The organism is Brevibacterium sp. UBA7493 (assembly GCF_002479565.1).
Lineage (GTDB): Bacteria > Actinomycetota > Actinomycetes > Actinomycetales > Brevibacteriaceae > Brevibacterium > Brevibacterium luteolum.
Genome location: NZ_DLOD01000018.1, coordinates 1 through 57,671, shown reverse-complemented (window position 1 = coordinate 57,671; position 57,671 = coordinate 1). Strand labels below are relative to the sequence as shown.

The following is a 57,671-nucleotide window of genomic DNA, read 5'->3' as shown; positions in this document are numbered from 1 at the left end:
TCGTCATCGCCTCGAAGCTCGTCGCCAAGGCCGACGGGCTCATCCGCACCGCAGCAGACCGCACGGAGTTCGAACGCCTCGTCACCGAGCATTCGACCGGGACTGTGGCCGCGCGGACCTTTCACACTGCCCGAGGCCCTGCGACCGTGGCGATCACCCGCACCCCGATCGGCACCGTGCAGGCCGCCGGCGGGCTCGATCGTTCGAACACCGGCACCCGGGACAGTGCAGGCGGTGGTGGCACTGTGCTGCTGCAGCCGGCTGATCCGGATGCGGCGGCTGAGAAGCTGCGGGCGAAGCTTTCACGCGAGCTGGGCGCGACGCTCGGCATTGTCATCTCCGATTCGACCTCCCGGCCGTGGCGGGCAGGCGTGGCCGACATCGCCATCGGCGCGGCCGGAATCGAAGTGCTCGATGACCAGCGCGGGCGGCTCGATGACTCCGGGCGGCGGCAGGGCGTGACGGTGCGGGCGATCGCCGATGAGATCGCCGCTGCTGCCGACCTCGTCAAGGGCGCCGCGCGCGGCCTGCCGGCTGCCGTCGTGCGCGGCATGGGTGCACATGTGCGTGCAGACGGGGGAAGCGCTCGGGAGCTGGTCCGGGAGTTCGTCGAGGACTGGTTCCGCTACGGTCACGTGGAGGCCGTCCACCAGTCGCTGGGCTGTCAGCGCCTCGACGTCGCACCGGCCTCGGCTGACGGTGATGACGACATCCTCACGAAGGTCTCGCGTGCCCTGGCGGTCGTGCGCCGCGGTGCGGCCCGCACCCCCGGCCAGTCGGCGTGGCGGATGCGCGTCGCAGGCTCCGGCGGACAGATCCTCATCTCCCCTGCCGACTCCCCAGCACGGTCGAGCGCCGGCGGGCACCCTCTCATCGAAGCGACCCTCGGCCTCGGCGCACTCGTCGACCGCCTGCAGTCCGCACTGTGGTGCGAGGACCTGCAGGCCAGCACCCAGTACACCTGGGCTGACAACGGCTCCCCGACCGGTGCGAGACTCTCGATCGAACTCGCCCACCCGCAGCCCTGAGAAGAAAAGGACCCCATGCAGCAGCTCATCGACGCACTTTCCTCTCGCCGCTACCCGGTGCTCACCTACCTGCCGGAAAGCAGTGAGCGGCTGGAACTCACCGGCACGGTGGTGGCGAACTGGGTGTACAAGACTACGAGCCTGTTCGCCGAGGCGGGAGTCGGCCAGAATCTGGGTGTCGGGATTGTGCTCGACGAGACCGGTCCCCTGCACTGGCGGGCACTGGCGGCGATGCTGGCCGCCTTCGGACTCGATGCGCCGGTGACGCTGCTCGGCGCGGATTCGGAGCCGCCCGAGGCGGAATGGGTCGCGTTTGCTGATGAATCGCATGCCGCAGATGAGATCACCACTGAGGCAGATGAGGTCTTCGTCTACGCGGCACCGGCACTTGCGCTGGCAGCCGAGGCGCCGGAGGGCTGCATCGACTTCAACTCCGAGGTCCGGGCCCACCCCGACGTGTGCCCGATCCCCGGCACCCAGATCAGCCTGACACTGCCCGGCGGGAAGCACGTGGCGAGCACGAGCCGGGAGGTGCCCACCGCCTCGGGAACGGAGCTTGAGACCACCGGAATCCCGGTGGATGGTGAGGAGCTGGCAGCAGTGCTTGCGGCGCTGGTGGCGGGGACGGTGACGCTGAGCGGACCTGCCGTCTCGATGTGATCCGGGTCATGCCAGAATGGTGGCATGGACAAAGTAGTTGCATCAGCAGCTGAGGCTGTGAAGGACATTGCGAGCGGGTCGACGATCGCAGTGGGCGGATTCGGGGTCGTCGGCGTGCCCGAGTACCTCATCCGCGCACTCCGCGACCAGGGCGCGGACAATCTCGAGCTCATCTCCAACAACGCCGGCCTCGATGGCCGCGGACTGGGCATGCTCCTCGAATCCGGGCAGGTGGGGCGGATGATCGCCTCCTATGTCGGTGAGAACAAGGAGTTCGCCCGCCAGTACCTCTCCGGCGAGCTCGAAGTCGAGCTCACCCCGCAGGGCACCCTGGCCGAGAAGCTGCGCGCGGCAGGTGCGGGCATCCCGGCCTTCTACACGATCACCGGCGCGGGCACGCAGGTCGCCGAGGGCGGCATGCCGTGGCTGTACGACTCCGAGGGCAACGTCGTCAAGGAATCCCCCGCCAAGGAGACGAAGACCTTCGAGACCTTCGGCGAGAAGCAGGAGTACGTGCTCGAAGAGTCGCTGCCGGCCGACTTCGCGCTCGTGCGCGCGGCCAAGGCCGACCGCCACGGCAACCTCGTCTTCCACTCCTCGGCCCGGAACTTCAACCCGCCGGTCGCCCAGGCCGGACGGATCACGATCGCCGAGGTCGAGGAGATCGTCGAAGCCGGTGAGATCGCACCCGATGACGTGCATCTGCCGGGCATCTACGTCCACCGGATCGTCGTGCTCAGCCCCGAAGAGGCCGCCGACAAGCCGGTTGAGAAGAAGACAGTACGGGAGGCTTGAGATGGCACTGACCAGACAGCAGATCGCAGCACGCGCCGCCCAGGAGCTGCCCGACGGCGCCTACGTCAACCTGGGCATCGGCCTGCCGACGCTCGTGCCGAACTACGTGCCCGAGGGCGTCCACCTCGTGCTGCAGAGCGAGAACGGCCTGCTCGGTGTGGGCCCGTACCCGACGGAGGATGAGCTCGACCCCGACCTCATCAACGCCGGCAAGGAGACCGTCACGATGCTGCCGGGTTCGTCATACTTCGACTCCGCGCTGAGCTTCGGGATGATCCGCGGCAACAAGATCGACGTCGCGATCCTCGGTGCGATGCAGGTCGCCGTCAACGGCGACATCGCCAACTGGATGATCCCCGGCAAGATGGTCAAGGGCATGGGCGGGGCGATGGACCTCGTCCACGGCGCCCGCAAGGTCCTCGTCATCATGGACCACGTCGCCAAGGACGGCTCGCACAAGATGCTTGAAGAGTGCGCGCTGCCGCTGACCGGCAAGGGTGTGGTCCAGCGGGTCATCACGAACCTCGCCGTGCTCGACGTCGAGGGCGATTCGTTCACCCTCGTCGAACGCGCTCCAGGTGTGAGCGTCGAGGAGATCCGCGAGGCCACCGGTGCCACGCTCAACGTCGACGGCGATGTGCCGGAGATGCAGCTCTAGACGCTGTCGGCTGCCGGCCGCCTCGCCGGAGGCGGTCGGCTCCCGATCAGCTCCCCTTCTGTGAGGACGTCATGAAGATCAGCGCACTCGTCTCCGCAGCCGCCGGGTCCGCACTGCTGCTGGCCGGATGCAGCGGGGTTGCTCCGGAGCCTGAACCGGAATCGGAAAAGGCAGTCGTCGACGCGTACTTCACCGCATTCGCTTCGAGCGATCCGGCGGAGATCGAGAACGCCGCGGACACCGCTGTCGAGGATTCCACGGCGGCCCGCTATCTCGCTCATCAGCTGAATGTGGCCAGGGCAAACAACGCCAACGGGCTGGATCATCGCAGCAGCAATGTCGAAGTCGCTGACGATGCGGTATCGGTGTGTCAGCACGGCAGGTGCACCGACTACGCAGACTTCACGTTCGAAGACGGGAAGCTGTCGGACTTCTCAGCCAACGGCACCAGCGTCGGCGAGCGCCTCGTGATCGGCGGCGGAAAGATGGTCACGTCCCACGATATCGCTGGCTTCGAGGTGCTGTCGGCTGCCCAGTCAGCAGATGACGAACAGCTGCTCGTCGTCGTCATCAGATTCCACTCCTACGACCGAAGCATCGAACCGGTCACGTCAGCGGTCTACCGGAATCCCGGTGGAGAGCAGGTCGACCACGGCCTCAACTCCGTCCTCCCGCGACGTCTCCTCCCCGATTCCCACCAGCTCGGCTTCGTGGGATTCCCCCGCTCCGAAATCGGCGGAGAGATCGTCGTCGAATTCAGAACGGAAGACGACCAGGAGGCGATCCGCGACAGTGCGCGCGTTCCCGTAGCTCAGGACTGATCAGGCAGTCCGGTGGTGGCGACGAACAGCCGCCCGGAGCCGGTGACGGTGAGTACTGGGACCTCGGCTGCGAGGAACACGGAGTCGCCTGCCTGCAGGCGGGTGTCGTCGCTGCAGGTGAAGGTGCCCGAGGTGCACAGCAGGATGGCAGGTCCCGCGCGGTGGACCTCCCGGTCCTCGGCGGTGTCGATGACCTGGAGGGCGAAGTCATCAGTCGCCCCGCGCAGCACGCCGGAATCATCAGCAGTGACGAGTTCAGGCTGGCCGGGTGTGTAGCTCACCACGGCGTCGAGTTCGTCGACGTCGATGTGCTTGCTCGTGAGCCCGCCGCGCAGCACATTGTCCGACGAGGCCATGATCTCGATGCCGAGCCCGCCGAGGTAGGCATGGAGGATCCCGGCATCGAGGGCGAGCGCCTGGCCGGGTTCGAGCCGCAGGCGGTTGAGCATGAGCGCGACGAGCACGCCGGGGTCGTGCGGGAAGTCGGCTTGGACTTCCCGCAGGGTCAGTGCCGGGTCGACGGCCGAGCCGGCGTGTGAGGGATCGTCGGCGGGCACCGGGTCGATCACGATGTGGGCGAGTGTGTCGGCGAGGCTGCCGTAGGTGTCGCGTTCGCGCAGCAGCAGGCCGGTGGCCTGCTGCAGACCTCCGGAGGTCAGGGCGTCGCGCCAGGCGGCCAGGGCCGGCAGCTGGGTGTTCTCGCCGGCGGCGTCGAGGGCGGAGGCGAAGCGGTCGAGCATCGCAGTGATTGCTTCCGGACGGCGGAAACCGCACAGGGCGTGGAATTCGGTGAGCGCGTAGATGAGCTCGGGCTTGTGCGAGTCGTCCTTGTAGTTCCGCTCAGGAGCATCGAACGCGATGCCGGCGGCGTTCTCGCGCGCGTAGCCGGCACGGGCCTGGTCGAGTGACGGGTGCGCCTGGATCGACAGGGCGGTTTCCGCTGCGAGGATCTTGAGCAGGAACGGCAGCCGGTTGCCGAAGGCGCCGATCGATGCCTTCCCAAGTGTCGCCTCGGGTGCGGTCTCAACCCATTCGAGCAGCGAGGCGACCGGCTGGCCGTCGGCGTCGAGCAGCTGGGAGGGGGCGACGGGATGGGCGCCCATCCACAGCTCTGCGGCCGGCTCGCCGGTGACAGGCTGGCCGAGGATTTCGGGGATGCCGCTGGGTGCCCCCCAGGCGTAGCGCTGAACTGTGTTTGACAGGAACCGCACGTCTTTCCCTTCGCTTCGATGGTGTCAGCCTAGGGCTGCACGAGGACGAAGACCAACCGTAGGCGGCAGCTGTGAACCGCAGGTGACGCCGAGGTGTCCTGGGAATGCGACAGGCGCCCCGCACCGGGAGGGTGCGAGGCGCCTGTGGCAGTGGTGTCAGTCGATGACTCGGACGAAGACCGCGCCGCGCTTGAGCATCCAGCTGTACGAGCGCTTCGTGGTGCCCGTGCGCTTGGAGCCGGCGTCGTACATCTGGCCCTTCGTCTCGGAGACGATGCCGATGTGGCCAGGGACCCAGATGAGGTCACCGGGCTTGGCCTGCGAGGCCGGGATCACCTTGCCGGCAGCCTTCTGCGCCGAGGTGTGGCGCGGCAGGTTGATGCCGTTCTGCTTGTAGACCCACACGGTGTAGCCCGAGCAGTCCCAGCCCTTGGTGGTGTTGCCGCCCCAGACGTAGCGGACGCCCATGCCCTTGCGGGCGGTCTTGATGATGTTGTCCCGCAGCTCCTTCTCCTGCTGAGCCTTGGACTTCTTCTCATCCTTCTTGGGCTTGTCCTTTTTGGAGTCATCCTTCTTTTTGGAATCATCCTTCTTCTTGGAATCGTCCTTCTTCTTGGAATCGTCCTTCTTCTTATCGTCCTTGTTGTTCTTGTCGTCGTCTGCTGGACCTTCCCCGTCGTCAGCAGGCGAATCGTTGTCGTCGCCCGGGGGCGAGGCCCGGTTGTGATCCCGGGCCCCTCCCTCGATCGAACCAGTGGGCGAGAACTCGGTGGTGCCGTAGCCGTTGGCCCAGACCAGGCGAGCGCCTTCGAAGACCTGCTCGCAGCGGCCGTCGGAGCACTTCGGCGCCTCAGTCGGGTAGCCGAGGTGGCCCTTCTCGTAGCCCTTCGAGCCCCAGTACTTCTGCAGGATGCCGTGCGTCGGCTGCGCGCCGGTGGCGCTCGTCCAGTGCACCGAGCCCTTCTCGAACTTCTGGTAGACACCGCCGTTCTTCAGGCCGCCGCGCTCATCGGAGGTCGGGAAGCCGAGCGTGTCGCGCATCGAATCCTTGTACATGCTCCGGATCGCGCCCTTGAGCAGGAAGGTCTTGCCGTTCTTGTGGAAGACCGCGCCCTTCTCGAAGTCGCGGGCGGTGCCGCCCTGGAAGCCGTACTCCTTGCCGGTGGCCTTGCCGAGCTTGTCGGCGTTCTTCTCGGCGTACTTGTCGATCGGAGTCTGCTTCGGCGGCTTCGGCTTCGGCTTGTCCTCCTTGGGCTTCTCCTCCTTCGGGCCCGAACCGTCCTTCTGCATCTTCTCGATGGCATTGCGCATGCCGCCGATCTTGGAGTAGAAAGCAGCTCCCGGGCACGAGGTGTTGCCGAGGTCCCGGTGACCGACGATCGTGTTGATCCGCTTGCCGGCCACGGTCGTCTTGCCCTTGGCGGGCACGCCGTTGGCCGAGAGCTTCCAGGCAATCGCGTGCTCGACGGCGCGCAGGGTCTCATTCGGCGGTGCGGACTTCTCGAAGGTGCCCATCACCGAGATGCCGAACGTGCCGGTGTTGTAGCCGGCGACGTGGGCGCCGATGACGGCCCGGTCGAGTCCTCCGGCACGGCCCTCCCACAGGCGGCCGTACTTGTCGGCGAGCACGTTGTAGCCGACGTCGGACCAGCCGCGGCCCTTGGTGTGGAAGCTGTAGATGCCGCGCAGGATGCCCGGCACATCGGAGGCCTTGTAGTTGTTCGAGCCTGCGGTGTGGTGGATGACGGTGGCCTTGACGCCGTTGGCGTAGCTCGGCTTGCCCTTGCGCAGGCTCTCCTTGGCACCCCAGGACTTGCGGGAGCCGATCGAGGGCTTGGGCACCTTCTTCATCGAGGTGTTCGCCACAGCGGCGTCACCAGGGACGTAGGCGGCGTTCTGTGCGTCGTACTCGGGCTGCTGCGCATCGGTTTCCCCGGCCGGATCTCCGGCCCCGGTGTCAGCAGTTCCCTCAGTCTCAGCGCCGTCAGTCGCGCCAGCGGCGTCAACGACCGGGGCGTTGCTGGCCACGGCATCGGCGTCTGCCGGTGAGGACTTCGGGTCGACGAGGACGAGTTCGGCCTTCTGCGGCGCGGCCTCGCCCAGCACGCGCATCTGCACGGCGGTCGCGGAGTTGACGATGAAGGGCTCAGTGCCCTCGGTGCCCTCTCCCTGGCCATTCTCGTGCTCGACTTCCTCCCACGGCGACCAGCCATCGGCGGACTGCACGCGCACCTCGATGGTGACGTTGGTAGTGCCCTGGTAGGCCGCGCCGATAACCGAGGAACGGCCGGCGGGCACGTCGAGGACGTCGGAGATCGCAGCGATGTTGACGCCGTCTTCGGTCTTCTCCTGGACGCTGCCGGACATGTCCGGCTTGCTCGTCTCAGTCGGGGCCTCGGTGGATTCGTCCGAGCCGCCTCCGGTTTCAGGGGCCTCGCCGCCGCCGAGCTCGCCCGGGGCGGTGCTCATGGGAGCGGCGCTGGCGCCGAAGACGCCGGAGCTGCCGACGCTCATCTGCTGGATGAACGCATCGGACTTCATGAGGTTGGGCAGATTGGTCATCGACTGATTCGCCGCATCGGCTGCGCTGCCGGAGGCTGCGCGGGCGCCGGGGGCTTCGAGACCTGGCTCGCTGACATCGGTCAGCGACTTCTTCTCGACGTCTGGCGTCACGGTGTCGGCCGAGGCCGGCAACACCAGTCCCAGGGTCGAGGTCATGACGGCTGCGGCACACGTCGCCACAGCGGGTATCAGTATTCTCATCGTTTCAGCCTTTGCGAGGAAGACAGGGAAGATAGGCTTCACGAGTGATTGCCGTCATTGGCAAGATGACGAATCAGCTCAACATGACAGAATTGTTACATACTTCGCGGCGTGTCGCTTTGAAAAATCCCTCGTGAGAAGAATTACAACGATGTCGTTCCGCGAGTTCATGCGCTTCAAGAGGGCTGAAAATTTTTTGTGATCCCCTTGCGAACTCGGTGAGATTGCTGACATCCGGGTCACGGGAGCACCGCCGCCGAGGCGGTCGGAGTCAGTGCGGAAACCGGGCTGGGCGACCGGTCAGGGGACGTGGCAGATGGCCTTGTCGTCCTCGTCCTTGCCCTTGCCGCCTTCCGGCTGAGCTGCGGTGATGTGCATGCCGCCGTTGGACAGGGCCACGCCAGCCAGAGCGGAGAGGCCCGCGGCGCTGTCTTCGGTCTCCTTCTCGGAGGCCTCAATCGTCGAGGAGACGAGTTCGTGGACGGCATCGAAGTCCGGGTGGGTCGGGTTGACCTTCGGCGGGGTGAGGTTGAGCGATTCCATCTGGTGCTCCCGCGACTTCATCGCCAGGTCGACGAACGTATCAACCTGCAGCTGCGGGATATCAGTGGAGACCACCTCGGGAGCGGCTTTGGCGATGTCCTGGAACCGCAGCATCACCGTCGAGGCATCGAGCTGCTTGAGCATCGCCTGCTGCACGCAGCGCTGGCGAACCATGCGCTCATAGTCGCTGGAGAACTCACGCGAGCGGGCGTACCACAGCGCGTGGTAGCCGTCGAGGTGCTGTTCGCCGGGTTCGATCCAGCCTTTGACCGGGCCGTGCTTGCCGGTCTTCGGGTTGACCTTCGAGGAGATCGGCACGCGTTTGCCGGAGACGATGTCGATGCCGCCCATGGCGTCGATGAGCTGCTCGAAGCCTTTGAGGTCGATCATCGCGTAATACTGCACTTTGAGCCCAGTGACGCCTTCGGCGGCGTCCTTGGTCGCCTGGATGCCGGCGGGGGTCTTGCCGTCGAACTCGTCGGCGTGCTTCTCACCCTGCTGGTAGACGGCGTTGAGGATGCATTCGTCGCCGCAGTTGAATCCCTGCGGGTAGTGCTTGTGCAGCGGGGACTCCTCGGGGAAGGGCACGTTCTGCATATTGCGCGGCATCCCGATGCTGACCGCCTTGCCGGTCTTCGCATCGATCGAGATGAGCGAGAGGCTGTCAGGCCGGATGCCGGTGCGGCCCTTGCCGGCATCGGAGCCGAGCAGCAGGATGTTGTAGCGTCCGTCGACGGCGCGCTGACCCCAGCCGGCAGCGAACACACCGGTCATGAGCTGGCGCTGGCTGTTGATCATCATCGTCCCCCAGGCCAGTCCCCCGCCGATGACGAGTGTGCATACGAGGCTGGCGGCCAGGAATGTGCGCCGCACCTTCGGCGACAGGGTCACAAGCTTGACTCGGCGCACGGTGTCGAGCAGGCACACGATCCAGTTGAGCGTGAACACGGCGAGGAAGGCAGTGACGCCGGTGAGCACGAACGGGTTGGTGCCCAGGGTGATGAGGAAGCCGCGGGCGAAGATCGCGGTCAATGCGGCGACGAGCAGCAGTGCCCAGCCGACGAGGGTGAGCGTGAGCGAGAACTTCGCCCATCGGCGCACCCGGAACAGCGACTGCACGGAACCGGGCACGAGGATCGTTGACGCGAGCAGGATCCAGCCGCGGGCGTTGCACACCGGCTGGTTGGCATGCTCCGGATAGCGCACCGGGTCGATGTACTTCAGGGGCCTGCGCTCGGCCATCGGCTGCCTCCCGTCTGCTGGCGTGCGCTCTCACGTCCTCGTCATGGGGCAGGTCGCACGCGCCGGAGGCGGTGTGACGCGGGGTGCGGCAGCTGCGCCGCACGGGGACGTCGCGTCGGTACTGAACCAGGTTAGCGCTCAAGCCTGAGACTGCCTGGGAGAATCCGGCTGCGAGTATCCGCGTGTCTTGCTGTCAGTCGGTCGTGTACAAGCTGTGAGAAGCCCCCTCGCTGTGCCGCAGGCTCCCCTAAGATGAGGGCTCCACTGGCACTTCGCAGATCGGACTTCGATGGCAGCTGAAACGGGACAGTTTCTTTCGTCCCTTCTGACAGCGAACAATTCAACTCAGGCGATGCAGGCGGCGGTCCGCCATGTCGTCGCGGTGGTGCAGTGCGACATCTCATGGACGGGTGTGGTCAAGGCTGATGCTGAGATGCACATCGGAGCCCACCACGGACTTCAGACGCCAGAGATGGCAGCGGACTGGCATCTGGCCGTCGGTGAGGGAATCGGCGGGAAGGCTGCGTCGCTGCAGCGCACGCAGAAGAGCAGCAACTATCTGCACGACTCACGCAGGGTGCCCGCCAAACGGCTGATCGACAACGAGAAGATCGGGTCAGTGCTCGTGTCTCCGCTCATGGCACACGACGCAGCGCTTGGGGTGCTGTATGCCGCAGACCGACGGCAGCGGAATTGGACTTCAGAGGACATCGACGAGCTGGAGTCGATCGCCGACCATCTCTCGGTGCGCCTGGCGCAGCTCGATCGCGTCCGCCTGGCAGAAGCTCGGGCCAGCGACGCCCGGCGACGAGCCGAAGCAGCCGACTCCCACCTGACGTCGGCCATCGAATTGGTCGAGCTGCTGAGCTCGGCATCGGCGGTCAATCACGCTCTGGATGCAGTCGCGGTTTACCTCAACGCCCGGATCGAACTGCATGACCGCCACAATTCAGTCATCGGAGCATCCGGTCCAGACCGGGCATCATGCCATGGAGTAGAAATCTCCAGCCGGCTCAGCCCGCAGAGCAGACTGACGGTGCACCTGTCCTGCGTCGATGAGGACACGACCCTCACCGAGCCGTCTGCCCGGATCGCTCTTCATGCGCTCAAGCTTCAGCTGCTGCGCCTCTGCGAGCGATCGGCGACAATCGAGACGCTACGCGGAGACCTCCAGGAGAAGCTGCTGACCGGCAACTTTACTAATTCGGCCCATATTCAGCGGCGACTCGCGCTCATCGGGTGCTCACCGATCGGATCAGATGCACGGGTTATCGTCATCAGAGCACGGGACCAGGCCGATCAGATCTCTGAGCGCTTCCACAGCGACCTGCGCACGACGTTCCCGGACTATCTTGTCGATCATCGCGATGAGTCCACTGTCGTCATCATCGGCAACGGCGGGTCGGAAGAAGAGCTCTCACTTCAGATCGCAGATCTGCTTGGCCGCGAGGAGCATCGTCGGAAGCGAAAAGGCACGGCCGAAGGAAGCCCAGGCGACAGCCGCAGATTCGTCGCCGGTATCGGACGTCGCACAGAACAGCTGCATGAGGTGTCCATCTCCTACGATGAAGCACGGGCCGCATGCACCGTGGGCATGTCCAACCCGCAGACCAGCATCGACGGGTTCGCCAGCGCCCGGGCTCTGGGTCTTCAGGGGCTGGCGAGCATCCCTAATGCCCAGCTCCAGGCGATGGTGACGGACACGTTCGGGCCGATCATTGCCCATGACGAGCGCCACGGAACGCACTACATGACAACCATCAGCTCGTACCTGGCCAACGACCGACACCTCGGCGACACCGCAGCCGAGCTCCACGTGCACTACAATACTGTGCGCAACCGCATCGCCCGCATCGAAGAACTGCTCGACCTCAGCTTCGCCCGCACCGACGACCGGTATCGCGCGGAGACTGCCGTGCGCATGGCTGCCGTGCTAGCGGCCCGCACGACACCAACGACAGCCCTGTGACGATCTGACAGGCGACGGCCGGAAGTCTGTACCCGATTCACATAGCCAGCCCTGCATGCGTGCGACATCCTGACTGACAACGTGGCGCGGGCCACATCGCTCAAGGGAGAGGGAGTCGCAACGATGCAATGTGATGTCATCCGGGACCTGGTTCTGCCGGCAGTCAAGAAGCACGGGAGCCGCACAGCCGTCATCGCCGACGGACGAACCTGGACGTACCGGGAGCTGCACAATGCCGCACGCGAAGTCGCCAGCATTCTAATCGCACGAGGGGTCAAAGCCAGCGACCCGGTGGCCATCATGCTGGACAACAGCGCCGAATACCTCGTCGCCGACCTGGCGATCGCATCCGTCGGCGCTGCCAAAGTCCCCATCAACCTGATGCTCTCGCCAGCAGAGATGACCTACATCCTATCCGATTCCGGTGCGAAGCTGGTGCTGACATCGGATGCTCGCAGAGGCACGCTGTCCGATGCGACAGGCGAATCCGTTCTGGAGAAGCTCATCCTCAGCGTCTCCGACGAACGACGTGTCGCGGTGGCCGACGCCGACGGCCCGCTCACAGCAGATGCCGCACAGGAGCTGCCTGCTGTCAGCGCCGAGGATATCGCGCTGATCATGTACACCGGAGGCACGACCGGCCGGCCGAAGGGTGTCGTCCACCTGCAGAAGGGCTTCGCCTCCAATCTCCTCTCGCACGTCATCGAAACCGAGATCACGGCTGACGATCACCTGCTGCTGTCCTCGCCGCTCCCCCACAGCGCAGGCGTCCTTGCACTCGCCGGTCTGCTGCAGGGAGCCGTTGTCGAGGTGATGAAGCAGTTCGACATGGAGTCCACCCTAAACAAGATCGAGACCGGTGGCGTGACGTATCTGTTCATGGTGCCGACCATGATCAACCGGCTTCTGGATGCGACCGAGGAACGCCCGAAATTCGATCCCGGCCGACTGCAGACGATCCTCTACGGCGCCTCCCCCATTTCGGAGGAGCGACTGCGTCAGGGACTGCGGATCTTCGGCCCGGTGTTCATGCAGCTCTACGGACAGACCGAGGCACCGAACTTCCTCACACGCCTTCGCAAAGACGACCACGACGCCGACCGCTTCCCCAAACGGCTGCGCAGCTGTGGCCAGCGCTCGCTCATGGCCGCCGTGCGCGTCGTGCGCAATGACGACACCGACTGCGATCCGCATGAGGTCGGCGAAGTCATCGGAAGCGCGCCCTATGTCATGGACCGCTACCTCAACCGTCCCAAAGCGACAGAGGAGACAGTCCGCAACGGGTGGCTCTACACCGGCGACCTCGGCTACATGGACGAAGACGGTTACGTCTACCTCGTCGATCGCAAGAAGGACATGATCATCACCGGCGGCTTCAACGTCTACGCCAGCGAGGTCGAACAGGCGCTGTCTGCGCTCGATCTCGTCCAAGACGTCGCTGTCGTCGGCACTCCTCACCCGGATTGGGGTGAGGCGGTCACCGCTTACGTCGTACCCGCACGTGAGGGTGTCGAGCCCGGCGACATCATCAACGCCTCCCGGGACGTGCTTTCCAGCTACAAGCGGCCGAAGTACGTCCACCTCACCGACGCTCTGCCCGTCACGGCCGTCGGCAAGATCAACAAGAAGCAGCTGCGCGAGCACAGCTGAGCCCAGCGTCATTCGCGCATGCCCGCCGGCACGCACATTTTCCAAGGAGAACTTCACACATGAGCTCGACCACCAACCTCGAACGTAAGCCAAAGTTCCTCGACCGGTACCTTGCCTGGTTCATCCGCTGGATGCCGGATTCGTTCGTCATCTGCTTAGCCCTGACCATCATCGTCGGCGCGCTCGCCTTCTTCCTCACCGGGACCTCGTTCTGGTCATCGGATGCCGAAGAGGTCACGCTCGTGTCTGCATGGACGGGTTCCTTCTGGAACCTGCTCGAATTCACGATGCAGATGACAGTGCTGCTGGCGACCGGCAACGCGGTCGCCACCTCTCCCCCGGCCAAGCGCCTGCTTACCTGGGTCGCCCGGATCCCGAAGAACCGCACACAGGTGATCATCCTGGCCGGAACCGTTGCCAGCCTCCTCGGCTTCGTGCACTGGGGACTCGGCATGATGGGCGGCATCGTCCTCGGCAAGGAGCTCCTGGCCGAGGCGAAGAAGCGCGATATCAAACTCCACGCACCGGTCCTCGTGGCCACCTTGTTCATGTGCATGGTCCCCGGAGCAGCCGGCATGTCCGGAGCCGCAGTGCTGTATGCAGCCACCCCGGAGTACCTGCGCGATCTGGTGCCTGATTCCCACGTCGAAGCGACCCCGGTCTCCGTGCCGCTGACCGACACCGTCGTCCGTCCGGACTTCGGCCTTCTGCTCGTCGCCTGCATGCTCGTCGGCATCATCTTCATGCTGCTGATGCACCCGAAGGACCAGACGAAGATGAAGCAGGTCGACGCTTCGGTCTTCGAGGAGCTTGAGTCAGGTGCCGCCTCGGCGATCGTCGAACGCAACACCCCGGCACAGCGCGCCAACGCCAGCCGCATCGTCATGATCGTGGTCGGCGGCATCGGTCTGGCCTTCAGCATCCTCAATATCGCTGCAACCGGCATCGCCGGCCTCGACCTCAACGCCTACAACTTCCTGTTCCTGACCCTCGGCATTCTGCTGTGCGCCAATCAGGGCCCTGAATACTACGCAGGACTCGTGCGTGAGGGCATCTCCGGCACGTGGGGATTCATCCTGCAGTTCCCGTTCTACGCAGGAATCTTCGGCCTCATCAGTGCCACCGGACTCGGCGTCCTGATCTCGCAGGCGTTCACCGCCATCTCGAACGCGACGACCTGGCCGTTCATCGCGTTCCTCTACTCGGGAATCCTCAACATCGCCGTCCCGTCCGGCGGTTCCAAGTTCGTCATTGAGGCTCCGTACATCGTTCCCACCACACTCGACCTGCAGGCGGACTTCAGCCTGGTCATGCAGGCCTACCAGATGGGTGACGCGGTGTTCAATCTCCTCATCCCGTTCTTCGCGCTGCCGTACCTCGCGAACTTCAAGCTGAAGTTCGGTGAGGTCGTCGGCTACACGGTGCCGCCGGTGCTCGTCATGATCGGCGTCGTCAGCACCTATCTCCTCATCTTGTCGGCGATCGGCTGACCCAACAGGACGGAGAGTAATCCGGAGACGATAATGGGGCCGGTGTGAACGCGTAACGCGTCCGCACCGGCCCCATCAGCGTCACATCACCCCAGCAGCTTGCGGCCCATTACAAGGCGCTGGATCTGGTTGGTGCCCTCGTAGATCTGGGTGATCTTGGCGTCGCGCATCATCCGCTCGACCGGATGATCCTGCACGTAGCCGGCACCGCCGAGCAGCTGCACGGCATCGGTGGTGATCTCCATGGCGACATCCGAGGCGTACGCCTTGGCAGCAGCACCGAAGTAGCCGAGGTCGTCATCGTTGCGCTCGCTCTTGGCGGCAGCGGCGTAGGTGAGCTGGCGGGCGGCTTCGAGCTTCATGCCCATGTCGGCGACCATGAACTGCAGCGCCTGGAACTCCGAGACCGGCTTGCCGAACTGCTTGCGCTCCTTGATGTAGCCGATCGCGTAGTCGAGCGCACCCTGGGCCACGCCGAGTGCCTGCGCGGCGATGGTGACGCGGGTGTGGTCGAGGGTCTGCAGGGCGATCTTGAGTCCCTGGCCCTCCTCACCGACGATCCGGTCGCCGGGGATGCGGCAGTTCTCGAAGAACAGCTCACGGGTCGGGCTGCCCTTGATGCCGAGCTTGCGCTCCTTCTCACCGAAGGAGAAGCCCTCATCGGACTTCTCGACGACGAAGGCGGAGATGTTGCGACCGCGCGGCCCGTCGGGGTCGGTGACGGCCATGACGGTGTAGAAATCGGACACACCGGCATTCGTGATCCAGGTCTTGACGCCGTTGAGCACCCAGTCATCCCCGTCGCGCACTGCGCGGGTCTTCATGCTCGCGGTATCAGAGCCGGCCTCGCGCTCGGACAGGCCGTAGGAGAACCCGGACTCACCCGCGGCCACGGCCGGGAAGTACTTCTGCTTGATCTCCTCAGAGCCGCCGATCTGCACCGGCATCGAGCCGAGCTTGTTGACCGCCGGGATGAGTGAAGACGACACGCAGCCGCGGGCGACCTCTTCGATGACGATGGCAGTCGCCAGCGCATCGGCGCCGACACCGCCGTACTCCTCGGGGATGTGCGGGGCGAAGAAGTCGGTGGCCACAAGCGCGTCGTGGGCTTCCTGCGGGTAGCGGGCGTTGGCGTCGACGTCGGCGGCGTGCGGGGCGATCTTGGCGTCGACGACCTCGCGGACGGCTTCGCGGATCGCTTCGTGGTCATCGCTCAGCTGGTAGATGTCGAACATGTCTCTCCTTGTCAGGTGATGCGTCGGCACACAGGTGCCGGGTCGGGTCGAGTGGGGGTCAGCCGTCGAGCTGGTCGAGCAGCGCGCGGCCTTTGGCCTCGGCGGTGGCCTTGAGTTCGTTGCGGTAGCCATCGAGTCGCTGCCGGATCGCAGCAGCGTCCTCTGACTCGCCTGCCCCGAGGATGCGGGCGGCGAGCAGGCCGGCGTTCTTGGCACCGCCGATCGAGACGGTCGCCACGGGCACGCCAGCGGGCATCTGCACGATCGAGAGCAGGGAATCCATCCCGTCGAGCTGCTTGAGCGGCACCGGCACGCCGATGACCGGCAGTGGGGTGACCGAGGCGAGCATGCCGGGCAGGTGGGCCGCTCCCCCGGCGCCGGCGATGATGACCCGGATCCCGCGCTCGGCGGCGGTGGTGCCCCATTCGATCATCTCGTGGGGCATCCGGTGGGCGGAGACCACCTCGGCGCTGGCGGAGATGCCGAGCTCACCGAGCACGTCGGCGGCCGCGCGCATCGTCGGCCAGTCGGAGTCCGATCCCATCACGATGCCGACCGGGCCCGTTTTCGCGGAGGTGGCTGGCTCAGTCATGAACGGTTCCCTTCTGCAGCTGGGCCGGCGCCCCCGCCGACGAGGTGCTCTGCTCCCCCGGTGCGGTGGTCCGGGTGCGGGTCGGGGTCGGTGCCGGCGATGTAGTCGGCGGCATGCCGGGCCCGGCGCAGCACCTCGGCGGCGTCGGTGCCGGTGAGGTTGACGTGTCCGAGCTTGCGGCCGGGCCGCACCTGCTTGCCGTACATGTGGACTTTGACCTGCGGGTCATGGGCCATGACGTGCAGGTAGGCATGGTAGAGGTCTTCGCGGTCAGCGCCGAGCACGTTGACCATCGCGGTCACCGGTGCGTGGGCTGCCGGGTCGCCCAGCGGCAGGTCGAGGACGGCGCGCAGGTGCTGTTCGAACTGCGAGGTGATCGAGCCGTCCTGGCTCCAGTGGCCGGTGTTGTGCGGGCGCATCGCCAGTTCGTTGACGATGTAGCCGTCTGAGGTCTCAAACATCTCCATCGCCATGACGCCGGTGACCTCGAGGCTGCCTGCTACCCGCAGCACATCGGCAGAGATCTGCCGGGCCAGCTCGGCGTCGAGACCGGGAGCGGGGGCGAGGGCCTCCTTGCAGATCCCGTCCTGCTGGTAGGTTGCCACGACCGGCCACACGGCAGTCTGGCCCATCGGCGAGCGGGCGACCATGACGGCGAGCTCGCGGGTGAAGTCGATCTTCTCCTCCGCCAGCAGCGGTGCGCCCTCGGCCAGCCAGTCGGCGGCCTCGGAGGCGGCGTCGATGACGCGCACGCCGTGGCCGTCGTAGCCGCCGCGCGGGGTCTTGAGGATGAGCGGGAACCCGATCTCGGCACCGAAGGCCTCGAGCTCCTCGGTCGAGCTCACCTGCGCCCAGCGCGGGTTCGGCAGGCCGAGTTCGTCCATCTTCGCGCGCATGATGAGCTTGTCCTGGGCGTGGATGAGCGCCTCGGGACCGGGATGACACGGGTGGCCGGCGGCGGCGAGTTGACGCAGGTGCTCCGGCGGCACATGCTCGTGGTCGAAGGTGAGGACATCGACGGTCTCGGCGAAGGCTTTGAGCGTCGGATAGTCGCGGTAGTCGCCGACGGTCACATGGGCGGAGACCTCGGTGGCGCAGACGTCGTCGCTTTCGGCCAGCACGTGGAATCCCACGCCCAGCGCCTCGGCGGCCGGGGCCATCATGCGCGCCAGCTGGCCTCCGCCGATCACTCCTACTTTGGGAAAAGTCACAGCACCACTGTACCCGTCACCACACCGTGTGCAGCCGGAGGGTCTGCGACCGCCGGGCATGCGCGTCCGGTAATCTCGGAAACGGCAGGAACCACGGATCCCGACGACAGACAGGTGCGCGGTCATGGAGATGCGCAAGGAGGCCAAGCGGGTCGCGAAGTTCTCCGTCGTCGGCCTCGTCGCCTTCGGCGTCGACTTCCTCGTCTTCAACCTGCTGCGCCCCGAGGCTCTGGGCATCGGCCCGATGTGGGCGAAGATCATCTCGGTCACCCTCGCCACCCTCGTCGCCTGGCTCGGTTCGCGCTACTGGACGTTCAGAGACGGCAGGAACCGCTCAGCGACCCGTGAGGCGGTGTGGTTCTTCGTCGTCAACGCCATCGGCCTGCTCATCGCGATGGCGTGTCTGTGGGTCTCGCACTACCTGCTCGGCTTCCGCTCGGCACTGGCCGACAACATCTCCGCCAATGTCGTCGGCGTCGGCTTGGGCAACATCTTCCGCTACCTTATGTACCGCCTCGTCGTCTACCGCGTGACCCCCAGGCGCCGGAAGCACCGCCGTGAGGTGCTCAACGTCGACGGCGGTTGACCGCGCCCGAGGCGGTGGCCGGCTCCAGACTCCGAATTGGTCGCGCCGAGATCACCGTCAGTCGGCGTCTTCCTCACGTTCGATGCGTCTGAGCACTCCTGGCACGAGTTGAGCTAGCTGTCCGGCCGTTGTCGCAATTCGGCGGAGGCTACCAAGCTTGGAATCAGAGGCAACTGGCGAAGAGTCCAAAAGGACCAGCCAAGAGCTAATTGGGAACGACTCCTCGAAGACGCCTTTCCCGATTCCCCTGTATTTGATTGTGACGGTCGTTTCTCGGGGAAGGTCATAGACGTTCCGCAACGACGGATTTTCGAGGGTGTAATCCGACAGCCACCAGTTGTTGCTGAACTGCTGTCCAGGGCCCAAGACTGCGATTGGATCGTCGTACCGTTCATGCAACCGCCAGATTGCTGAATCGACTTCACCAGGTGGAAGCGGGGGATCGAAAGTAACCTGCACATTCCGTGCAGGAGTGACACCGACATTCTTGATCACGAGCTGGATGCTGATGTCGCTGTGGGGCGCCGTCGCGAATTCTGCCAGGACGAATGGCTGCGCCTTCTCCCGGTTGTCACTGGCGGTGCGATGAATACCCCACCATGCGCCAACTGCAGTAACTGCGGCGGCCACAGATCCGACCGGCATGGCCGCTTCATTTAAGATCTCCATCATGCTCATGTGGGGATCCTTGCACGTGCCGCAGACATCGACTGCTGAGCCTCACGAAGGGGTGACCGCGCCCGAGGCGGTGGCCGGCTTACGTGCGTAAGAGCGGGATCGCCAGCTCCTGGCTGGTGATGCCGCCGTGGTGACCGATGAGGGCGAGCGCCGAGGGTGAGTCGTGCTCCGAATCGACGATGCCGGTGCCGGCCTCGCAGACGACGATGACATCGCCGATGCGCTGGAGGTTCTGCGGGCGCACGGGTCCGAAGAAGCCACGGGCGATCGCCTGCTCACGGGTCATCACCAGCGCCCGGTTACCGAGAGCCTCCGCGAAGGCGGTGTGGACGGTTTCGCAGGCGCCGGGCCGCACGTAGAGGTGCACCGCACGCGGTTCGCCGCCCACAGCACGCAGCCCCTCGCGCAGGTGCGGATGGTCGGCGAGGTCGAGGCGGCCCTCATGCGGGACGTCGACCATGCCGTGGTCGGCGGTGATGGCCAGTTGGGCGTCATGCGGCAGGCCGTTGGCCAGTCGTGACAGGTGCCCGTCGACCTCTTCGAGCTCTTCGAGCCAATGCCATGAGTCGACGCCGTGGACGTGGCCGGTCTTGTCCAGGTTGCCCCAGTAGAAGTAGACGAGGCGTCTGCCGGGCCGGCGGATCTCTTCGAGCGCGTGATCGACGCGCTGGCTCATCGTGCGTGAGCCGCGGAACCGGCCACCGCGCAGGGATGCCTGGTTGAGCCCGCGGCCGGCGAACTTCGGCTCACCGAGGCTGACGACGTCGACCCCGGCGCTGACGAGGCGTTCGAACATCGTCGCATCGGGGACCCACACCTCGGGATCGACCTCGGGGTCCCAGGTCAGCTGGTTGAACACGATCTCGCGTTCCGGGTCGAGCAGCTGGTAGCCGACCACCCCGTGGGCGCCGGGCAGCATCCCGGTGCCCAGGGAGGACAGCGAGTTCGCCGTCGTCGACGGGAAGCCTGCGCTCATAGCGAGCATGTCCGGCAGCAGTCCGCGCAGGAACGGGGCGTGCGCAGCACGGGCGCGCAGCAGCTCGGCGCCGAGTCCGTCGATGAGCGCGACGACGACCACCCGCGGTTCGGCATCGAAACCGAGCTTCAGCGCCCGCTCAGCAGCTCCATCGTCGAGGATCTCCCGGGCCCCGAGGCTGATCGCGGCAGCCGGGATGACATCGGAGAGCAGCGGTGAGTTCCGGTAGTCAGGGGCGTGGCGCGTCTGCATGCTCACAGCCCGCCGGGCAGACCAGCGCTGCGGCGGGCCTCGAAGACCAGACGGCGCAGGTTGAGGGCGAAGTCGAGCGCCTGGTCGACAGCGGCCTGCCCTTCGGCCTGGGCGGAGACTCGCAGGGTGACGTCCTCGGGATAGCTGGAGCCGGAGTAGCCGTGGTCGCCGTCGCAGTCGGGGTCGCCGCAGGATTCGGGCACCGTGTCGATGCGGCGCATCGATCCCCAGCCCAAGGTGAGGGCGACCTCGACGGGGCGTTCACCGGGTTCGAAGTCGGCTGGATTGTCGTAAGTGCGGGAGATGAGGGCGTTGCTCACGCGGGCGAGCGCGATGTCCTCGGTGGTGGTGAGCCCTCGGGGCATCTTGCCGAGCTCGGTCTGCGGTTCGTCGTCGATGTGGGTGAGCAGCAGTCGGGTCGGAGTGAGGGCGAAGGCGGTGAGGTGGCGGTGGATCGCGTCGAGGTCGACGTGGGTCTCCATGTGCACCAGGTGTGAGACGACCGGCTCACCGAACAGCGATTCGCTCAGCATCTCAGCGGCCAGCTGCGGATAGTACCCGGCTGACTGCAGGTCGTGGGCAAGTGATTGCGGGATCGTGGGCATGCCCCCATTGTGCCCCACAGCCCGGCCTGCACCACACCGGCACTACCACCGGGTGCAGCCGAGTCACTATGCTGGCGTCATGGGAGCATATCCAGCGTATTGGGAAGCCGATGTCGTCCTGCGCGATGGAGCCACGGCTCATCTGCGCCCGATTGTGCCGGAGGATGCCGAGGGTGTGCAGGAGATGCACTCCAAGCAGTCCCCGGAGTCCATCTACCTGCGCTTCTTCGCTCCCCTGCCGGTGATCCCGGCCAAAGACCTCGACCGGTTCGTCAACGTCGACTATCACGACCGGGTCGCCTTCGTCATGACGATCGGCGAGGAGATCATCGGCACCGCCCGCTATGACCGGCTCGACGACACCTCAGCGGAGGTCGCGTTCAACATCGCTGACGCCCACCACGGCCGCGGCATCGGCTCGATCTTCTTAGAGCACCTCGCCGCTGCCGCGCGGGAGTGCGGGATCAGCGTCTTCACCGCCGAGGTGCTGCCCCAGAACCGACAGATGCTGCAGGTCTTCGCCGCCGCCGGCTACGAGGTCTCCCGTGAGTTCGACGACGGGGTCGTCGCCGTGCGCTTCGACATCGACCCAACCGAGAAGTCGATGCAGGTCCAGGAGGCCCGTGAGCACCGCGCTGAAGCGATCTCGGTGCGCCAGGTCCTGCACCCGGCCTCAGTCGTCGTCATCGGCGCCAGCCGCACCCACAACTCGACCGGCAATCTGCTGCTGCGCAACCTCGTCGGTGCCGACTTCACCGGCACGCTCTCCGTCGTCCACCCCGAAGCCGATGCGGTCGCCGGTGTGCCCGCGGTGCGCTCGCTCGATGATCTCGACGACCCGGCCGACCTGGCGATCATCGCCGTGCCTGCCGAATCGTGTGCCCAGGTGGTCCGCGACTGCGCCGCCCACGGTGTGAAGGCCTGCGTCGTCATCTCCTCTGGTTTCGCTGAGACCGGCGAGCACGGCCTGGAGCTGCAGCGCGAGATGGTCACCACCGCTCGCTCCCACGGCATGCGGGTGGTGGGTCCGAACTCGTTCGGGGTGGCCAACACCTCGCCCGAGGTCTCGCTCAACGCCTCGCTCGCCCCGTTCCTGCCCGAGGCGGGAACCTTGGGCCTGTTCAGCCAGTCCGGGGCGCTCGGCACCGCGCTCCTGGCTGCGGCGAAGACCCGCGGGCTGGGGATCTCGACGTTCGTGTCTGCCGGCAACCGGGCGGATCTGTCGGGCAATGACATGCTGCAGTACTGGGAGGAGGACCCGGCGACGCAGGCGGTGGGCCTGTATCTGGAGTCGATCGGCAATCCGCGCAAGTTCTCCCGCATCGCCCGCCGGGTCTCCCGGGTCAAACCGGTCATCGTCATCAAATCCGATCTCACCGGCCGGGAGCTGCCGCCCGGGCACCAGGTGCGTCTGTCGAGTCTGTCGGGCAAGGCACTCGACCAGGTGCTCGGGCAGGCCGGGGTGATCCGCGCCGATACGATCCACCAGCTCTTCGACGCAGCCCAGGTCTTCGCGACCCAGCCGGCACCGCGCGGCCGGCGGGTCGGAGTGATCGGCAATTCCGCAGCTCTCTCGACGCTGATCATCCAGCGCGCCCGCTCCGAAGGGCTGCGGGTGGATTCGCCTGCTGTGTCGATGCACCCGGAGGTCAGCGTCGAGGAGTTCGGCCGACAGTTGGAGGACATGTACGCCGACAGCTCGATCGACACCGTCGTCGTCACCTTCACCCCCTCGGCCGGTGCTGATGAGCGGGAGATCGCCACCGTGCTGGCGGAGACGGCCGCGGCCTCGGGCAAGACGACCGTCGCCTGCTTCCTCGGCATCACCGGGGTGCAGGACGAGCTCACCGCCCGCATCGACGACGGTGAGGGCACCACGACCGCGCACACGGTGCCCAGCTACATCGGCCCCGAAGATGCTGTGTGGGCGCTGGCTCGGGCGACCGACTATGCGATGTGGAAGAAGGCCGATCACGGCGTCTACCCGGAGTTCGACGACCTCGATGTGCGCGCAGCCCGCAAGATCATCGAACGCAACCTCGACGGCGTCGACGCCGGTGAGCGGGTCATCCTCAGCCGGGACGACTCCCGTCAGCTGCTCGCCCACTACGGCATCGAATGCCTGCCCTACATCACCTCGTACTCCGTCGAGGAGGGCATCGCCGCCGCTGAGAAGCTCGGCTACCCGGTCGCGCTCAAAGCCGTGCACAAACGGCTGCGGCACCGGATGGAGCTCGGCGGGGTGCGGCTGAACATCGACACCCCGGAAGAGCTCGCCGAGGACTGGCAGGGCATCGCCGAGGTCATCGATTCGCTGCTGAACGAGGACGAGGACCACGGCATCGATGTGCAGCCGATGGCCCCGCCCGGCACCGCGTGTGTCATCTCCGCCGGTGAGGATCCGCTGCTCGGGCCGATGGTGTCCTTCTCCCTGGCCGGGGATACGACTGAGCTGCTCGATGATGTCGCCCATCGGGTCGCACCGCTGACCGATGTCGACGCCAGGGAGATGGTGCGCTCGCTGAAGTCCTCGCCACGGCTGTTCGGTTACAAGGGCCTGCCGGTGATGAACATGGCCCCAGCCGAGGATGTCATCCTGCGCCTGTCGGCTCTTGTCGAGGAGTTCCCGGCTGTGCGTGAGATCGAGCTGCGGCCGATCTCGGTGACCGAAGGCGATGCGTACCTGCTCTCCGTCAAAGTCGAACTCGCCGCTGAAGCCGACCGGATGGATTCGCTGCGCCGGCGCATGAGCATGGGGTGAGAACCTCCGCACCCGGCGAAATCCCGGGCTTCGCGTCGGTTTGCCGGTAGCATAGGCCTGTCGTTTCGCCCGTCGAAGGAGTTCCATGACAGAGCCGGTCGCTGGCCAGGTCGTCGATATCGACGTCTCCGAGGAGATGGAGACATCGTTCCTCGAGTACGCCTACTCGGTGATCTACTCCCGGGCACTGCCAGATGCCCGCGACGGCCTCAAGCCCGTGCAGCGGCGCATCATCTACCAGATGGGCGAGATGGGCCTGCGCCCGGACCGTCCGCACGTCAAGAGCTCCCGCATCGTCGGCGACGTCATGGGCAAGCTGCACCCGCACTCCGATGTCGCCATCTACGACGCACTCGTGCGGCTGAGCCAGGACTTCGTCATGCGCACCCCGCTCGTCGACGGCCACGGCAACTTCGGCTCGCTTGACGACGGCCCGGCCGCCCCGCGCTACACCGAGGCCCGCCTGACCGACGCAGCGCTGACGATGATCGCCGGCCTCGATGAGGACGTCGTCGACTTCGTGCCCAACTACGACTCCTCGACCACCCAGCCCGAAGTCCTGCCGAGCGCGTTTCCGAACCTGCTCGTCAACGGCGCCTCGGGAATCGCGGTCGGCATGGCCACGAACATGGCCCCGCACAACCCCGGCGAGGTCATCGCCGCAGCCCAGCACCTCATCGACAACCCCGAGGCGGAGCTCTCGGAGCTCATGAAGTACGTCCCTGGCCCCGACCTCCCCTCCGGCGGCCGGATCATCGGGCTGTCGGGAGTGCGTGAGGCCTACGAGACCGGCCGCGGGTCCTTCCGCACCCGGGCGACGGTGAAGATCGAGAACATCACCGCCCGCCGCAAGGGCATCATCGTCACCGAACTGCCCTACCTCGTCGGCCCGGAGAAGGTCATCGAGAAGGTCAAGGACGTCGTCGGGAACAAGAAGCTGGCCGGTATCGCCTCGATCGACGACTTCTCCGACCGCAAGCACGGCCTGCGCCTGGTCATCGGCATCAAGAACGGCTTCAACCCCGATGCGGTGCTCGAAGAGCTCTACCGGCTCACCCCGCTGGAGGACTCCTTCGGCATCAACAGCGTCTGCCTCGTCGACGGGCAGCCGCGCACGCTTGGTCTCAAGGCGCTGCTGGAGGTCTACGTCGACCACCGCATCGACGTCACCCGCCGGCGCACGGTCTTCCAGCTCGGCAAGGCCAAGGACCGTCTCCACCTCGTCGAGGGACTGCTGACCGCGATCCTCGACATCGACGAGGTCATCGAACTCATCCGCTCCTCAGATGATGCGCAGATCGCCCGCACCCGGCTGATGAGCGTCTTCGACCTCTCCGAGGTGCAGGCGACCTATATCCTCGACCTGCAGCTGCGTCGGCTGACGAAGTTCTCCCGACTCGAACTTGAGGCGGAGCAGGATGAGCTGAAGAAGCGCATCGACTACCTGCAGTCGATCCTCGACGATGAAGCGAAGCTGCGCCAGGTCGTCTCTGAGGAGCTCGGCGCCGTCGCCGACCAGATCGACTCCCCGCGCCGCACCGTGCTCGTCGAAGGCTCGCATCAGCAGATCACTGCACGCGGCCGGAAGAAGGGCTCACCGGAGCTGCAGGTCGCCGACTCGCCGACGTGGGTGCTGCTCTCGACCTCGGGCCGGATCGCCCGCACCTCTGACCGCTCGGCTCTGCCGACCGGCGGCAAGCGCTTGGCCCATGACGCGCTCGTCTCGCAGGTCGCCTCGACCACCCGGGGGATCATCGGCGCGATCACTTCGAAGGGCCGCCTGCTGACCGTCGACGTTGTTGCCCTGCCGGCCCTGCCGCCGCAGGCCACCCGGCCGGGCCTGGCCGGAGGTGTGAAGGTCGGTGAGTTCGTCACCCTCGACTCCGGGGAGAAGGTGCTCGGGCTCGTCGACATCACCAAGGACTTCGTCCTCGCCACCGCCCGCGGGGTCATCAAGCGCGTTGCCGGTGCCGAGCCTGCCAAGGGCAAGGATGCCTGGGATGTCATCAACCTCAAGTCCGGTGACACGGTGATCGGCGCCGGCCAGCTGCCCGACATCGACGCCGCCCGCGCGGTGCTCATCACCTCGAACGCCCAGCTGCTGACCTTCGGCACCGATCTGCTGCGCGCCCAGGGCTGGAACGCCGGAGGTGTCACCGGCATGAAGGTCGCCGCCGACGCCTCGGTCATCGCCTTCAGCCTTGTCGATCCCGCGGCGGAGAACCGCGTCGTCACAATCGCGACGGGTGAGAACTTCTACGGCGAGACCGCGCTGAGCGTCAAGGTCACGGATCTCGCCGAGTTCCCCACCAAGGGACGCGCGACCGCCGGTGTGCGTGCGCATCGCTTCCTCAAGGGCGAGACCGAGCTCGTCACCGCCTTCGCCGGGCCCGAACCGCAGGGCGCGGCCTCCGGTGGTGGTGCCCGCAAGCTGCCGGCCGAGCTGGGTAGGCGGGATGGCGCCGGTCAGCCGCTGGAGTCGAAGGTCGATGCGATCGGCACCGTTCCGCATGCTTATGGCGCGGCTGGTTCTGCCGCTGCCGAGGTTGAGGGCAGTGAGGAGACTGCATCCGGTGGGTTGAGCGCTGAGGAGCTCGAACGCCGCAAGCACGAGATCGCTCAGGCTCGTGATGACGACGATTCCCCTGTCGTCATCGTCTCCAGTGACGAGGACGATGCGGGCGGCGCGCTGTTCTGAGCGGCTCAGCGGCCGGGCGCGATGACTGTCAGTCCGGCAGCTTCGGCCGCAAGCGCAAGGCGATGGTCGTACGTCAGCATGGCGTCGGCATCGAGGCGAATAGCGGCCTCAAGATGCAGCGCGTCGAGAGTTCGCAGCAATTCCATCGGCAGGAACCCAGCACTGCGGAAGACTGCCCGGTCGAGCGCAGCGAGGGCCACTCCGTCGAGTAGGGCTGTCACATCAGTTTGGCTCAGCCCGTCGCGGACGGCGACGCGACGGAGCTCAGTCTCAAGCAGGTTGCTGGAGACCAGCGTCGCCGAAGTTTCGTCGAGCCAGCGCTCCAAAGATTCGCTTTGCGGCTCAGGCTTCAGGAGTGCTGCCAGCGCGGAGGTATCAACGTAGACGACTCTGGCATTCACACCCGATCCTCACGCTGCTCATTGATGAGCTCCTGCACAGATCGTTGGCTGCGCCTGCGCTTGATACCGAGGTCCGACCAGCCGCCGACGCGCTTGGCTGGGCGGGTGATCTCAAGTCCGGGCGCAGGCGCATCCAAAGGGATGACACGACCGACCGGGACTCCGCGATTCGTCAGCATGAACGAGTGACCTTCGCTCACTTCGCGAAGGACACGACTTGACTCATTTCGCAGTTCGCGCTGAGACAGGCTTTCGGATTCGGGCTGGGCAACACTCATGATCCAAGCGTAGCACGCGTGCGACAGGCGAGTGTGATCATTTCTTGATCCTCAAGACGGGAACCGCGACCACCATTCGTTGCGCAGAGCGCTGCAGACATCGTTTACACAGACACAAGATCCCAGTGCCCGCGATAGAAATGCGCTCCGCACTATCAGAGCAAATAGTCGTTTAGAGGAGGATTCAGGGCGATCGAGACTACGACCCGTTTAAGGTCCAGGGTCATTACGCCGAGCCGATGAAGACCACACTTTCACTCTCGCACCGAACAGCATGAAGAGAGTTACCGCAGAAACGAATGACGATACCTCACCCAAGTCACAGATTAGAAATTTGATACCGGCCACAATTCTTCACCAAGGTCCGGCCACCCCCAGCGCTTCGGCAGATCCGGATTCACGTCACTTTCCAAAAGGATCGTAACAAGATTATAGGTAAAATCATTGACAACTTCACCACCATCCATTAATTCCACCTTCTCTCCATCCATCGTGTGAGCAAATCCGATACGATCGCATAAGCGCAACAGAGCCCTCCGAACAATTTGCACGATATCTAGCCCGCGGTCCGACTCCGGTAGATCCGAAGAGATCTGGCGAATTCGATATATTCTCCGGACGCCGTACTGCTCACCGTAAGCTGAATGCTCTACATCGAGCATTAGTTTTGCGAAGTCGGAATCCCAGAATCGATCAATGAGTTCAGCACTTGAAATGTCCCAATCTATGTCTTTACCAAGGCTCAGCTTATGCGAACGACCTCGATACAATCCAATTTCGCAGTAACTACCAGCAAACACAGATTTCTGGTGGATATTGATATTTCGAGCTCGCGTCAGCGCCGGGTCATATTCGTTCACGGAAATAGACTCAGGTACACCCTTGATGTATTCTTTCCATTCACCCCAGCGGCCGTGGAATCCAAGCTCTTTTCTCATTATCTCAGACACAGAAGCATAAGCAGACAGGAAGGCGCCAAGCGCATATCTGAACTTTTGAGGATCATGATAGCCGGACTCCATATGGCTCGCAAAGTAAACAGCCTCTTTGAATCGGTCCTCAGCACGCTCGGTTAAACAGACACCTACCGAGTCCGCAAAGATGCAGTCATGGGACCCAAAACCCCGACGAAAGAAAGAATTATAACCACCGAATAACTCGCTCATCGTCAACCTCGCAACGGAAGAAATCTACTGCATCCGGAGTCTAGCTAATCGGGATACATGGTGGGCAAAGATAGTACCCTCCACGCCCCATAAAGGCGCACGCCGGGGTATCGCTTCTGAAGTTTCAGGGGTGTCGATGTAGCTCGGTTCTAGGGTCATTCGACAGCTGAACAGTTATTCGTCCCCGTCCATCGACAGGTCGAGGCTTTCGGCGGTACCGCGGTCCATCTGGAACATCGAGATCTCACCAAGGCCCTGCAGGGTGATCGTCTGCCGGTTGGAGAAGACGTACTCCCCTGAGCGTTCGAGGATGCGGGCGGTCTCCCAGTCGGTTGCGACGGTTCCGGGCTCGCCGATCGCGGTGAGGCGGGCAGCGAGGTTGACCGTCGAGCCGAAGACATCGCCGAGCCGTGAGAGCACGCGCCCCCACGCGAGGCCGAGGCGGGCCTGGGGCAGTTCCTTGTCGTCGATGATGAGGTCCCGGATCGTCAGCGCGATCTCCGCACCGGCCTGCGGGGTCTCGGCGACGAAGAAGACCTCATCGCCGACGGTCTTGATGACCCGGCCGTTGCCGGTGGCCACGACGTTGAAGACGATGTCCTGGAAGCGCTTGACGAGGAAAGCCAGCTGCTTGGGCTCCAGCCGCTGGGACAGACGGGTGTAGGAGACGAGGTCGACGAAGCCGACGGCGCGGGCCAGCGGCATCTGGGAGTCGTACCAGCCCTGCCGGTTCTCAATCGCCAGGCCTTCTGCGACATTGACGTTCATGCGCCCGAGTGCGCCGGCGAGATTGCGGCGCCACGCGTATACGAGGACCCGTTCGAGCGGCTCGATACTGCTCTCGAACAGCTCGATCGCCTGCTGGCGGGCGTGTGTCTCCTCCAGCCCGCGGGTATCGGACAGATACTCGACGAGCGTCTCCATCTGCCATACGACAAGCCGGTCGCTCGTCTGACCGATGGCGCGGGCCAGCGAAAGCACTGTCGCCTCATCGAGCACACCAGCATCGACGACCGAGGCGATCTCGCGCAGCGCCTTGGCGTCCTCAACGGTGAAGGCGGTCTGGCCTTCGGGCACGCGGGACATACCGAGGGCGCGCCAGAACTTACGGGCCGCAACCGTGGAGACGCCGGCGAGCTGGGCGACCTCTTTGCGGGTGAGCACGCGCTTGCCGCCGAGCAGGCTTTCCTCGAGCTTCTGGGCGGCTGAGCGCAGCTGGTAGATCGTGTCCTCGATCTCGGCTTTCTCCCGCTCGTCGACGATCGATTCGTCGACGGTCTCGGGTACCGGCCGGGATCCGGCCAGGCGGGCGGCGAAGGCCTCCTGGGCGGCTGCGGCGACAGCGTCGAGCGCCTCGTCGCCGAGTTCCTCAGAGGCGAGGTTCTCGTCGTCGTTGGGCGTTTCGCTCATCGGCTGGGCCTCAGGTGGGTGACGTCGCCGGCGCTGACCACCTCGCGGCCGGTGCCGGTGTCGATGATGAGGTTGCCGCCGGCATCGACACCGACGGCGCGGCCGCGCACCTGGGTGTCACCGGGAAGCTCAGCGCGGACATCCATGCCGAGGGTGGCCATGCGGTTGCGGATCTCATCGGCGGCCACGGACTGGGAGAACGCCTCGGCCGTCGAGGAGCCCAGCAGGAACGGGATCGCCTGGTGCAGACGGCGCAGCACCTCGGTCAGCAGCAGCTCCCGGGAGATCGACCCGCCGGCCAGCGTGAGGGAGGTGGCGGTCTCGACCGGGAGTTCGTCTGCGGTCATGTCGACGTTGATGCCGATGCCGAGGATGACGGCCATCTCGGCCTCATCGGTCTTCGGCAGCTGGGTGGCGCGGGTGAGGATCCCGCAGATCTTCTTCCCGTCAACGAGTACGTCATTGGGCCATTTCACCTGCGCTTTCACACCGGCGGTTCCCACCGCCTCGGCGACGGCCCAGCCCGCGATGAGCGGCAGCCAGCCCAGGCCGGCCAAATCGAACCCCACGGGCACCCGCATGACGGTCGAGAACGTCAGGCTGGCAGCAGCCGGGACGGTCCAGGTGCGGCCGAGCCGGCCGTGGCCGGCGGTCTGATGATCGGTGCCGTACACGGCATAGTCAGGCCACTCCTCGGGTGCGGTGGCAACCGCCTCGGCGAGCGCATCGTTGGTCGACGGGCAGGCGGCAGGCCACTCGATGCGCGGGACGGTGACCTCGGCGCGGGCAAGCGCGGATCGCAGGACAGGGATATCAAAAGAAGGGCGGGAAGGAACGGTGTGCACCAGATCACTGTATGGCTTTTGGCGGCTTCGCACAACGCAGGGGGCGGGCGGTACATTAGTGCCATGACCGAAAGCACTGTGCCGCGTACCACCGCCGAACGCATCGCCGCGTTCGAATCCCGTCGTCAGGCCGCGCACGCCGGAAACGAGCGTGCGGTCGCCAACCAGCACAAGCGAGGCAAGCAGACTGCCCGCGAGCGCATCGACCAGCTGCTCGATGACGGGTCGTTCCAGGAGATCGACGAGTTCGTCCGGCATCACAACACGCAGTTCGGGATGGAGAACAACCGGCCCGACGGTGACGGCGTGGTCTGCGGTCTCGGCACGATCGACGGACGCACCGTGGCGGTGTTCGCCCACGACTTCACGGTGCTTGGCGGGTCGCTGGCTGAGGCGAATGGCCGCAAGATCGTCAAGGTGCAGAAGCTTGCGCTCAAGCTCGGCTGCCCGATCATCGGCATCAACGATTCCGGTGGCGCCCGCATTCAGGAAGGTGTGGGCTCGATTGCGCTGTTTGCTGAGATCTTCAAGTGGAACGTGGCATCCTCAGGTGTCATCCCGCAGATCTCGCTCATCATGGGCCCGTCTGCGGGTGGCGCGGTCTACTCCCCTGCACTGACCGATGTCACGATCATGGTCGATGGGACCAGCCACATGTACATCACCGGACCCGACGTCATCAAGACCGTCACCGGTGAGGACGTCGGGCATGAAGAGCTCGGCGGTGGACGGACCCACAACTCGGTGTCCGGCAACGCCCACTACCTGGCCGCCGATGAGGCCGATGCGCTGAACTTCGTGTGCGATCTGCTGTCCTTCCTGCCGCAGAACAACCTCGACGATGCCCAGGACTTCGACGCTCCGGCCGATCTGACGGTTGATGATGAGGATCTGGCACTTGATGAGCTCATGCCGGATTCGCCCTCGCAGCCGTATGACATCCTCGATGTCGTCACCCGGGTGCTCGATGAGGGTGAGTTCCTGGAGATCTCGGAGCTGTTCGCTCCGAATGTGTGCACCGGGTTCGGACGCGTCGAGGGCACCACGGTCGGTGTCATCGCCAATCAGCCGATGCAGCTGGCCGGCACGCTCGACATCGACGCCTCGGAGAAGGCCGCCCGGTTTGTGCGGCTGTGCGATGCCTTCAACATCCCGATCCTGACGTTCGTCGACGTACCCGGGTTCCTGCCCGGCACCGACCAGGAGCTCGGCGGCATCATCCGCCGCGGCGCGAAGCTCATCTACGCCTATGGAGAGGCGACCGTCCCGCTCATCACCGTCATCACCCGCAAGGCCTACGGCGGCGCGTACTGCGTTATGGGCTCCAAGCAGCTGGGTGCTGACCTCAACCTCGCCTGGCCGAGCGCCCAGATCGCCGTGATGGGCGCCCAGGGGGCTGCCAACATCGTCTACCGCCGCAAGCTCAAGGCCGCAGGTGAGGCCGGCGAGGACGTCGATGCGCTGCGCGATGAGCTCATCCAGGATTACGAGGATGCGCTGCTGAATCCGTACAAGGCCGCCGAGGAGGGCTACATCGACGCGGTCATCAAGCCGAGCGAGACGCGCGAGCGGATCATCCGCGGGCTGCGCGCGCTGAAGAACAAGCACGTCGATCCGCCGGCTCGGAAGCACGGGAACATCCCGCTGTGAGTGACGAGCACGCAGAGAAACCGATCATGGCCAGCGACGCGGATCTCGACGGCATCGAGGTCAGCTTCGACAAGCAGGCCGGCAGCACGACGCTGTCGGCTGACGAGGAGCGCCGCCTGGCCCGCGCGGCTGTGGCGGCAGCCCTAGTGGCTGTGCGTCAGCTAGCCGGTGACGCCGCCGAAGAGCCGGTGAAGAAGGCTGGAGGGTTCGCCGATCCGAGGCGCAAAGTGCGCCGGCCCCTGCCGGCCAGCTGGCGGCGCCGCTGATGGTCTGCGAGCAGTTGCCGTATGAGGGTGTGCTCGTGACGGCGTTCGAGCCGTTCGGCGAGCATAAGACGAACCCAACGATCGCCGCCGCCGAGGCGGTGGCGCGCGAATGCCCCGGTGTCGTCACCGAGGTGCTGCCGGTTGAGTTTGAGGCAGCCACGGCGCGGATTCGCGAGCTCATGGACAGGCACCAGCCGCACACCGTCATCAGTCTGGGTCTGGCTGCAGGCCGGAGGGACATCACTCCGGAGCGTGTGGCGATCAATGTCATGGATGCTCCGATCCCCGACAACGCCACCGCCCAGCCGATCGACGAACCGGTCGTTGCAGGTGGTCCGGCCGCACACTTCCTCACCCTGCCGAACAAGGCGATCGTCCAGGCGCTTCGGGATGAGGGCATCCCGGCAAGCCTCTCCAACACCGCTGGCACGTACGTCTGCAATGCCGTCGCCTACGCTGCTGCGGAGAACGCACTGTCAACAGGCCGCGACGTACGCACCGGGTTCATCCATGTGCCCTCGGCAACCGGGCCGGAAGCTGAAGAGCAGTCAGCGCCGTCGCTGGCGCAGGAGGTCATCAGCTCCGCGATCGTGCTGGCCGTGCAGTCGGTACTGGCAGACCGCGGTCAGGCACCTGCTACCGCGATGGGAGCAACCGACTGACCGACGGCGTGGTCTGACCGAGGCGCACGTGCCCAGGGGCGAAGTCGATGACTGTCATGCCTTCCTGCTGGACGGCATGAACGGGCTCGCCTCTCCCGTCCAGGTGATGGCGAGTTCATCCCGTGCGCGGGTAGCGGCGACATAGAGCAGCGACCGCTCGCGCTGATCGACGTCGCGACTGGCTTCGTCAGAGAACCGCTCAGCACGCAGCGCTGCGGGGATCCCGCGATCGCTGATGCCGGCAAGCACGACATTCCGGAATTCAGTTCCCTTCGCGCGGTGCATTGTGAGCACCACAGGCTTGCCTCGCGCGGCCCGCCCGCTCGTGACAGCGCGGACGTCGACTCCACGTTCGGCCAATCCGCGCACGACAGCATCGCGTCGATGGCTCGACCGTGTGAGAACCGCCAGCTGCTCGGGTTTCAGTTGCGAGTCCCCTTCGCACTGCTCAAGCCATGTCCGCATGATTGCTGCGATCGTGTCGAATTCCTCACTCTCCCGGTCGTGGGGACAGAGCTGCGGGTTCGGTCCAGTTCGCAAGGAGTAATAGCCGAGTCGCGATTCGACTCGGCCCTCCATATCAGCATACGAGTTGTCTTCGCCGTCAAGAGGGACACCGTCCAGGACGGCGAGTGCGAACCGGAGAATCTGCTCGGTTGTCCGATAGTTCAAGGTCAGCCGCCGTGCGCGCCCTTGGATTCTGATGCCGAAATGGGACAGGACGAGCCCATGTCCGTAGATTCGCTGGTGAGAATCCTCAGCGATGAAGATGTCGTTTCTGCCGGTTCGCACCATCGAGCGGAGCAGCCGAAGATGCCCGACGCTGAGGTCCTGCCCTTCATCAACGAGCACGTGATCAGCCATGTAGCTTGCAGATCGCTCGCTGTCGCTGGTTCCAGGCTGGTCGATGGCTGCAGACCGGCCCCGGAGGATCTCGGCGGCAATGTGTCGCGTCTCTTCGAAATCAACGGAGTCTTCGATGTTGGCAGTCGATCGGTATGCTTCGACGACTTCCCATACATCTGCCCGCTGTCCGCGGGACAACCGCACTCCTCGGTTCGGACGCCGCACCCGCAGGTATTCAGCTTTGTCGGTGATGAGGTTCGGCAGCACGACGAGCTCATATTCGGAGCGGACGAACGCGCTCCCGTCACCGCGGTCGGGCAGTGTCACCCCTGTGTTCATAATCGCGTCATTCCAGGCCGCGTTGGCTGTCCTGGAGCGGATGTTCGCCCGTGCCCGGCCGAGCACTGCTGTCGTCGCAGTCCGCAGCTCCTCCTGCGATGCACCATCGACGACATGCGACGCCAGGCTGTCGATTCCGGCGACATAGATACCTGCGCCGCCTGGCCTGTCGGCAAGGACAGCCGTGGGAGCCAGCGTCTTGATCTGCGTCTTGAGCTCATCAGCCAGGTTCTTTGTGAAGGTCGTCAGTATGATCCGCGGGCTGGGAAGGTGCTTTGACAGCGCCTCTCGCTGCAACCGCACGGCACGATGCACGAGGACCACTGTCTTACCGGTACCGGCTCCACCGGACAGGCGGAAGGACCCGTTGTAGTCGCGCTGGGCCCACTTGCGCTGTTCGGGGTGAAGGAAGACACGCCATGCAGCGAAGTCGCCCCCTTCGATGGCAGCTCTGAGCTCGTCTTCTCCTTCGACGAACGCGAAGCTGAGCCGAGCAGCGTCAGTGTCGAGACCCTTGATGATCGCATCTGCCGATGCATCCGCGCTGGCGTCGGCATCCGCCTGCTGCTCCGGTTCGGCATCTGACGGTTCTGCAGGATCAGTCTCAAGACCGAGTCCTGCGCGCTCCTCATCGGTCTCTTCGCGGATTCCAAGTTTGAGCGCAACATCGTTGATGCTTGAGCCTGATGCGAGGTCCATGAGGGCATCTGACTGCCACTCGGGAATGTTCCCTCTGCTGAGCAGGTCAAGCAGCTCATTGACGGTCACCTGCTTGACTGCCTCTGTGACCAGCTCAGCTGAGAGACCAAGCCTGGCGGTCATTTCTTCAGCGCCGAGTTTGGTGAGAGTCCGACCGACGTGACGTTCGCCCACCTCTGGGACGACCTGGCCCGATTCAGCTCGTGGTGGAGTCTCCGTTTCAGCCAACGCAGGTTCAGCATCAGCGGCTGCTGGCTGTTGTGCCTCGCTGTCGCTACGACCCTTCACCTGTGGTTCTGCAGCCTGGACATACTCCATGTTGGCAACATCGGGCATGGATGCCTCGACAAGTTCGGTCACTCCGTTGATCGGATTGACCTTGAGCGATAGGCGCTCCGCCTTCTTGTACGCGTCATCGTGTTGGTACACACCGATGAGCACGTAGTGTTTGCGCGCGTTGTTCGACGATGTCAGTCGAAACATGACTGCGCGCAAGCTGTCGTCGACACGCCCTGTTCTCACATTCGGGTCTGCCGCGCCCTTTGGCCGCTTGATGTCGAGGCCCGGCAGCGAGTCATCTTCCTGAACTTTGAGCACGAAGTCCAGCGTCTTCTTGCGCATCGATTGATCGGCGTTCTTCACGCCTGTATGGATGATCACTTGTGCTTGCGCCATCAGCTGTCCTTCTCGTCAGTGGGGTGCCTGTCCGCTGCGTATGGGGAATCAGTTTCTGTGTCCGTCCGCCTGCCCTGGGCAGTTGCTTCTCTCAGCGCAGTCTCGATAGCTGCAGCACCAGCCGCAACGGAGTTCTGGCTGACGGCGACAAGGGTCCACCCACCGGCGGCAATCGCATCCTGCAGTTCCGCGTCCGGCTCGATGACGACGGCGATCCGGGGCTCTGGCCACGCCAGGTCGATGGTCCAGCCCTCCGCCGGATCCTCATAGCCGATCTCGGGTATGACGCTGACACCCATTGCGGCCAGGTGCGTGACGAGTTCCCGCTCGTCGTCGAGCAGGTTCTCGTCATCGGCCAGTTCCTGCCACCGAACCTTGATGCTCCCGTCGGCGTCGGAGCCGCGTGGTACATGGATGTCGTAGATTCGCTCAGTTCCCTCATCGGTCGGCGGCGCTACCGTGTGTCTGCGCATTTCGGCCTCGGCTTCGACGGAGGAGACGGCCACGTCCGCGGTCTCGCGAGCCAGGTTGAGCAGTGACCCCAGATGCTGCCATCTCAGCCACGACGAACGGAAACTGTCGGCGGTGATTTCGCTGCTGCGATCGTCAATGACCAGTGCAGCTCTGATAGAGACTCCTGGGACGATGACGATCCCCAGCGAATCCCGGATGTGCAGAACAGCTCGCTGTGAGTCAGGCAGAACATTTTTCGTCAGACGGGTGAAGGGCTGCTCCCCCGTCAGTTCATCAGCGAGCTGTTCGCTCAGAGACGTGCCCGGTTCGACAAGGACATGTTCGGTCGACCACTGCGCATTGTTCATAGCGAGCGCCATTGGCAGTCCGGAAGCAGCAAATGCCTGAATCGCAGCAGCCTCGACTGCCACCGGTGCCTGTGCAGCGGGACTCGACGCAGCGAATCCCGCGCTCATCCTGCCACGCCCCGTTGCGGACGTGTCGTCGATCATCCGAGCCCACGCCAAGATGAGTTCGAAGGGGTTGACAAAGAGTTCAGATGCCGCATCAGGCAGTGTGACGTCCTGCATGCTGCGGATTCTGGAAAGTCTGTCGAGCGGAATCTGACTCATCCAGTCTCCGGCGACCCCGCTGCGCGTTCCGAACTCGCGGCTGGCAGCGGCTTCGTCTACCGTGCTGTCGACCGTCCGCGTCAGCTGTCCGGCTCGGATGTCCTCAACGGAGACAGCGATCGCTGGAATGCCGCCGAGCTTGAGACCAGCACGCTTGCGGGCATCATCGGCGACCCGGTTGTGCCCGGACGTGGCGTGATAGGTGAATCCGTCAACATAGATTGCCAGAGCTGGCACGTGCGGGTGGGTGCACCGCAGCAGATAGTCGGGTCGCGTATCTCCGATCAGCTCCTGCGGGAGCAGACGCCATCTGAGATCCGAAGCTGGAGAGGCGAAACGCAGCTCGGTGAATCCATTGGGTGAGGCGTACTGGCTGACCTGGCAGCCCTCATGTGCCAACCGTTCCCGGAAGGCGTTGAGGAACTGTGATTCGAGTGCGCTTTCCGGTGTGGGAGATGGTGGTGGAACGTCAGTCGGCTTCCACTGCATCGCAGCGGAGTCGTCGATCAGGTCGCCGTCCGGAGCAGCCGGCCCGCCATGCAGGAGGGCTCGAAGTGTGTTCTCCGCCGACTGGCGAGAGACGCGATCCTCCGAGCCGTAGGCGGCGTATGGCAGAAGGCAACTGGCACAGGCGATCTGCTTCCCCCGGCACGTACAGCTCCGGACGATCGTCAGCGCAGATGCGAGGATGTCCCACAGCTTCTGAGGACGGCACAGGTCAGCCAGATACCCAGTTCCGCCCGGCACTGTGTCGTGCACGAGCACCGCTGGTGCAGTCTGACCAGACTCCAGCGGTTGGCGGGTTTCAAGCAGGTCGATGTGCTGTGGGTTTCCGCCGAGAGACTCACGCAACCCCAACCGCAATGCAGCTTGGAAGCTCGGAAGCATAAGCTCATCACCGGTGACCAGATCGTAGGGGAGCCGCAGCAACGCACCCTGTGTCCGGAGCTCATGCGTGAGTGCCACGCTTTCGGTCTTCTCTTCCGCTGCATCTCGCAGATGACACCATGGTCGATGATCTTTCCGACTGTTGCTTCCGAGCGTTCGATCCAGCACACCGCATGCAGCGCAGACTGTGAACAGGCTCGCTGTCCGCTGCGCTCCCGCGATCTGCAGACTGCGAGCGCGCCGCTGCGTCCCGAGGTTCACCGTTGTAATCGTCACCTGCCGCAGGTAGGTGACACCGAAATCGTAACCGTCGGTGAACCACTGCTCGGAGATCTGTGCCGGATCGATATCGGCGGTCCGGACGAGGGAGAACATCCGTCTGGCACGGTCGTCTTCGCGGTCCGAGATACCGGCTTCGTCCCTGTTGACCATGGCCATCGCCCGGCGGAAGCGCACAGCTTGAATACGCTGTCCGCGATCGCTGATCCCGCGTGCGCCGCAGCGCGGGCACGTCGTTGGGGCTTCGGTGCCATGAACATCGTCGTGCGAGGTATGAACGTATCCGCACTCGGGGCAGAAGGCGATGGTATGAATGTCCTCGTTCTGCACTCCCAGATCGAGGGCGTCGATGCGGATCTGCAGACCACTTCCGTAGTAGACGGCGCCAGGTGCAAAGTCTCGCAGTGCGGTGCTGGCGCCACGCTCAAAGGTGATGGCTTTTTCCTGCCACTCGTCGGCGATGTCCTCTCGCCAGCGAGCAAGAACATCGAGTTGCACTGAATCGTCGATCAGTGTGTAGTTCGGCAGCAGCTGTGCGCTTTCAAGTGCACTGACCCAATCGACTCTGCGCATCTCAGCGAGCGCGTTCGTCGTCGCTCGCCAGGCTGAGCGAAGCTGGCGCAGGTCATCTTCGTCGTCCTCTGCCAGCTCGTGGTTCTCGTCCAGTGTGGCGAGACGATCGAGCTCGGGCTGAATCTCACTGAGTCGGCGGCCCAGTGCTTCCTCCCGCGCCTTGTAGGCACGGTGAGCTCGATAGACGTCTTCCCGAATGCCACTCGTGTTGCCGCGAGGTGCAGCCCAGTCACGGAGTTCCTCAGCTGCTAGGTCGATGTGCTCGCCGAACGCCTCAAGGAACTGTTCCAACAGCTCAGCGTGCTTGGTTTCGCCCAGGTCGATGACGGAGTTAAGCAGCGTGCTCTGTCCTACCTCTGGACGGAAGAGAGCCGAGGCGTTAGCTGGATAGTCGCCTTCTGCAGCAGCAACAGACACAGTTGTCAGCTCATCCGTGCCAGGGCGGGCGGACTCGCCGGCGAGAATGTCGAACAGAAAGGCGATGTACTGGCGGCGGATGATCTCCACCGCGTCGAGAAATGTAGCCGGTGGCCGCACCGCTCCATCAATTGTCGCAAGCGGGTTCTCCAGCATCGGCCGCTGCCGGCCGTAACCATGCACGAACGCAAGCAGCAGCGCATTGCCCGTCTGTCTGCCCGCTCGTCCGACACGTTGCACGTAGCTGGCGACTGTTGGCGGCAGGGACGACAGCATGACACACGACAGATCGCCGATGTCGATGCCCATCTCCAGCGTCGGAGTGGCGACGAGGACATTGGCGGCTGAGGGATCAGAGCCTCCTCGTTTGAAGCCGTCTTCGACTTCCTTGCGAGCCTTCGAATCGAGAATCGACGAATGCTCACGAGCGACGATGCGCAGCTGGTCGTCGCCGGTGTAGAGCCGCCGGTAGAAGTTGTCTGCGACTTCTTGTGGAAAGAGCTTGCCGGTGCAGGTGACGAGCATGCAGGGAGTTCCGGTCAGTTCGCTGCGAGCGCACTCCCCCATAGGAAAGTCAGTCTGGCACACACTGCAGGCCAGCACTGTCGCGCCTTCGCTTTTCGCAAGGCGCACGCGTGCCGGTTCGAGGCCGAACGCTGTTCCTTGCCGATTCAGCACCGCAGTCACCCTCACTGGGCCAGCTGTGCCGCCTTCGTGAAGAGCAAGAGCCTTGAGCAGGTTGAACGTCAGGACAGCGGCATGCTGTCGGCTCACGCCTAGGCTCTTTGCTCCGTATCGGGCGAACCACCCTTGCGCGTCGCTGACCTTCTCAAACGAGGTATCGTATGAGGGGCTGGGGCCGGTGTAGGCGAACGCAGGCGCTGCTCGCCCTGCAGGAAAGGCAGGCATTCCCTGCCCACGGTTGCGTCCTCCCCATATTCGGTACCGACGACCAGCTTCTGCAACGTACTGTTCCAGCCATTCGTGGTGGATCGCTCCGCGCATCCGAAGATGCTCTGCCACGCCTCGCACCCACGCGATGCGCTCTGTTTCCGTTGGAAGGACCCCTACCTGCTGATCCTCGCTGTCGACGAACAGAGATTCTGTCAGGGACGCAAGGTCATCGGCGGGTGGCAGCTCGACATACGCTTCTGAGGTGCCCGTCAGTTCGAGCGTACGACCGACCCGGTTCTGCAGGCCGAACTCCAAGGCAGCGTCGAATGCCAGCCGGCGTCGAACGATGGTCATGGCCTCCTTCGAGCTGCCCTCTCGAGATTTGCCAGTCAACGGTGGACCTTCGTTCCTCCACCATCTCTGAACACCAGGAAATCGGTCAGTTGTCAGCTCTGGAGCGAGAAGCCGGTAGCGCAGGTTCGGGTCATCGCCGGCTTGCCGGAGCATGACATCAGCGACGTCGTTCAGCGTCGGTCCTTCAGCCGCGGCCGCTGCGAGTGCGGATCGGGATGTGAACGTGTGGGATCGTGCCTCGATGAAGCCGGCGCGGTGTGCTGCGTCTTGTACGGAGTCGGTGAAGACCAGTGACTTCTTCTCATCGGGCGGCAGCTGGGAATCGCTGAAAAGCGTCGAAAGACTCACCGACAGAAGTGTGGCGATTGCAGCGCCGAGAAATCGGATCGAGTCGCGTTCGCCGCATGCCGGGCATACGTCGTTGAGCCCACGTGTTCCACCGTCAGCTGTCAGATCAGCCAGGACAGGGAGATGGTCGCCACGAGCAATCTCGTCTTCAAGATCTGGGTTGATCTCACCGGGTCCGAAAGCGTCGTCAGGAGGTGTCAGGTCACGCTGACGAACCCGGAAATCATGGAGAAATGGGTGTTTGACTGGTATATCCGGCGACGAGTTCGCAAACGAATCAGCCTCACCCTCTGCTGACAGAAGCACGCGGTACCGTTCATCGTTCTCAAACCGCGAAGCTCTGATCTTCCGGTCCCTATCCGGATGGTCGAGTCCGTGCCCGTCGGGGCTGAGAAGCACTGCCCATCCTGAACGGCCGCAGTTTCGGCAGAAGACTGCAGGGAAGCTTCCGCGGTGCTCGTTGTCAGCCCAGTCTTCAGTGGCTTCAGCATCGGCATCTGTGACGGTGTCGTCTGACCACCGAAAGGCGATCTTCCCTCCTGCCACGCGGTCGATCCGCGTAAGTTCACGGACCCACATGTGGACGTCGATCGTCAGGGCATCCCGCCCCGTCTGCGCGCGCACGTGCGAAAGCAGCGCCAGCACTGCGCTGAGGTAGTCGGCTGTTGTCATCAGACGATCCGCGAGCGCGTGCATCGGCTGGGCGTGGACCGTCAGCGCAGCCAACTGTTGGATTGACGGATGGTGGCGGAGCAACTTGGCCATCAGCTGCGGTTCGAAATCGCTTTCCGCCACGGCGGCGCTGAGTTCAGGCCATCTGTCCGGCGTGGTCAGGAGTGTGACAGCGGTTCGGCCAATCGTGTTCAAGGAGGTCTCGCTGCTGTCGAAGATGAAGTGGACCGCGTCATCGGGCGGTATCGACTCAATGTCCTGATAGGCGAGATCGTCCACGGAGAACCCGGGGATCAGATCAGGGTGCGGTTCACTGAGCGGGTCGAAAGTCAGCCGAGTCCACTCTTCGACGGTATAGCGCGACTCCGTTACGACAGCATCGGTACCGATCCGCTCACCGAAGACTGCGTCAGCAAACTCAATCAGCGCCGTCGGATCCCCCTCATCTCCCAAGGTTGCCGACGTGCCGACAGGCGTGATCCTGCCAAGCGGCCGAGTGCGATGCTCGTCAGTGAGTTTGGGGTGGGACTCGGGCCATCGTCGCTTGAGTGCCGCGCCAAGGCGGCGCAGCAGCATCGCGACGTCGGTTCCCTGCGCCCCGTCGTACGTGTGGAACTCGTCGAGCACAAGGTATTGGAGGCTGAGTGCACTTGCGTCGAAGATGCCCTGGTCTGCGGGTCTGAGGAGGAGCCTGTCGAGCATCTTGTAGTTGGTCAGCAGAATGTCCGGTGGCTCTGCCCGCAGCGTCTCACGGTCGGTGATGAGTCCATCAGCGGTCACCATTGACCGGCCCGAATCGCCGCTGTCACCGACATAGAGGCCGGCTCTGATTCCAGCGAACTGGGGGTCTTCGACGAGCATCTGGGAAAGCCGCTGCGCCTGGTCGAGAGCGAGGGCATTCATCGGATAGAGGATGAGCGCACTCATCCCGCTCTGCCCTGCCCGCCTCTCACGGCGGATGTGGTCGAGGATCGGGTATAGGAACGCCTCAGTCTTGCCGGACCCGGTTCCTGTCGTCACGATGGTGGGCTTCGGCCGCTCCGCTGGATCAAGGCCTTTGGAGCTCAGACGGCGGAAAGCCTCAGCCTGGTGGCCGTACGGGCGGTACTTGCCGGGCACAATGTCGAGTGCGTTCTGCGCATCTGCCACCGGTTTGAAAGGTGTGCGGGTGCGCACGAAAGGTCCGGTGAAGATGCCCGATGACGGGTCGGTGAGGAAGTCGTCAAGAGCCTGTTGGGCAGCTCGATCAGCAAGGGAGAACGTCGTCGTGAGGTATTCGCTCAGACTGCGCCGGATGCTGGCTGCCTGAAAAGTCGGCAGTAGGCCCACCTGCGACATGACGCCTCCTTCCTCTCCTCGTCAGCCTCCGAGCGGCGCGCCACCTCAATTCTGCAGGCGACGTTCAAACTCAGCGTACGCGATTCGCATGTCTCGTTCGCGATCAAGGAGCGTGAATGGCGGGGCGAACGCGTACGTAAACCCGCCCGCAGATTCAGCAGTGAGGTCGCCTGCCGTGGTCTCACGGCCTTCTGCCTCGTTCTTCTGCCACAGCTTTCGCACCTCGTTCGGCACCAGCCGTCCATTCTGGTCGTACCAGTACTGGGTCTTTGAGTCGAGACCGCTGTCATAGCCGTAGAGAACGGGAAAGTGCGAGCGGTAGACGGTGCAGAGCTCATCAGCGGTAATCCCCAGCCCGAGGCTGACGAGAGCGTCGATCTCAACCTGAGCCTGCCGGCGGTCAAGTGCGCGACGCAGCGGTGTGTCTGCTGTCCACTCCTGTCGCACGTCACCCAGTGATGTCGCCAGCCGGCCTTCATGGTCCTGCGTCCAGCTGTCGGCGAGGAACTCGTCGGTCCAACTATCCAGCCAGAGACTCGCATACGCATTCGTCAAGCAATTCAGGCGCATTGTCCGAAGAAGAACCATTGCATTCAGAGTTGGGGAAGCTGACGACCACGATGGCAGTCTGGTGACCAACGAAGGGAAGATGTTGCTACGCGGAGAAGACCGGACTACCAGATCTGATATGAGCGACTGCATTGATGCAGCGATCGGCCCAAGATCGGCACTGCGGCCGGTCGGAAGCCCTAGGCTGAAGACGCCATCCGGATGTGCTGCTCCCGGTGGAATGATCGCCGGGATCAGCGTGCGCTCCCCTGTGTTTGCGGCCATGCGGCGCCATGCGATTCGGTAGTAGTCGCGAGCATCAACGGTTTCGTCGCCGACCTTCCACCTTGTGTACTGGTTGCGGTAGTCAGCGTCCCAGATCGGCTTGTAGCTGGTGACAGGCAGTGCATCGGCAGGCAAGTGTTCGAGATCGACGGTGGTCCAATCCTGGTTGTGCTTCATTGTCGGATTGGGCTGTTTATAGAATGGGTTCCCGACGTGGAAGTGCGGTCCCTGCAGGATTGCGTCCTCCCACCGTTCAACGCCGCCCCAGCGGAGCTGAAACCGACCACGCTTTCGGTCGATCGACTCGTCCCATCCACGACTGAACTGGGGCTCAACGTCGCCGAGGCGGGGGGCCTCTGCCAGTTTCGCCAGGACCGAGGCGGTCGATTCCGTGACGGTGTATACCATCTTAGATACCAGCGCTGGAGTTCCTACCGGTTCGACAGTTTCGGCCCAGGTCTTCAGCACCTCGGCGGTCACGCGCTGGATGCGCGCAGCGTGAGGCCGCAGGTCCCAGTTTCCGTGTTCATCTTTGACTCCGGGTTCCGGCCCATCACCGTTGTGCAGGAGTGACCGCTCGACCGTCGAAGGATGGTAGAGCGATGTTGCGTGAAGGAAGCAGACATCAACGCGTGGCTGCCCATAGGTGTGAACGCCGTAGCTGACATGATGGTCAATCTCATACAGCATCAGTTCGTTGATGAACTGCCAGTGGCGGCGGAGGCGTTTGTACGCTGCCCGCCGAAGACTCTGGGCCTTGTCATCTGTAAAGTGCGATTCCGGATGGATGAGCGTGACGACACCATTCTCGCGCACGTGGCGCCACGTCTGTTCCATAAAGCAGCGATACAAGTCCGGCTGAGTGCCGGCAATGAGCGAATACGTCGTCTCATGCCCCAGATATTCTGCCTGCGATACCACCTCGGCATCGCCATCAAGAAGGAGCTCTCGCATTCCCTCAACAGCAAGAGTAGATATGCGCTTGTCCTTCTTTGCTGCTTCAGATGGCTTATGAGCGAGCTGCCACCATGGATCACCTTCGGCAAGAAGCGCAGCGGTATCGGTCCGGGGCCGAACCCATGGTGGGTTTCCGAGCTGGAGGTCGAAACCACCTCGGTCGAAGATCGTGGGGAACTCCAGCTGCCAATGGAAGAAGGCCTGATCGCGGGCGATCCTTTCCGTCACTTTCAGCCACGGGTGTTTCTCCAGGACCCGTTCGATGGGCAGTGCGCCAGCGGAGCCGAGTTCCACAGGCTCGTGTTCATCGAGCTCGTCCCAACTGGCGTCTGTCACCAGGTCGCCTTGCCGGAACCGAACCTCCCCCTGTTGCGTTTCGATCGCCTCGGGGGCTCGCCCGAGGAGGTCCTCACATGCCGCGATCCACTCATCGATGGTGGGAGGCTGGATCCGCTTGGCAGCCTCAGCGCCGGCGGCTCTGGCAGTGTCTTCGACTGTCAGGGGCCAGAACCACAATGCGCACCAGGCATCCATGAGCCTTCGCAGCCTGCGGTAAGAACTCGCTTCGTCCGCGAGACTCTTCTCGATCTGAGCGCGTGTGACTGATGTGCCCGCACGAGTCTCTTCCTGCCCCCAGATCTCAACCGAACGCTGTGACTGCTCTTCGGCAATCTGCAGACGGCGACGAGCAGTCTCCCACAGCGTATCGACCCGCGCGCTCAGCGCTTGGAGCTTCTCGAGCTGTTTGCGTTTTGCCGCCGATACCATCCCGGTGCGTGCGGCAGTCAGTTTTCGGCGGACGCCGCGACGCCACGTTTTCAGCTCATCAACGCGATCGGCTGCGAGTGCTTTTCCTTCCTTCGACTCTGCCGTTGCGCCCCACCCGTGCGACGGCAACAGGAACTGGTAGACGTCCGTCGGCTTGCGCTGCTGCAGTCCAGCGGCATTGTCCGGCGCGCCGACGGGCTGAGGACTCACCTTGAAGTGCTGACCAGCTTTGATCTGCTCACGGCTGTAAACGCTGCGCTGAGCACCGATGAGTGAGTTTCCTCGTCGCAGGCGCAGTCCGAACCACGGGGCAGCCAGCCCGGCGACCATCGTGTCGAGCCACAACGAGATCTCAGCGAGTTCGACTGCCGTTGAGTTCAGGTCAACTCCGTACACATTGTGCAATGCGATGAAGGCTTTGGCCTTCTGGAGTTCCGAGCCGTACTCGGCAGGGTCGATGCGCTCACCGAGTTCGTCCTGGCGGCGTGAGAGGTACGCACTTGCGAGCTGGTTGACCGCTTCCAAAGCGAAGGCTCCAGAACCCAGCGCCGGCTCGCAGACAGTGAGTGAGAGAATCTCATCTGCTGTCGTCTCATCGGTCAGCAGCTCCTCCAGTGCCTGGGACACGGCGAATCGCGTCAGGACTTCGGGGGTGTAGTAGCTGGCGCTTCGCTGCCGTTCTCGCCCGGAGAGCCGGAAGACAAAGGCCCCTGCCTGGTAGCGCACCCTCTCCAGCTGACCGGTCACAGCGTTAGGTGTGCGAACAAAGTCGTCCGGATTCATCCCCTCTGCTCGGGATACGGGCACAACCCACGATCCCTTTGTCGGATCTCCGTTCTTCGCGACTTCGTACAGCGGCTCACTTGCGAAGAAGCCGGAGTAGGACATGAGGCCTTCATAGACGCGGCCCAGCTGGTTGATCCCGAGTTCGGCATAGCTGATGAAGCCGCGATCGCGTCCCTTCTTCTCCGCGGTCAGCAGGAGCTTCTGCAGGACCTGCTGCAGGGCTGCGTTACCGAGTCCGACCGGCTGCTCTTCTGTACCGTCGATGAGAGCTGTGGCAGACGCAGCGAACAGGTCTGCATTGAGGCCATGAAAGACGAGCGAGTCACTGCTTTGAGCGTCCTCAGAGTGGCGGCCGGCTCCACCGGCTTCGTTATGGCCCTGGTTGATGAGGCGGAAGAGCACCCGCAGCGACTCGTAGAGATGGGTGCCGTCGGGCTTCGTCGGAAGCTCGACGAGCGCCAGATCGCGCAGACGATCAAGGCTGTATCCGGCCTCGTACTCGGTCGTCCCGGTCGGCACAATGTCCAGTTCCGGATTCGCCTCGGCGAACAGCAGGAAGAGAATGCGGTAGAGATAGCGCAGAGCATTGCTGGCCAGTTCCTGCGCCTGATCGTCAGCGAGTGGAGGATAGCCCTTTGCCCGTCGGCGGTTAACGACCTCGTTGGCAATCAGCTCGATCGACGTGCGCACCGCTTCTCTGAGCTCCTCTGATACCGACTCGGTGTGTTTCACCGATGCGTCCAGGATCTGCGAAAACCAGATGGAGCTGTCAGCCTGTGGGGCGAGCGCGGCGGCGCTGGTGCAGGCGAAGAAACGATCGACGCTGCCGCCGCGTCCAGTGTCGTTGCGGTCGAGCAGCAGTGCTAGGTCGATGTCGATGTACCGGCCTTCGGCCCAGCGTTCGCGTTCTGTCAGCAGCAGACGGGAGCCCGCCAATACGAGCGCAAAGGCCGGGGCATCCTCGTCGTTGAAGCGGGCCGACAGCAGTCGGGACACCGATTGCTCAGCGTCTTCTTCGTCGCTTGCTGTCAACAGCAGCGTCGCGTCGTCCTTTGCCAGCAAGTCGTCGCGAGTGCTCACCGGCGCAGCGACCACGATGAGCAGTCCTGGAGCATCCGCAGCCAGCGGCGCTCGGACGAGAGTCTCAGGAGCCGATTCGAATGCCTCGGCCGACAGGCCGAAACCCAGCATCGCCAGCAGGTCAACAGCGAACTCTCGGACTGTTCGGATCTCCTCTGCGCTCCTATTGGCGAACACAGTTTCGGAGGTTTCTCCCGTTGCTGGGCACGTCTCAAGCTGGGGCAGTCCGAGCAACGCTGATTGCAGACGCGCACGGTTTCCCCGCCACCGGGTGACAGGCGTCTCAGTTCCGTCTTCTGTGTGTTCGGCCTCGAACTGAGCGCGCAGTTGGGCAGCGAAGCTCCGGAAGGATGATCCAGCCTTCTTAGAGTCTGAGGTGAAGAAGTCCTCACTCATGAAGTCCTGCACCACAGCGAGCTCTTGACTCATCAACTGTCCTCCTTCGACAGCATCGGCGCCGGCGCGTCGAGAGGCACTGCCAGCACCAATGGACGGGTGATCATCCGATCCGGCGCCATCTGCTCAATCAGTGCGGCAGCGTCATCAACGCGAGCGCGGGTTGAGCGCAGTGCGCGCGTCTGCATGAACTCACGTGCATCCTGCTGCCAGGTGTCTGTTTGAGCCCGCCATGCCGCGACACGGTGCTGTGCAGCGTCCCGAGCCCGCGGCGCAACGAAGTTCTCGATGTAGTCAGCGACAGCGCTGACGGCTTCCGGAACCAAGTGCTGAAACGCTTCCACGTCTACGCTGGTGCTGTTCGTTCTCGGGTGCCCGATTCCGAGCTCATCGATGAGCATGCGGATGTCGGTTGCGGCGCTCGTCAGGCCTTCGGAGCTGTCGGGCCAGGCAGGAAAGCCGACTGCCGTGTAGACGCTGGAGACGCTCTGGCCGCGCAGATTCGTCAGCTGCGAATGGAGAACGATCGTCGGTTCGTCGACGTCAGCCCTGACTGCATAGATAGCGTTGCGCTGCGGAACGGCGGCGAGCGACCGATCGTCGGCCCATTCCAGAACGGGGTGAAGCGGGCCGAGGTAATGCTGCTCCGGCCACAGTGAGGTCGAGTTCCGATCGTTTCGTGCGCGGTCCAGGGACTGGAGCGCCTGCCGACGGTTGGTGGCAAGCCGCATACCCTCGTCGACTCTACGCTCGCGTCTGTAGGTCTGCGGCAGAGCACGCAGGCGGTGTCGCAGGTCATCGGGTGGTGTGAGTGCGGCGAATGCGAGGTCTCCACGCTCTTCCCATCCCACTCCCCCACGTCCCAGTGGCAACTCCGGTTCCGGGTAGATCGAGTTGAGTGCATCGCGCAAGTACTCGACGGGTTCTAAGTAGAGCACCAGTCCCGTCCCGGTTGCTGCGCTTTCCTCTGCAGACACCGCGGGGTATACGCCGGCAGTTGCATCTGCAGATTCCGGTACTGCGGAGCCGTGGTCGTCGGCGTCGTCCTCGAAGAGCCAGTCGAACGGGTCATTGTTGACACTCTCGACTGGTTCGATCACCGTATCGAGATCCTGGCCCTTGGCGAGTGCCTGGCGGATCAGTTCTTCTTCTGCTTCGGCCGAGTACTTGCCCATCAACGCCGCAGCGTCACCGAGTGCGCGGTGTGCTTCGTTCTCCTTTTCGATGAGCCGCTGGAGCACACGGATATCACCGGAGAACGAGCCGCCGTCTCCACCGGTGTCCAACTGCGGATCGAGTACCAGGGTGGTGATCTGCGGCGGTTCTGTCTGGCCGTAGCGGTCGATCCGGCCATTGCGCTGCTCGATCCGGATGAGACTCCATGGGAGATCGAAGTGGATGAGGTGGTGACACTGAGCGTGCAGGTTGACACCTTCGGACGCCACGTCGCCGGTGACGAGAACGCGCAGATGCGAATTCTGGCGCTTGAAGTCGTCGACGATTGCCATCTGCTCGATATCGCTCAGACCTCCGTGCAGCACTGCCACCTGACCAGGTTTGAGCTTCATATCGATGGCGAGATCTTCTGCCACCGCGTTGAGTGTCGCAACCCGCTCAGCGAATACGACCGCACGCATGTCGCCTTGTGCAGAGACGCCGATCGTCTTGAGGTAGTCAAGCAGTGCGCCGTACTTGCCGGTCGGGGCGCGGCGAGCTCGTCGATTCTCTGCGACCGCGTTGATGGCAGCCTCAGCCAGGCCGCGCAGTCGTTGCAACGCTGTCGCCTCGACAGCGCGAGGATCATCAGTGTCGGTTGTCTCCACAGTCCCGATTGTTCGCAGTCGGTTGTCCACCGTCTCCATGAGGGCCTGCGGACTGGAGAGGAAGGCCTTCGCCAGAGTCCACGGAAACAGAGACTTCGTGTTGCCCGAGTACGGGTTGCTGGTTGGCAGTCCTGCTTCTGTCCGCGGGTACATCCACACTGAATCGAGCTCAGCGGCGATGGCGTCTTCTTCAGCAGATGTCTGCACCAGTTGGATCGTGGGGTCGAGCCGTTCAGCCCACTGGGTTCCCACTTCAGCTGCGACATCGGGCGAATAGCGATGCCGGCGCACGACAAGACGGTCGATATCCGCCTTGTCGACGTCTCCGGTCGGCTTGATTGCAGTCGGTTCCAGAAGCCGGATGAGCTCTGCAAAGGACTCGCGCTTGCCGTTGTGCGGTGTTGCTGAAGCCAGCACGAGGGCATCGGTGTTCTGCGCTAAGACGCTGGCAAGGCGGTTATTCAGCGACGCGGTGTTCGTGACATTGTGCGATTCGTCGATGACCACCGCATCCCAATGGTGCCGCCGCAGATGGGCAAGGTAGCGGTCGCTCTTCAGCGTATCGATCGAGATGATCGCACGCTTGTAATAGGTGAACGGATTGCGGGTGGCAGGAAGCGATCGGCGGATCGACGCGATTCCGTCGGAGTCGAGTCGTACAAAGGGAATCGCGAACTTCGTCCACATCTCGTGCTGCATCTGTTCCAGCACATGTTTAGGGGTGACGATGAGGATCCGCTCTCCGCGGCCGCGTTTGATCAGCTCAGCAAGAATCAGTCCGATCTCGATCGTCTTGCCCAGGCCGACAGCGTCAGCGAGCAGAATGCGGGGGCGCAGGTTCCGCGGGTCCAAGATCCGTCGTACCGGAGTCAGCTGGTAGTCCTTGGGATCGATCAGCATCCCTCCCGCGAGCGCAATGCGCTGGTCCTCTGCCGGCAGGGGAGTCTTCCGCAGTGTTGCTTCGAGCCACAGTCGAGAGTTCCGGTACTGAGGACTCTCGTCATTGACAAGTCGCGCCTCAGCCGGGTCCAGAACGGTGATCGTGTCGATCGAATCGAGGAACACTGCGTCTGTGTCGCGAACGAGTTCTGACAGGCCCTGGGCTTCGATGCGCTGAACACGCCGCATCGGAACGTCGTTCTCATCGGCGGGATGCACAGACCTGTCGAATTCTTCAAGCGTCGAAACGGCCGTCACGAGCCACTCCTCGTCACGCACTAAGATCACCGATCCGGGGGCGACCGTGGGTGCTTCGGCAGACGCCTGGCCCACAGCCCCGCTGGAGGAGGATGGGGTACGCATCTCGGCTGCAGTCTCGCTCGTCACCAGGCACCTTTCGTCGTCGAACCTCAGGACGCCCTGTGGGTTAACCACAGTTATATCAGGCTGTGCACTGCGATGGAGACGCAGCGGTTTCAGCGAGAGTGAGCTTCGCCAAGAGCTGATGGCAGAGAGCTCCAAGCAGCCACCGATTGCTGCACATTTTCGCAGACGCAAATGCCCGAGGCTGTGTGTGAACGGAGACGCCTCGGGTTCGATGGAGAGCGCGCAGCAGTGCACCTCCATCGAACCTGGTGCGATCCACCTCGCTACACCATGTGGTCTTCAGATCTGCTGCCAGTCATTGCGGCCGTTACCAAGTTCCGTCAGATGCTCCCAGCCTTGTCGATTCGGAGCACGGTCTCCAGCAGCACTGAAATGCCAGGGAGGATGTCGCTGAGCTCAGTGAATTCCTCCGGACAGTGGCTGCGGCCGTCATGCGAGGGCACGAAGATCATCCCGACGTTCGTCTGCGAAGCGATGACACCCGCATCATGCCCTGCACCGGAGAACATCGTCGCGCGGGTGAAACCGAGCTCATCAGCAGCAGTGGCGATGAGCTTGGTGATGGGCTCATACATGGGCACCGGCTCATCGGCGGTCGTCCATTCCATCTCCACGTGCACGCCGCGCTTGGAGCCTTCCGCTTCTGCAGCTTCAGTCAAGCGCTGCTGCGCCTCGTGCAGCCATGAGCCGCTGGGCCCCCGCAGCTCGCCCTCAACTGCAGCCAGCCGAGAGACGACATTGGTGGCCTCAGGCGTGAACGTGATCTGGCCGGAGGTTCCGCGGGTGTTCTCACCTGACGCGGCGATCGCTTCGACCGCCAGTACGGTTCCAGCGGCGGCACATCCAGCATCAGCTCGGACGTCCATGGGCGTCGTGCCTGCATGGTCCTGACGCCCGGTGAACAGCGCCCGGAAGTGGTGAATGCCGGTGATCGTCTCCACCACCCCGATCTGCCGGTCCATGCGTTCGAGTTCTGGGCCCTGCTCGATGTGCAGTTCGAGGAACGCTGTCACCGGCGAGAAGTCGTAGCGAGCCTGCAGGAACTCATGCGGGTCGATCCCTGAGCGCGGCAGTGAGTCCGCCACGCTCCTGCCCTGCGGGTCGGTGATGGCCAGCATTGCTGCGTCAGCATTCCCGGTCATGGCCCGAGATCCCATGCAGAAGAGCCCGAAGTCGTTTGGCTCCTCATTGAAGAACACAACGACGACGAGGTCATGGTCCAAAGTGATGTCGTTCTCACGCAGCAGCCTTACGGCTTCGATCGCCCCGAGCACCCCGGTGATCCCGTCATAACGGCCGCCAGCATCAACGGTGTCCGTATGTGAGCCGAGCATGATCTGACGACCACCCACACGCCCGGGCAGAACCCCGATGACGTTGCCGGCACCGTCGATCCGTGTCTCCAGGCCAGCTTGCCGCATGAGGGAGCGAGCGTAGTCACGGCCGGCGATGTCGAATTCGCTCATCGCGCGGCGCGTCCATCCGGGGCGGTCAGAATCGACGAACGTCGAAAGCTCGGCGAGTTCGGAAGCGAAGCGTTCTCCCACTGGGGCAATCGTGTTCATAACCGTCCCTTTCCAGATCAGCCCCAACACCGCTGTTGAGGCCTGTCACTCCAGACATACGCCACTGCCAGATTCAGCACCAGCCGGGTTTGCATAGCGGACGACGTGTGGACAGCTTCACGCCTTCTGCCTTCGTTCGGGTCTGCTTGCCAGCTTCGATCTCAGCTGAGCCCATTCAGCCCGTCCGGAAGGACGCACTGGTCACTGTCGGCGCATCGCCTCGTCGATTCCTTCTGCCTCCCACTGCCGGTGGGGGTGCGCGTCTTCTGACTCAACCATGCCGTTCTGCCATTAGCAGCACGGCCAGCAACTCTTGCAGCTGCTGCGCTTGGACTGGCGAAAACCTGATTGCGGATGAGCCGGTGCGGCCGGCGCCGAACACCGCGCCGTGGGCGTAGCGCACGATAATCAGCAGCCAGCCGGAGTCGGCGGGTAGGTAGGGGGCCCAGGCGACGGCCAACAGCGTGAAGGCTACGGTGAGGGCGGGGTAGCGGCCGAGAGTGTCAACGACCACGCTGGCGGTCAGTGCGCCGCGGACAAGCTAGGCAGTAGGCAGACATCGGGCGCTGCCTGCAAGCATTTCGCACAGCCGCCGGACTCAACACCCCGCCTGCCGCCTGCTTCCGTCGGCGGCCGGCCACCGGTCCCGTCAGCGCGGCGTGCGGTACGAGATGCTTTCACGCATTCCGCCCGTCCTGATATGGGTCTCAGCTCCGCGCACGATGTCGGTGTTCTGCGCAGCTACAGTGATCCACCCGTCCTCGCGGCGTTCGAGCACGAAGGTGAAGATGCCTTCGCGCTCATCTGCCGGCTCACCGGCTGGGGAGACCTGGCCGCGCAGCCGCCATTTGCTGTGCACAGTGGCAGCGTGGTCACCGATCATCCGCACCCGAGGTGCTCCCATCGTGATCGTCGAACCGGGGAAGATCGTCGAGAACCCGTAGGCATGCGCCTCACGGATCCGTTCGCGATCATGCCACCACAGCCCGACCACGTTGACGAACTCCGCGTCTTCGGCGAACAGCCCAGCCAGCGCCTCGGCGTCGGCACTGTTCCAGGCGGCTTCCCAGCGCTGGACGACTTCCTCAGGCTGGTGCATCATCTGTCCCTTCATTCTTCGATGCTCCGCTCATTCATCGACGCGTGAGGTCGTCTGTCCGAGGCAGACCGAACTAGAACGCATACGCGGCTTCGCGCTCGGCACGCACCTGGGAGGCCACACGAGTCTGCTCGGCGGTGTCTTCGACGAGGCGGTCGATGCGCAAGGTGACGTCTCCGCTGATGATCTCACCGCGGTAGACGTCCTTGGCTTCGACGAACACGTAGCTCTGCACGACTTGTGCCTTCATATACGTCAGGATGGGACGCAGCTGGTGTTCGGCCACCAGGTAGTGCTTCGGCGATCCGGCCGTCATGATGATGCCGACCACCTTTTCCTCGAAGGCGCTGACCGGCAGCAGATCGAAGACGTTCTTCAACGCCCCTGGGATAGAGGCCTGGAAGATCGGGCTGCCGATGATGATCGCATCCGCACTCATGAGCGCCTCAGCAACGGTGCGCGTGTCGCCTGTGTATTCGATGTAGTCGCGACCGTCGGAGAACTGCACGTCGTAATCGGCGAGGTCGATGAGCTGCGTTTCGATCTCCGGGTCAAGCCGGCCGATCGCCTCCATCGCGTAGTTCATCGCCGTGCGCGTGGTCGCGCCGACGGTCGAGCCTGAGAGTCCGACGATCTTCATGCCTGGGTGGCCTCCTGTCGTGCGGTATGCTTTTTGACTGCCGGGATGATTTCGGTGCCGATGACCTCCAGATTCCGCATGACATGGTCGAAGGGCACGCCACCGAAGTCGATCTGGCCGAGGAAGCGTTGATGTCCGTACGCTTCGTGCTGGTAGAGGATCTTCTCGATGACCTGCTGCGGGCTGCCGATGTTCATGATGCTGCGCGGGTCGGTGCTCTGTGCGAACAGCTGCTTGGCCATCCCACGCCCGTTGGTGCGGAACATCCCTTCGTTCACATGTGGGTAGAACTCCTGCAGCGCCTGCTGTGAGGTCTCAGCGACGTAGAAGAACCCGGCGGTGGCCACCGGGAGGGTGGCCGGGTCGTAGCCGTTGTGCTCGGCTGCGGCTCGGTAGGAGTCGATCGTCTGCTGGAACGCTGCGATCGGTCCGCCGAGGTGGGCCATCACCATTGGGGCGCCGGAAAGGCCGGCCTTGACGGCGCTGGCGGGTGTACCGCCGACGGCACGCCAGATCGGCATCGAACCTGCCTGCGGCCGCGGCAGCACCTCGGCGTCTCTGAGGTCGGCACGGAACTGACCTGACCAGTTGACGACCCGTTCGCGGTTGATCTGGCGCAGCAGATCGAATTTCTCCTCGAACAGCTCCTCGTAGTCCTTCAGGTCGTAGCCGAGCAGTTCGAACAGGCCCACCCGTGAGGCGCGGCCGGCGACGATCTCGGCGCGGCCTTCAGAGAGCAGGTCGATGGTGGCGAAGTTCTCGTAAACCCGGACCGGGTCCGAGGTGCTGAGGATTGTCGAGGAGCTGGAGACCTTGATCGTCTCGGTCGCCTGCGCGATCGCGCCGAGGATGACGGCGTGGGCCTGCGAGGCGAAGAACTCCTGGTGGCTCTCCCCCAGGCTGAACACATCGAAGCCGGCCTGTTCGGCGGCCTTGGCGTAGGCGACGAATTCGCGCACGCGCTCACCGGCGCTGATGCGTCGGCCCTCTGCCCACGGGTTGGGCAGGTGGTCGCCAAGGGAGTACATGCCGAACTGGAGACCTTCGTTCGGGTTGATGCCGTACTCGGCCATCGTGTCGGCAGCGTCGGCTGTGTCGTTCATCAAAGTGGTGGCGTTGGTGCTGATGTCGTCGGTCATTGCGTCTTCTCCGTGGTGCCGTGCGTGGAGCCGGGTGCTGCCGCCTCGGCTGGGTCGAATCCGACCGGGGTCTGCTTGTGCAGGCTGTTGCGGTGGACTTTGCGCATCAGCGCATAGAGCTGTCGTTGTTCATCGGCGTCGAGCACGTCGTCGAACATCGAAGCCTGCAGCGCCACCTGCCCGGGGTAGACCGAGCTCAGCAGCGTCTCGCCTGCCTCAGTGAGGGAGATGTACTTCGTCTTCCACTCCTGGGTGCGTTCGATGAGCCCGGCTTCTTCGAGTCGGCTGAGCATCCGTGAGACACCACCGACGCTGACGGTCAAACCTTTAGCGAGATCGGTCTGCGTCACCGGCTGGTAGGCGCGCACGTGGCTCAACGCCTCGAACTGCGCAATGGTCACTCCGGCCTGTGAGAGGTACTCATTGGAGATGCAGTTGCTGCGCTGAACGAATCGAGCCATCCGCAGCCAGATCATCAGTCCCAGTGGCCGATCCATCCTCGCCTCCCCATCCACACGATCAGTTGACCTGTCAAGCGATGCTTCACTTTACTCCGCAACTGATGTGGGTGCAAAATCCTCGGCACCCGGCCTTATCACACGGCACGTCATCCTGATGGAAGGACATACACGCCACGGGAGGGTGTGAGGAAGACGATTCGCCTTCTTCACACCCTCCCGCGCGTGTCTGCCAGCTCAGTCCACGTGCCGATCACATGTCAGTTGTTGGTGCCGGTATGTGTCAGCTCCGCCTCCGCGAGACCCACACGCCGAGTCCTCCGGCGGCGAGCAGCGCTGCACCTGCCGCCAGCGGCCAGAGCCCGGTGCCGGTGCGCGGCAGCTGGGATCGGTCGTCGCGATCCTGATCGCGTGACGAATCGTCGTCGTCGCGCTTGCCGTTATCGTCGCGCGGTTCGTCAGTGGGCCCACTCGTCGGGCCCTCGCTGGGATCGGCGGATGGCTCGCCTGTCGGAGTTGCGGTCGGGTCCGCGGTGGGCTCAGGATCCGGCGACGGCGCGTCGGTCGGCTCTGGTGCTTCTTCCTCCTCTACGGGATCGACGAAGACCGCCTGCCACGGACCGTACTCGCCGGAGCCGTTCCGCGCCCGCGCGAAGACGAACCTGGCCTGTTCCGAGCCTTCCTTAGCAATGGTGGCCTCGAAGTCGACGGTCTCCCCCGCCTCGGCAACGGCAGCCTCGCCTGGGCCGGTGGACTCCCCGGCATCAAGGGCGGTGCGGTCGACCGCGGCCTGGATCTCGACATCGTCGATCTGTGTGACTGCCGGCCGGCGCTCAGCCGACCCTGCGTCCTGGCCATAGGCGTCATCGGTTGCTGTGCCGGTGACGATGATGGACCCGTCGTCCTGACGCTCAGCTGTCAGTTCGGACACGACACCGCCAAGCGAGGCGGTGTAGGGCTCGTAGGCGGCCTCAGCTGCGAAGCGCAGACCAGGCTGAACCTTCTGCCAGTAGTCATCGGCGCGCTGGAAACCGGGGAAGAAACCGCCTTCGCGAGCGGTGCCGATCTCGTAGACGTAGCCGGGTACGCCGAGTTTGCCGTAGGCGTAGTCGAAGTCGCCGCCCGAGGCGTTGTACAGCACGTCGCCAGGTGCACCGGTGGCATAGTCGTTGCCGAACGACTGCCGGAAGGCACCGGCGATCAATGCGCCGGCGTTGGGGAGGTTTGCGGTGTTGTCGAAACCGTACGGATAGAGGATGAGGTCCGAATACGAGTGCAGGTGAATATAGGTGCCGGCCCGCTCGTCCGGCGCAGCGGTCGTCGTCTCAACGTCGTAGGTGCCGTAGAGATCTTCGAGCAGGTTCTTAAGAGCTGCCACTTCAGGTTCGGACGCCGGTGCGGTTCCCTTGTAGAGGACGCTGCTCGGATCGCTGCTCGTTGACGCGCCGCCCCAGCCTTAGGGCCAGTTCCGGTTGAGGTCGATGCCGGGCTGGCTGCGTGACCAGGGCGCACCGGTCTCTTCGAACCCTGCGGTGTTCTGATTCTTGCGCTGCCACGCCTTTGAAGTGGAGTTCGGATTGCCGTCACCGGCCGGTGTCGTGTCGACGCCATCGGCAAAGGCCTGCTCCACGACGTCGATGCTGTCGGGATTGTGCTGGAAGCTCACCCACACCTCGGTCGAGTCGAGCAGCGAGGTGATCTGCGCGTCGGTGCCGTAACCGTCGATGAGCTCGGTGGCGAAGCGCCAGGCCATCTCGCTGGTGATGATCTCACGCGAGTGCGTCTGCGCTCCGAGGAAGAACCGCGGCTTGCCGTCCTGCCCGTCGGCGTACTCGGGCTGGTCGGCGACGTCGGCGGTGATGCGCACGGCGACCAGGTCGTGGCCGCCCTGGCCCTGCTGCTTGAGGAAGGTGTCTCCGTAGTCGACGTGCTGGACGAGCTCTGGGTACTGGGATGCGAGGTCCTTGGCGAACTGAGCATAGGCACCGGTGGTGCGATAGCCGTTGAAGAACGTGTCGTAGTCAGCGGCGTTGAGCTTGGCCGGCACCGGGGCGGGTGCGGCCGGCTGTGCGCTGGCAGGGCGGGCGCCGAGGGAGTCGGCGTAGCTTTCGGCGGTGACCGAGGCTCCGGTCTTCTCCAGTTCGTCGGCGAGGTCCTGATCGCCGAGGACGATGACATTGTCGCCTTCTGCGCTGACGATGTCGAGATCGCCGAGCGTCTCAGAGGCCTCCTCGACGTCGTCGGCCGGAACTGTCAGCAGCAGCACGTCACCGGCGGGGGCGGCGGAGGCG

At 64.1% G+C, this 57,671-nt stretch carries 38 protein-coding genes and 1 pseudogene (1 of these 39 running past the window's edge); 14 read left to right on the top strand and 25 right to left on the bottom strand.

The window, feature by feature from the left end:
- The 5 genes from B4E96_RS11645 to B4E96_RS11625 all read left to right on the top strand — a co-directional run.
- On the top strand, positions 1–1,028 hold the 3' portion of the coding sequence (locus B4E96_RS11645) for a coenzyme F420-0:L-glutamate ligase (RefSeq protein ID WP_286957691.1). It extends 157 nt beyond the left edge of the window; 1,028 of the gene's 1,185 nt are visible here — the last part of the coding sequence; its start codon lies beyond the left edge, outside the window; it ends in the stop codon at positions 1,026–1,028.
- A gap of 15 nt (positions 1,029–1,043) precedes the next feature.
- Positions 1,044–1,688, top strand: a complete 645-nt coding sequence (locus tag B4E96_RS11640) for a TIGR03089 family protein (RefSeq protein WP_286957690.1) — start codon at positions 1,044–1,046, stop codon at positions 1,686–1,688.
- A gap of 24 nt (positions 1,689–1,712) precedes the next feature.
- Positions 1,713–2,483, top strand: a complete 771-nt coding sequence (locus tag B4E96_RS11635; RefSeq protein ID WP_165883314.1) for a CoA transferase subunit A — start codon at positions 1,713–1,715, stop codon at positions 2,481–2,483.
- 1 nt (position 2,484) lies between these two features.
- Positions 2,485–3,141, top strand: a complete 657-nt coding sequence (locus tag B4E96_RS11630) for a CoA transferase subunit B (RefSeq protein ID WP_286957687.1) — start codon at positions 2,485–2,487, stop codon at positions 3,139–3,141.
- Between the two features lie 71 nt (positions 3,142–3,212).
- Positions 3,213–3,962: a hypothetical protein gene (locus tag B4E96_RS11625; protein WP_286957685.1), complete on the top strand. Its 750-nt coding sequence runs from the start codon at positions 3,213–3,215 to the stop codon at positions 3,960–3,962.
- Here the strand turns inward: B4E96_RS11625 and manA are convergent.
- The 3 genes from manA to B4E96_RS11610 form a co-directional block, all read right to left on the bottom strand.
- Positions 3,953–5,173: a mannose-6-phosphate isomerase, class I gene (manA, locus tag B4E96_RS11620; RefSeq protein WP_286957683.1), complete on the bottom strand. Its 1,221-nt coding sequence runs from the start codon at positions 5,171–5,173 to the stop codon at positions 3,953–3,955. The genes B4E96_RS11625 and manA overlap by 10 nt on opposite strands.
- A 156-nt stretch (positions 5,174–5,329) precedes the next feature.
- Positions 5,330–7,936, bottom strand: coding sequence for an NlpC/P60 family protein (locus B4E96_RS11615; RefSeq protein WP_286957682.1), 2,607 nt, complete (start codon positions 7,934–7,936; stop codon positions 5,330–5,332).
- A 300-nt stretch (positions 7,937–8,236) separates the two neighbouring features.
- Positions 8,237–9,721: an LCP family protein gene (locus B4E96_RS11610; RefSeq protein ID WP_286957681.1), complete on the bottom strand. Its 1,485-nt coding sequence runs from the start codon at positions 9,719–9,721 to the stop codon at positions 8,237–8,239.
- A 289-nt stretch (positions 9,722–10,010) separates the two neighbouring features.
- Here B4E96_RS11610 and B4E96_RS11605 point away from each other — a divergent pair, with 289 nt between their 5' ends.
- The 3 genes from B4E96_RS11605 to B4E96_RS11595 all read left to right on the top strand — a co-directional run bounded on the left by B4E96_RS11605 (position 10,011) and on the right by B4E96_RS11595 (position 14,830).
- Complete coding sequence (locus B4E96_RS11605) at positions 10,011–11,690, top strand: helix-turn-helix domain-containing protein (protein ID WP_338076747.1); 1,680 nt, start codon at positions 10,011–10,013, stop codon at positions 11,688–11,690.
- Positions 11,691–11,813: 123 nt separating this feature from the next.
- The gene (locus tag B4E96_RS11600; RefSeq protein WP_170274742.1) at positions 11,814–13,340 is read left to right on the top strand and encodes an AMP-binding protein; all 1,527 of its coding nucleotides are present in this window, start codon (positions 11,814–11,816) and stop codon (positions 13,338–13,340) included.
- Between the two features lie 59 nt (positions 13,341–13,399).
- Complete coding sequence (locus tag B4E96_RS11595) at positions 13,400–14,830, top strand: TIGR00366 family protein (RefSeq protein ID WP_170274741.1); 1,431 nt, start codon at positions 13,400–13,402, stop codon at positions 14,828–14,830.
- 86 nt (positions 14,831–14,916) lie between these two features.
- Here B4E96_RS11595 and B4E96_RS11590 read toward each other — a convergent pair whose 3' ends face one another.
- Genes B4E96_RS11590 through B4E96_RS11580 form a run of 3 tightly spaced genes read right to left on the bottom strand, consistent with a single transcriptional unit; the run spans position 14,917 to position 17,868 of the window.
- Entirely contained in the window at positions 14,917–16,065 is a 1,149-nt protein-coding gene (locus B4E96_RS11590; protein WP_259855015.1) for an acyl-CoA dehydrogenase family protein, read from the bottom strand.
- Between the two features lie 58 nt (positions 16,066–16,123).
- Positions 16,124–16,657, bottom strand: a complete 534-nt coding sequence (purE, locus tag B4E96_RS11585) for a 5-(carboxyamino)imidazole ribonucleotide mutase (RefSeq protein ID WP_286957680.1) — start codon at positions 16,655–16,657, stop codon at positions 16,124–16,126.
- Positions 16,654–17,868: a 5-(carboxyamino)imidazole ribonucleotide synthase gene (locus tag B4E96_RS11580; protein ID WP_349680664.1), complete on the bottom strand. Its 1,215-nt coding sequence runs from the start codon at positions 17,866–17,868 to the stop codon at positions 16,654–16,656. The genes purE and B4E96_RS11580 overlap by 4 nt, the downstream gene beginning before the upstream one ends.
- A gap of 124 nt (positions 17,869–17,992) precedes the next feature.
- Here B4E96_RS11580 and B4E96_RS11575 point away from each other — a divergent pair, with 124 nt between their 5' ends.
- Complete coding sequence (locus tag B4E96_RS11575; protein ID WP_170274737.1) at positions 17,993–18,454, top strand: GtrA family protein; 462 nt, start codon at positions 17,993–17,995, stop codon at positions 18,452–18,454.
- A gap of 57 nt (positions 18,455–18,511) precedes the next feature.
- On the opposite strand, the gene B4E96_RS11570 is transcribed toward B4E96_RS11575, so the two are convergent.
- The 3 genes from B4E96_RS11570 to B4E96_RS11560 all read right to left on the bottom strand — a co-directional run bounded on the left by B4E96_RS11570 (position 18,512) and on the right by B4E96_RS11560 (position 20,965).
- The gene (locus tag B4E96_RS11570; RefSeq protein ID WP_286957678.1) at positions 18,512–19,132 is read right to left on the bottom strand and encodes a hypothetical protein; all 621 of its coding nucleotides are present in this window, start codon (positions 19,130–19,132) and stop codon (positions 18,512–18,514) included.
- Between the two features lie 79 nt (positions 19,133–19,211).
- The gene (locus B4E96_RS11565) at positions 19,212–20,360 is read right to left on the bottom strand and encodes an alkaline phosphatase family protein (protein ID WP_286957676.1); all 1,149 of its coding nucleotides are present in this window, start codon (positions 20,358–20,360) and stop codon (positions 19,212–19,214) included.
- A 2-nt stretch (positions 20,361–20,362) separates the two neighbouring features.
- A complete protein-coding gene (locus tag B4E96_RS11560; RefSeq protein WP_286957674.1) occupies positions 20,363–20,965 on the bottom strand; it encodes a DUF5998 family protein in 603 nt (200 codons plus the stop codon).
- 79 nt (positions 20,966–21,044) lie between these two features.
- On the opposite strand from B4E96_RS11560, the gene B4E96_RS11555 reads away from it, so the two are divergent.
- Entirely contained in the window at positions 21,045–23,726 is a 2,682-nt protein-coding gene (locus B4E96_RS11555; protein WP_286957673.1) for a GNAT family N-acetyltransferase, read from the top strand.
- Positions 23,727–23,811: 85 nt separating this feature from the next.
- Complete coding sequence (locus B4E96_RS11550) at positions 23,812–26,424, top strand: DNA gyrase/topoisomerase IV subunit A (RefSeq protein ID WP_286957672.1); 2,613 nt, start codon at positions 23,812–23,814, stop codon at positions 26,422–26,424.
- Positions 26,425–26,429: 5 nt separating this feature from the next.
- Here B4E96_RS11550 and B4E96_RS11545 read toward each other — a convergent pair whose 3' ends face one another.
- From B4E96_RS11545 to B4E96_RS11525, 5 genes are all read right to left on the bottom strand, one after another.
- A complete protein-coding gene (locus tag B4E96_RS11545; protein ID WP_286957671.1) occupies positions 26,430–26,825 on the bottom strand; it encodes a type II toxin-antitoxin system VapC family toxin in 396 nt (131 codons plus the stop codon).
- Positions 26,822–27,103, bottom strand: a complete 282-nt coding sequence (locus B4E96_RS11540; protein ID WP_286957670.1) for a type II toxin-antitoxin system Phd/YefM family antitoxin — start codon at positions 27,101–27,103, stop codon at positions 26,822–26,824. The genes B4E96_RS11545 and B4E96_RS11540 overlap by 4 nt, the downstream gene beginning before the upstream one ends.
- Positions 27,104–27,429: 326 nt before the next feature.
- The gene (locus B4E96_RS11535) at positions 27,430–28,269 is read right to left on the bottom strand and encodes a hypothetical protein (RefSeq protein ID WP_286957669.1); all 840 of its coding nucleotides are present in this window, start codon (positions 28,267–28,269) and stop codon (positions 27,430–27,432) included.
- 174 nt (positions 28,270–28,443) lie between these two features.
- Positions 28,444–29,679: an adenylate/guanylate cyclase domain-containing protein gene (locus tag B4E96_RS11530; protein WP_286957668.1), complete on the bottom strand. Its 1,236-nt coding sequence runs from the start codon at positions 29,677–29,679 to the stop codon at positions 28,444–28,446.
- Positions 29,676–30,524, bottom strand: a complete 849-nt coding sequence (locus B4E96_RS11525; RefSeq protein ID WP_286957667.1) for a biotin--[acetyl-CoA-carboxylase] ligase — start codon at positions 30,522–30,524, stop codon at positions 29,676–29,678. Before B4E96_RS11525 ends, B4E96_RS11530 begins: the two co-directional genes overlap by 4 nt.
- A 63-nt stretch (positions 30,525–30,587) precedes the next feature.
- On the opposite strand from B4E96_RS11525, the gene B4E96_RS11520 reads away from it, so the two are divergent.
- Genes B4E96_RS11520 through B4E96_RS11510 form a run of 3 tightly spaced genes read left to right on the top strand, consistent with a single transcriptional unit; the run spans position 30,588 to position 33,102 of the window.
- Positions 30,588–32,174, top strand: a complete 1,587-nt coding sequence (locus B4E96_RS11520) for an acyl-CoA carboxylase subunit beta (protein ID WP_286957666.1) — start codon at positions 30,588–30,590, stop codon at positions 32,172–32,174.
- Positions 32,171–32,440, top strand: coding sequence for a hypothetical protein (locus B4E96_RS11515; protein WP_286957664.1), 270 nt, complete (start codon positions 32,171–32,173; stop codon positions 32,438–32,440). The genes B4E96_RS11520 and B4E96_RS11515 overlap by 4 nt, the downstream gene beginning before the upstream one ends.
- Before the next feature lie 35 nt (positions 32,441–32,475).
- The gene (locus tag B4E96_RS11510; RefSeq protein ID WP_286957663.1) at positions 32,476–33,102 is read left to right on the top strand and encodes a pyroglutamyl-peptidase I; all 627 of its coding nucleotides are present in this window, start codon (positions 32,476–32,478) and stop codon (positions 33,100–33,102) included.
- A gap of 54 nt (positions 33,103–33,156) precedes the next feature.
- On the opposite strand, the gene B4E96_RS11505 is transcribed toward B4E96_RS11510, so the two are convergent.
- From B4E96_RS11505 to B4E96_RS11455, 11 genes and pseudogenes are all read right to left on the bottom strand, one after another.
- Positions 33,157–35,661 (bottom strand): UvrD-helicase domain-containing protein, encoded by a 2,505-nt coding sequence (locus tag B4E96_RS11505; RefSeq protein WP_286957661.1) that lies wholly within the window; start codon positions 35,659–35,661, stop codon positions 33,157–33,159.
- Complete coding sequence (locus B4E96_RS11500) at positions 35,661–42,509, bottom strand: DEAD/DEAH box helicase (protein WP_286957660.1); 6,849 nt, start codon at positions 42,507–42,509, stop codon at positions 35,661–35,663. Before B4E96_RS11500 ends, B4E96_RS11505 begins: the two co-directional genes overlap by 1 nt.
- 45 nt (positions 42,510–42,554) lie before the next feature.
- Complete coding sequence (locus B4E96_RS11495; RefSeq protein ID WP_286957659.1) at positions 42,555–47,363, bottom strand: Eco57I restriction-modification methylase domain-containing protein; 4,809 nt, start codon at positions 47,361–47,363, stop codon at positions 42,555–42,557.
- Positions 47,363–50,479 carry a DEAD/DEAH box helicase gene (locus B4E96_RS11490; protein WP_286957657.1) on the bottom strand — a complete coding sequence of 1,039 codons (3,117 nt, stop codon included), beginning with the start codon at positions 50,477–50,479 and terminating at the stop codon, positions 47,363–47,365. The genes B4E96_RS11495 and B4E96_RS11490 overlap by 1 nt, the downstream gene beginning before the upstream one ends.
- Before the next feature lie 320 nt (positions 50,480–50,799).
- Complete coding sequence (locus tag B4E96_RS11485; RefSeq protein WP_286957656.1) at positions 50,800–52,044, bottom strand: M20 family metallo-hydrolase; 1,245 nt, start codon at positions 52,042–52,044, stop codon at positions 50,800–50,802.
- A gap of 271 nt (positions 52,045–52,315) precedes the next feature.
- Positions 52,316–52,558, bottom strand: a complete 243-nt coding sequence (locus B4E96_RS11480; protein ID WP_286957655.1) for a hypothetical protein — start codon at positions 52,556–52,558, stop codon at positions 52,316–52,318.
- 135 nt (positions 52,559–52,693) lie between these two features.
- A complete protein-coding gene (locus B4E96_RS11475) occupies positions 52,694–53,158 on the bottom strand; it encodes an SgcJ/EcaC family oxidoreductase (protein WP_286957654.1) in 465 nt (154 codons plus the stop codon).
- Between the two features lie 58 nt (positions 53,159–53,216).
- Positions 53,217–53,783 carry an NADPH-dependent FMN reductase gene (locus tag B4E96_RS11470; RefSeq protein ID WP_286957652.1) on the bottom strand — a complete coding sequence of 189 codons (567 nt, stop codon included), beginning with the start codon at positions 53,781–53,783 and terminating at the stop codon, positions 53,217–53,219.
- Complete coding sequence (locus B4E96_RS11465) at positions 53,780–54,922, bottom strand: LLM class flavin-dependent oxidoreductase (RefSeq protein WP_286957651.1); 1,143 nt, start codon at positions 54,920–54,922, stop codon at positions 53,780–53,782. The genes B4E96_RS11470 and B4E96_RS11465 overlap by 4 nt, the downstream gene beginning before the upstream one ends.
- Positions 54,919–55,383, bottom strand: coding sequence for a MarR family winged helix-turn-helix transcriptional regulator (locus tag B4E96_RS11460; RefSeq protein ID WP_286957650.1), 465 nt, complete (start codon positions 55,381–55,383; stop codon positions 54,919–54,921). Before B4E96_RS11460 ends, B4E96_RS11465 begins: the two co-directional genes overlap by 4 nt.
- A gap of 280 nt (positions 55,384–55,663) precedes the next feature.
- Positions 55,664–57,427 (bottom strand): annotated as a pseudogene (locus B4E96_RS11455) (M14 family zinc carboxypeptidase).
- Between the last annotated feature and the right edge of the window lie 244 nt (positions 57,428–57,671).

Bases quoted from the DNA above. Each gene is read 5' to 3' on its own strand.
- B4E96_RS11640 (WP_286957690.1), top strand. From the start codon at position 1,044: ATGCAGCAGCTCATCGACGCACTTTCCTCTCGCCGCTACCCGGTGCTC.
- B4E96_RS11635 (WP_165883314.1), top strand. From the start codon at position 1,713: ATGGACAAAGTAGTTGCATCAGCAGCTGAGGCTGTGAAGGACATTGCG.
- B4E96_RS11630 (WP_286957687.1), top strand. From the start codon at position 2,485: ATGGCACTGACCAGACAGCAGATCGCAGCACGCGCCGCCCAGGAGCTG.
- B4E96_RS11625 (WP_286957685.1), top strand. From the start codon at position 3,213: ATGAAGATCAGCGCACTCGTCTCCGCAGCCGCCGGGTCCGCACTGCTG.
- B4E96_RS11615 (WP_286957682.1), bottom strand. From the start codon at position 7,936: ATGAGAATACTGATACCCGCTGTGGCGACGTGTGCCGCAGCCGTCATG.
- B4E96_RS11610 (WP_286957681.1), bottom strand. From the start codon at position 9,721: ATGGCCGAGCGCAGGCCCCTGAAGTACATCGACCCGGTGCGCTATCCG.
- B4E96_RS11605 (WP_338076747.1), top strand. From the start codon at position 10,011: ATGGCAGCTGAAACGGGACAGTTTCTTTCGTCCCTTCTGACAGCGAAC.
- B4E96_RS11600 (WP_170274742.1), top strand. From the start codon at position 11,814: ATGCAATGTGATGTCATCCGGGACCTGGTTCTGCCGGCAGTCAAGAAG.
- B4E96_RS11595 (WP_170274741.1), top strand. From the start codon at position 13,400: ATGAGCTCGACCACCAACCTCGAACGTAAGCCAAAGTTCCTCGACCGG.
- B4E96_RS11590 (WP_259855015.1), bottom strand. From the start codon at position 16,065: ATGTTCGACATCTACCAGCTGAGCGATGACCACGAAGCGATCCGCGAA.
- purE (WP_286957680.1), bottom strand. From the start codon at position 16,657: ATGACTGAGCCAGCCACCTCCGCGAAAACGGGCCCGGTCGGCATCGTG.
- B4E96_RS11575 (WP_170274737.1), top strand. From the start codon at position 17,993: ATGGAGATGCGCAAGGAGGCCAAGCGGGTCGCGAAGTTCTCCGTCGTC.
- B4E96_RS11570 (WP_286957678.1), bottom strand. From the start codon at position 19,132: ATGAGCATGATGGAGATCTTAAATGAAGCGGCCATGCCGGTCGGATCT.
- B4E96_RS11565 (WP_286957676.1), bottom strand. From the start codon at position 20,360: ATGCAGACGCGCCACGCCCCTGACTACCGGAACTCACCGCTGCTCTCC.
- B4E96_RS11560 (WP_286957674.1), bottom strand. From the start codon at position 20,965: ATGCCCACGATCCCGCAATCACTTGCCCACGACCTGCAGTCAGCCGGG.
- B4E96_RS11555 (WP_286957673.1), top strand. From the start codon at position 21,045: ATGGGAGCATATCCAGCGTATTGGGAAGCCGATGTCGTCCTGCGCGAT.
- B4E96_RS11550 (WP_286957672.1), top strand. From the start codon at position 23,812: ATGACAGAGCCGGTCGCTGGCCAGGTCGTCGATATCGACGTCTCCGAG.
- B4E96_RS11540 (WP_286957670.1), bottom strand. From the start codon at position 27,103: ATGAGTGTTGCCCAGCCCGAATCCGAAAGCCTGTCTCAGCGCGAACTG.
- B4E96_RS11535 (WP_286957669.1), bottom strand. From the start codon at position 28,269: ATGAGCGAGTTATTCGGTGGTTATAATTCTTTCTTTCGTCGGGGTTTT.
- B4E96_RS11530 (WP_286957668.1), bottom strand. From the start codon at position 29,679: ATGAGCGAAACGCCCAACGACGACGAGAACCTCGCCTCTGAGGAACTC.
- B4E96_RS11520 (WP_286957666.1), top strand. From the start codon at position 30,588: ATGACCGAAAGCACTGTGCCGCGTACCACCGCCGAACGCATCGCCGCG.
- B4E96_RS11505 (WP_286957661.1), bottom strand. From the start codon at position 35,661: ATGGCGCAAGCACAAGTGATCATCCATACAGGCGTGAAGAACGCCGAT.
- B4E96_RS11500 (WP_286957660.1), bottom strand. From the start codon at position 42,509: ATGTCGCAGGTGGGCCTACTGCCGACTTTTCAGGCAGCCAGCATCCGG.
- B4E96_RS11495 (WP_286957659.1), bottom strand. From the start codon at position 47,363: ATGAGTCAAGAGCTCGCTGTGGTGCAGGACTTCATGAGTGAGGACTTC.
- B4E96_RS11485 (WP_286957656.1), bottom strand. From the start codon at position 52,044: ATGAACACGATTGCCCCAGTGGGAGAACGCTTCGCTTCCGAACTCGCC.
- B4E96_RS11475 (WP_286957654.1), bottom strand. From the start codon at position 53,158: ATGAAGGGACAGATGATGCACCAGCCTGAGGAAGTCGTCCAGCGCTGG.
- B4E96_RS11470 (WP_286957652.1), bottom strand. From the start codon at position 53,783: ATGAAGATCGTCGGACTCTCAGGCTCGACCGTCGGCGCGACCACGCGC.
- B4E96_RS11465 (WP_286957651.1), bottom strand. From the start codon at position 54,922: ATGACCGACGACATCAGCACCAACGCCACCACTTTGATGAACGACACA.
- B4E96_RS11460 (WP_286957650.1), bottom strand. From the start codon at position 55,383: ATGGCTCGATTCGTTCAGCGCAGCAACTGCATCTCCAATGAGTACCTC.